Origin of the sequence: Nocardioides secundeburneus (assembly GCF_039939255.1) — a bacterium.
Classification (GTDB): Bacteria; Actinomycetota; Actinomycetes; order Propionibacteriales; family Nocardioidaceae; genus Nocardioides.
In genome coordinates this window covers 455,627-512,071 of the sequence record NZ_JBDUUE010000005.1, presented here as the reverse complement: position 1 = coordinate 512,071, position 56,445 = coordinate 455,627, and the positions used below count along the sequence as shown (strand labels likewise).

At 74.1% G+C, this 56,445-nt stretch carries 55 protein-coding genes (2 of these 55 only partly in view); 35 read left to right on the top strand and 20 right to left on the bottom strand.

Annotated elements, in window-relative coordinates:
* Nucleotides 1–379, bottom strand: the start of a protein-coding gene (locus ABFT23_RS16185; protein WP_347896970.1) for an ABC transporter ATP-binding protein. The gene continues 518 nt to the left of window position 1, outside the view; only the first 379 of its 897 coding nucleotides appear in the window; the start codon lies at nt 377–379; the stop codon falls past the left edge of the window.
* Between the two features lie 331 nt (nt 380–710).
* On the opposite strand from ABFT23_RS16185, the gene ABFT23_RS16180 reads away from it, so the two are divergent.
* The 5 genes from ABFT23_RS16180 to ABFT23_RS16160 all read left to right on the top strand — a co-directional run bounded on the left by ABFT23_RS16180 (nt 711) and on the right by ABFT23_RS16160 (nt 6,762).
* Nucleotides 711–2,846 carry an acyltransferase family protein gene (locus ABFT23_RS16180; RefSeq protein WP_347896968.1) on the top strand — a complete coding sequence of 712 codons (2,136 nt, stop codon included), beginning with the start codon at nt 711–713 and terminating at the stop codon, nt 2,844–2,846.
* Nucleotides 2,847–2,895: 49 nt separating this feature from the next.
* Entirely contained in the window at nt 2,896–3,765 is an 870-nt protein-coding gene (gene efeU / locus ABFT23_RS16175) for an iron uptake transporter permease EfeU (protein WP_347896966.1), read from the top strand.
* 41 nt (nt 3,766–3,806) lie between these two features.
* Complete coding sequence (efeO, locus tag ABFT23_RS16170) at nt 3,807–4,979, top strand: iron uptake system protein EfeO (protein ID WP_347896964.1); 1,173 nt, start codon at nt 3,807–3,809, stop codon at nt 4,977–4,979.
* 11 nt (nt 4,980–4,990) lie between these two features.
* Entirely contained in the window at nt 4,991–6,238 is a 1,248-nt protein-coding gene (gene efeB / locus ABFT23_RS16165) for an iron uptake transporter deferrochelatase/peroxidase subunit (protein WP_347896962.1), read from the top strand.
* Nucleotides 6,239–6,306: 68 nt separating this feature from the next.
* Nucleotides 6,307–6,762, top strand: coding sequence for a response regulator (locus ABFT23_RS16160; RefSeq protein ID WP_347896960.1), 456 nt, complete (start codon nt 6,307–6,309; stop codon nt 6,760–6,762).
* 160 nt (nt 6,763–6,922) lie between these two features.
* Here ABFT23_RS16160 and ABFT23_RS16155 read toward each other — a convergent pair whose 3' ends face one another.
* Nucleotides 6,923–8,518: an ABC-F family ATP-binding cassette domain-containing protein gene (locus ABFT23_RS16155; protein WP_347896958.1), complete on the bottom strand. Its 1,596-nt coding sequence runs from the start codon at nt 8,516–8,518 to the stop codon at nt 6,923–6,925.
* A gap of 231 nt (nt 8,519–8,749) precedes the next feature.
* On the opposite strand from ABFT23_RS16155, the gene serA reads away from it, so the two are divergent.
* Nucleotides 8,750–10,357, top strand: coding sequence for a phosphoglycerate dehydrogenase (serA, locus tag ABFT23_RS16150; RefSeq protein ID WP_347896956.1), 1,608 nt, complete (start codon nt 8,750–8,752; stop codon nt 10,355–10,357).
* An 88-nt stretch (nt 10,358–10,445) separates the two neighbouring features.
* On the opposite strand, the gene yczR is transcribed toward serA, so the two are convergent.
* On the bottom strand, nt 10,446–11,879 hold the full coding sequence (gene yczR / locus ABFT23_RS16145) for a MocR-like transcription factor YczR (protein ID WP_347896954.1): 1,434 nt from the start codon (nt 11,877–11,879) through the stop codon (nt 10,446–10,448).
* Between the two features lie 62 nt (nt 11,880–11,941).
* Between yczR and yczE the strand changes: the two genes are divergently transcribed.
* The 14 genes from yczE (at nt 11,942) to ABFT23_RS16075 (ending at nt 27,214) form a co-directional block, all read left to right on the top strand.
* Nucleotides 11,942–12,640 (top strand): membrane protein YczE, encoded by a 699-nt coding sequence (gene yczE / locus ABFT23_RS16140; protein WP_347896952.1) that lies wholly within the window; start codon nt 11,942–11,944, stop codon nt 12,638–12,640.
* A 109-nt stretch (nt 12,641–12,749) separates the two neighbouring features.
* Nucleotides 12,750–14,072: an NHL repeat-containing protein gene (locus ABFT23_RS16135; RefSeq protein ID WP_347896950.1), complete on the top strand. Its 1,323-nt coding sequence runs from the start codon at nt 12,750–12,752 to the stop codon at nt 14,070–14,072.
* 56 nt (nt 14,073–14,128) lie between these two features.
* Nucleotides 14,129–14,389, top strand: coding sequence for a hypothetical protein (locus ABFT23_RS16130; protein WP_347896948.1), 261 nt, complete (start codon nt 14,129–14,131; stop codon nt 14,387–14,389).
* Between the two features lie 68 nt (nt 14,390–14,457).
* The gene (locus tag ABFT23_RS16125) at nt 14,458–15,693 is read left to right on the top strand and encodes a toxic anion resistance protein (protein ID WP_347896946.1); all 1,236 of its coding nucleotides are present in this window, start codon (nt 14,458–14,460) and stop codon (nt 15,691–15,693) included.
* 7 nt (nt 15,694–15,700) lie between these two features.
* Nucleotides 15,701–16,216 (top strand): hypothetical protein, encoded by a 516-nt coding sequence (locus tag ABFT23_RS16120; protein ID WP_347896944.1) that lies wholly within the window; start codon nt 15,701–15,703, stop codon nt 16,214–16,216.
* Between the two features lie 91 nt (nt 16,217–16,307).
* The gene (locus ABFT23_RS16115; RefSeq protein WP_347896942.1) at nt 16,308–17,795 is read left to right on the top strand and encodes an AAA family ATPase; all 1,488 of its coding nucleotides are present in this window, start codon (nt 16,308–16,310) and stop codon (nt 17,793–17,795) included.
* The gene (locus ABFT23_RS16110) at nt 17,792–19,102 is read left to right on the top strand and encodes a hypothetical protein (RefSeq protein WP_347896940.1); all 1,311 of its coding nucleotides are present in this window, start codon (nt 17,792–17,794) and stop codon (nt 19,100–19,102) included. Before ABFT23_RS16115 ends, ABFT23_RS16110 begins: the two co-directional genes overlap by 4 nt.
* A complete protein-coding gene (locus ABFT23_RS16105) occupies nt 19,099–20,040 on the top strand; it encodes a glutamate ABC transporter substrate-binding protein (RefSeq protein ID WP_347896938.1) in 942 nt (313 codons plus the stop codon). The genes ABFT23_RS16110 and ABFT23_RS16105 overlap by 4 nt, the downstream gene beginning before the upstream one ends.
* Before the next feature lie 5 nt (nt 20,041–20,045).
* Nucleotides 20,046–21,161, top strand: a complete 1,116-nt coding sequence (locus ABFT23_RS16100) for a hypothetical protein (RefSeq protein WP_347896937.1) — start codon at nt 20,046–20,048, stop codon at nt 21,159–21,161.
* A complete protein-coding gene (locus tag ABFT23_RS16095; RefSeq protein WP_347896935.1) occupies nt 21,158–23,566 on the top strand; it encodes a serine/threonine-protein kinase in 2,409 nt (802 codons plus the stop codon). Before ABFT23_RS16100 ends, ABFT23_RS16095 begins: the two co-directional genes overlap by 4 nt.
* A gap of 34 nt (nt 23,567–23,600) precedes the next feature.
* Nucleotides 23,601–24,749, top strand: coding sequence for a PP2C family serine/threonine-protein phosphatase (locus ABFT23_RS16090; RefSeq protein ID WP_347896933.1), 1,149 nt, complete (start codon nt 23,601–23,603; stop codon nt 24,747–24,749).
* Nucleotides 24,742–26,019, top strand: a complete 1,278-nt coding sequence (locus tag ABFT23_RS16085) for a vWA domain-containing protein (RefSeq protein WP_347896931.1) — start codon at nt 24,742–24,744, stop codon at nt 26,017–26,019. The genes ABFT23_RS16090 and ABFT23_RS16085 overlap by 8 nt, the downstream gene beginning before the upstream one ends.
* Nucleotides 26,016–26,777, top strand: a complete 762-nt coding sequence (locus ABFT23_RS16080; RefSeq protein WP_347896929.1) for an FHA domain-containing protein — start codon at nt 26,016–26,018, stop codon at nt 26,775–26,777. The genes ABFT23_RS16085 and ABFT23_RS16080 overlap by 4 nt, the downstream gene beginning before the upstream one ends.
* A gap of 11 nt (nt 26,778–26,788) precedes the next feature.
* Nucleotides 26,789–27,214, top strand: coding sequence for a hypothetical protein (locus ABFT23_RS16075; RefSeq protein ID WP_347896927.1), 426 nt, complete (start codon nt 26,789–26,791; stop codon nt 27,212–27,214).
* Nucleotides 27,215–27,414: 200 nt separating this feature from the next.
* Here the strand turns inward: ABFT23_RS16075 and ABFT23_RS16070 are convergent, their stop codons facing one another.
* Nucleotides 27,415–28,020, bottom strand: coding sequence for an O-methyltransferase (locus ABFT23_RS16070; protein ID WP_347896925.1), 606 nt, complete (start codon nt 28,018–28,020; stop codon nt 27,415–27,417).
* Nucleotides 28,021–28,420: 400 nt separating this feature from the next.
* On the opposite strand from ABFT23_RS16070, the gene ABFT23_RS16065 reads away from it, so the two are divergent.
* The 3 genes from ABFT23_RS16065 to ABFT23_RS16055 all read left to right on the top strand — a co-directional run bounded on the left by ABFT23_RS16065 (nt 28,421) and on the right by ABFT23_RS16055 (nt 31,115).
* The gene (locus ABFT23_RS16065; RefSeq protein WP_347896923.1) at nt 28,421–28,552 is read left to right on the top strand and encodes a hypothetical protein; all 132 of its coding nucleotides are present in this window, start codon (nt 28,421–28,423) and stop codon (nt 28,550–28,552) included.
* 284 nt (nt 28,553–28,836) lie between these two features.
* The gene (locus tag ABFT23_RS16060; protein ID WP_347896921.1) at nt 28,837–29,922 is read left to right on the top strand and encodes a 3-isopropylmalate dehydrogenase; all 1,086 of its coding nucleotides are present in this window, start codon (nt 28,837–28,839) and stop codon (nt 29,920–29,922) included.
* Between the two features lie 119 nt (nt 29,923–30,041).
* Nucleotides 30,042–31,115, top strand: coding sequence for a branched-chain amino acid aminotransferase (locus ABFT23_RS16055; RefSeq protein WP_347896919.1), 1,074 nt, complete (start codon nt 30,042–30,044; stop codon nt 31,113–31,115).
* A 4-nt stretch (nt 31,116–31,119) separates the two neighbouring features.
* On the opposite strand, the gene ABFT23_RS16050 is transcribed toward ABFT23_RS16055, so the two are convergent.
* Together ABFT23_RS16050 and ABFT23_RS16045 are read right to left on the bottom strand one after the other, a co-directional pair.
* Nucleotides 31,120–32,562: an MFS transporter gene (locus tag ABFT23_RS16050; protein WP_347896917.1), complete on the bottom strand. Its 1,443-nt coding sequence runs from the start codon at nt 32,560–32,562 to the stop codon at nt 31,120–31,122.
* Nucleotides 32,559–33,878 carry a M20/M25/M40 family metallo-hydrolase gene (locus ABFT23_RS16045; protein ID WP_347896915.1) on the bottom strand — a complete coding sequence of 440 codons (1,320 nt, stop codon included), beginning with the start codon at nt 33,876–33,878 and terminating at the stop codon, nt 32,559–32,561. Before ABFT23_RS16045 ends, ABFT23_RS16050 begins: the two co-directional genes overlap by 4 nt.
* 58 nt (nt 33,879–33,936) lie before the next feature.
* On the opposite strand from ABFT23_RS16045, the gene ABFT23_RS16040 reads away from it, so the two are divergent.
* Nucleotides 33,937–34,824, top strand: a complete 888-nt coding sequence (locus ABFT23_RS16040; protein ID WP_347896913.1) for a matrixin family metalloprotease — start codon at nt 33,937–33,939, stop codon at nt 34,822–34,824.
* Between the two features lie 4 nt (nt 34,825–34,828).
* Here ABFT23_RS16040 and ABFT23_RS16035 read toward each other — a convergent pair whose 3' ends face one another.
* Both ABFT23_RS16035 and ABFT23_RS16030 read right to left on the bottom strand, forming a co-directional pair.
* Nucleotides 34,829–35,161 (bottom strand): ArsR/SmtB family transcription factor, encoded by a 333-nt coding sequence (locus ABFT23_RS16035; RefSeq protein ID WP_347896911.1) that lies wholly within the window; start codon nt 35,159–35,161, stop codon nt 34,829–34,831.
* Between the two features lie 3 nt (nt 35,162–35,164).
* A complete protein-coding gene (locus ABFT23_RS16030) occupies nt 35,165–35,797 on the bottom strand; it encodes an SRPBCC family protein (protein WP_347896910.1) in 633 nt (210 codons plus the stop codon).
* A 105-nt stretch (nt 35,798–35,902) separates the two neighbouring features.
* Between ABFT23_RS16030 and ABFT23_RS16025 the strand changes: the two genes are divergently transcribed.
* The gene (locus tag ABFT23_RS16025; protein WP_347896909.1) at nt 35,903–36,802 is read left to right on the top strand and encodes an aldo/keto reductase; all 900 of its coding nucleotides are present in this window, start codon (nt 35,903–35,905) and stop codon (nt 36,800–36,802) included.
* Here the strand turns inward: ABFT23_RS16025 and ABFT23_RS16020 are convergent.
* Nucleotides 36,786–37,220, bottom strand: coding sequence for a VanZ family protein (locus ABFT23_RS16020; protein ID WP_347896907.1), 435 nt, complete (start codon nt 37,218–37,220; stop codon nt 36,786–36,788). The genes ABFT23_RS16025 and ABFT23_RS16020 overlap by 17 nt on opposite strands.
* Nucleotides 37,221–37,281: 61 nt before the next feature.
* A complete protein-coding gene (locus tag ABFT23_RS16015; RefSeq protein ID WP_347896905.1) occupies nt 37,282–38,121 on the bottom strand; it encodes a helix-turn-helix transcriptional regulator in 840 nt (279 codons plus the stop codon).
* Between the two features lie 81 nt (nt 38,122–38,202).
* Between ABFT23_RS16015 and ABFT23_RS16010 the strand changes: the two genes are divergently transcribed.
* From ABFT23_RS16010 to ABFT23_RS16000, 3 genes are all read left to right on the top strand, one after another.
* Nucleotides 38,203–39,978, top strand: a complete 1,776-nt coding sequence (locus ABFT23_RS16010) for a serine/threonine-protein kinase (RefSeq protein ID WP_347896903.1) — start codon at nt 38,203–38,205, stop codon at nt 39,976–39,978.
* A 77-nt stretch (nt 39,979–40,055) separates the two neighbouring features.
* Nucleotides 40,056–41,138 carry a sensor histidine kinase gene (locus ABFT23_RS16005; protein WP_347896901.1) on the top strand — a complete coding sequence of 361 codons (1,083 nt, stop codon included), beginning with the start codon at nt 40,056–40,058 and terminating at the stop codon, nt 41,136–41,138.
* Nucleotides 41,135–41,845 carry a response regulator transcription factor gene (locus ABFT23_RS16000; RefSeq protein WP_347896900.1) on the top strand — a complete coding sequence of 237 codons (711 nt, stop codon included), beginning with the start codon at nt 41,135–41,137 and terminating at the stop codon, nt 41,843–41,845. The genes ABFT23_RS16005 and ABFT23_RS16000 overlap by 4 nt, the downstream gene beginning before the upstream one ends.
* Nucleotides 41,846–41,867: 22 nt before the next feature.
* On the opposite strand, the gene ABFT23_RS15995 is transcribed toward ABFT23_RS16000, so the two are convergent.
* Nucleotides 41,868–42,500: a TetR/AcrR family transcriptional regulator gene (locus ABFT23_RS15995; RefSeq protein WP_347896897.1), complete on the bottom strand. Its 633-nt coding sequence runs from the start codon at nt 42,498–42,500 to the stop codon at nt 41,868–41,870.
* Nucleotides 42,501–42,751: 251 nt separating this feature from the next.
* On the opposite strand from ABFT23_RS15995, the gene cimA reads away from it, so the two are divergent.
* Nucleotides 42,752–44,359 carry a citramalate synthase gene (gene cimA, locus ABFT23_RS15990; protein ID WP_347896895.1) on the top strand — a complete coding sequence of 536 codons (1,608 nt, stop codon included), beginning with the start codon at nt 42,752–42,754 and terminating at the stop codon, nt 44,357–44,359.
* A 3-nt stretch (nt 44,360–44,362) separates the two neighbouring features.
* Here the strand turns inward: cimA and ABFT23_RS15985 are convergent, their stop codons facing one another.
* Nucleotides 44,363–44,959, bottom strand: a complete 597-nt coding sequence (locus ABFT23_RS15985) for a TetR/AcrR family transcriptional regulator (protein WP_347896893.1) — start codon at nt 44,957–44,959, stop codon at nt 44,363–44,365.
* 73 nt (nt 44,960–45,032) lie between these two features.
* On the opposite strand from ABFT23_RS15985, the gene ABFT23_RS15980 reads away from it, so the two are divergent.
* From ABFT23_RS15980 to ABFT23_RS15970, 3 genes are read left to right on the top strand one after another with little or no spacing between them, the layout of a single operon-like run.
* Nucleotides 45,033–45,584, top strand: a complete 552-nt coding sequence (locus ABFT23_RS15980) for an NADPH-dependent FMN reductase (RefSeq protein WP_347896892.1) — start codon at nt 45,033–45,035, stop codon at nt 45,582–45,584.
* A gap of 52 nt (nt 45,585–45,636) precedes the next feature.
* Nucleotides 45,637–47,073, top strand: a complete 1,437-nt coding sequence (locus ABFT23_RS15975) for an amidase (protein WP_347896890.1) — start codon at nt 45,637–45,639, stop codon at nt 47,071–47,073.
* Complete coding sequence (locus tag ABFT23_RS15970) at nt 47,043–47,579, top strand: GNAT family N-acetyltransferase (protein WP_347896888.1); 537 nt, start codon at nt 47,043–47,045, stop codon at nt 47,577–47,579. Before ABFT23_RS15975 ends, ABFT23_RS15970 begins: the two co-directional genes overlap by 31 nt.
* Nucleotides 47,580–47,594: 15 nt before the next feature.
* Here ABFT23_RS15970 and ABFT23_RS15965 read toward each other — a convergent pair whose 3' ends face one another.
* Both ABFT23_RS15965 and ABFT23_RS15960 read right to left on the bottom strand, forming a co-directional pair.
* Nucleotides 47,595–47,906, bottom strand: coding sequence for a hypothetical protein (locus ABFT23_RS15965; protein WP_347896886.1), 312 nt, complete (start codon nt 47,904–47,906; stop codon nt 47,595–47,597).
* Between the two features lie 52 nt (nt 47,907–47,958).
* The gene (locus ABFT23_RS15960) at nt 47,959–48,264 is read right to left on the bottom strand and encodes a hypothetical protein (protein WP_347896885.1); all 306 of its coding nucleotides are present in this window, start codon (nt 48,262–48,264) and stop codon (nt 47,959–47,961) included.
* A 54-nt stretch (nt 48,265–48,318) separates the two neighbouring features.
* Between ABFT23_RS15960 and ABFT23_RS15955 the strand changes: the two genes are divergently transcribed.
* Both ABFT23_RS15955 and ABFT23_RS15950 read left to right on the top strand, forming a co-directional pair.
* Nucleotides 48,319–49,137, top strand: a complete 819-nt coding sequence (locus ABFT23_RS15955) for a MerR family transcriptional regulator (protein WP_347896883.1) — start codon at nt 48,319–48,321, stop codon at nt 49,135–49,137.
* Complete coding sequence (locus ABFT23_RS15950) at nt 49,134–49,517, top strand: VOC family protein (RefSeq protein WP_347896881.1); 384 nt, start codon at nt 49,134–49,136, stop codon at nt 49,515–49,517. The genes ABFT23_RS15955 and ABFT23_RS15950 overlap by 4 nt, the downstream gene beginning before the upstream one ends.
* Here the strand turns inward: ABFT23_RS15950 and ABFT23_RS15945 are convergent.
* Together ABFT23_RS15945 and ABFT23_RS15940 are read right to left on the bottom strand one after the other, a co-directional pair.
* Nucleotides 49,501–50,139: a maleylpyruvate isomerase family mycothiol-dependent enzyme gene (locus ABFT23_RS15945; protein WP_347896880.1), complete on the bottom strand. Its 639-nt coding sequence runs from the start codon at nt 50,137–50,139 to the stop codon at nt 49,501–49,503. The genes ABFT23_RS15950 and ABFT23_RS15945 overlap by 17 nt on opposite strands.
* A gap of 108 nt (nt 50,140–50,247) precedes the next feature.
* A complete protein-coding gene (locus ABFT23_RS15940; RefSeq protein ID WP_347896878.1) occupies nt 50,248–50,541 on the bottom strand; it encodes a DUF2087 domain-containing protein in 294 nt (97 codons plus the stop codon).
* Between the two features lie 194 nt (nt 50,542–50,735).
* Between ABFT23_RS15940 and ABFT23_RS15935 the strand changes: the two genes are divergently transcribed.
* A complete protein-coding gene (locus ABFT23_RS15935) occupies nt 50,736–52,325 on the top strand; it encodes an ATP-binding cassette domain-containing protein (RefSeq protein ID WP_347896877.1) in 1,590 nt (529 codons plus the stop codon).
* Nucleotides 52,326–52,334: 9 nt separating this feature from the next.
* On the opposite strand, the gene ABFT23_RS15930 is transcribed toward ABFT23_RS15935, so the two are convergent.
* The 4 genes in view from ABFT23_RS15930 to ABFT23_RS15915 are tightly spaced (each overlapping or abutting the next) and all read right to left on the bottom strand, a layout consistent with a single transcriptional unit that may run on beyond the window.
* A complete protein-coding gene (locus tag ABFT23_RS15930) occupies nt 52,335–54,116 on the bottom strand; it encodes an IucA/IucC family protein (protein ID WP_347896875.1) in 1,782 nt (593 codons plus the stop codon).
* Complete coding sequence (locus tag ABFT23_RS15925; RefSeq protein ID WP_347896873.1) at nt 54,113–54,652, bottom strand: GNAT family N-acetyltransferase; 540 nt, start codon at nt 54,650–54,652, stop codon at nt 54,113–54,115. The genes ABFT23_RS15930 and ABFT23_RS15925 overlap by 4 nt, the downstream gene beginning before the upstream one ends.
* Complete coding sequence (locus ABFT23_RS15920) at nt 54,649–55,941, bottom strand: lysine N(6)-hydroxylase/L-ornithine N(5)-oxygenase family protein (RefSeq protein ID WP_347896871.1); 1,293 nt, start codon at nt 55,939–55,941, stop codon at nt 54,649–54,651. Before ABFT23_RS15920 ends, ABFT23_RS15925 begins: the two co-directional genes overlap by 4 nt.
* Nucleotides 55,938–56,445, bottom strand: partial view of a pyridoxal phosphate-dependent decarboxylase family protein gene (locus ABFT23_RS15915; protein ID WP_347896869.1) — the 3' portion only. It continues 962 nt past the right edge of the window; only the last 508 of its 1,470 coding nucleotides appear in the window; its start codon lies beyond the right edge, outside the window — the gene reads right to left on this strand; the stop codon is at nt 55,938–55,940. Before ABFT23_RS15915 ends, ABFT23_RS15920 begins: the two co-directional genes overlap by 4 nt.

Below are 56,445 nucleotides of genomic sequence, written 5' to 3'. Positions count from 1 at the left end.
GCACCCGCCGCTCGGCCTCGGACGGCGTCAGGCTGACCCGCTCGAGCATCGCGTCGACGCTCGAGGCCGGCAGCCCGAGCGTGCGCTGGGCCAGGGTGAGGATCTCGCGGCCCGTGCGCCCGGCGTGCTGCGCCGACGCGTCGAGCAGGACGCCGACCTCGCGGCCGGGGTTGGGCAGGTCGGCGAAGCGTCGTCCGCCGATCGTGGCGGTGCCGCTGGTCGCGGGCGTGAGCCCGACCAGGACGCGCATGGTGGTGGACTTGCCGGCCCCGTTGGGACCGAGGAAGCCGGTGACCCGGCCTGCGGCGGCGGTGAACGACACGTCGTCGACGGCCGTGAAGGACCCGTAGGTCCGGGTGAGGTGCTGGACGGTGATCATGGCCCGGAGCCTGTCGTGACGGACGGGTCGGCCACATCGGGGAGAGTGCTGACCCGGACCCCGGCGTCCGACCCCGAGACGTCTCAGGGTCGCCCCGGGACGTTGGTCGAGGTGCGACGAGCCCTGCGAGGAGCCTCGAGGCCTCCTGGCCGTGGTCGGTCCGGGTGTGGTGGGTGGGTGATCTCGAGGCTCGCTTCGCTCGCACCTCGATCAGCGCCGTCGTCTCGCTGCGCTCGCACCTCGATCGCCGTGGGGGCGGCGTGCCTGCCCGATCGACCGCGGCGCGCCTCGTAGCCTGAGGTCGGTCAGTTCAGTGGGAGCGGGGAGCACGATGTCGGAGCGGTCGGGCAAGCCCGACCGTCCGCGCTACCGCGGCGACGTGCAGGGCCTGCGGGCCGTCGCCGTGCTCGCCGTGGTCGCCGGCCACTACGGGCTGCCCGGGCTGCCGGGCGGGTTCCTTGGGGTCGACGTCTTCCTCGTTGTGTCGGGCTTCCTCATCACCCAGCTCGTCGTGGGCGAGGCACGCCGCACCGGGCGGGTCTCGATCGGCGGCTTCTACGCCCGCCGCGCGCGCCGGATCCTGCCGGCGTCGACGCTCGTGCTCGTCGTCACGGTCGCCCTGGCCTCGATGCTGCTCGGTGCCGCCGAGTCGCTCGAGGTGGTCCGCGACGCCGGGTGGGCGGCCCTGTTCGCCGCCAACGTCCGCTTCGCCCAGGTCGGCGCCGACTACTTCAGCCGCGACCAGCTGACCTCCCCGCTGCAGCACTACTGGTCGCTGGCGGTCGAGGAGCAGTTCTACGTCGTCTGGCCGCTGCTGGTGCTGCTCTGCGTCGGGTTCCTCGGACGCCGTCGTGCCCGCGACCGGCCCAGCCTGGTGCCGCTGCTGGTCGTGCTGCTCGGCCTCGTCGCGGCCTCGTTCGCCCACGCCGTCCACCTCTCGCGCACCGAGCCGCTGCTGGCCTACTTCTCCGCGACGACGCGGGCGTGGGAGCTCGGGGTCGGTGCCCTCGTCGCGCTCGTCGGCGCCCGCGTCGCGGCGCCGCTGTCGCCGCGCGCTCGAGGACTCCTCGCGCTCACCGGGGTGGTGGGCATCGGGCTCGTGGTCACCACGTTCCACCACGGCACGCAGGCGCGGGCCGAGCTGGTCGCCGTCCCGGTGCTGGCGACGGCCATGGTGCTGCTCGCCGGCGTCGGCCACGAGCACGAGCCGGTCGGCGTGCAGCGCCTGCTCGGCGTGCGGCCGATGCGGGCCATCGGTGACTGGTCGTTCTCGCTCTACCTGTGGCACTGGCCGCTGCTGGTGATCCTCGAGGCCCGCTACGGCGAGGCCTCGCCCCTCGCGCGGCTCGACCTCGCCCTCATCGTGCTCGCGCTCGCCGCGGTGACCTACCGCTTCGTCGAGCAGCCGTGGCGCAGCGCCGTCCGGTTCCCGCGGCCACGTGCCCTCGCGCTCTACCCCGCCTCGGTCGGGGTGCTCGCCCTGACCTGTGCCATCGGGTGGTCCTACGCCCACGCCCGGGTGGCGACCTACGGCGAGGGCCCGGCGGTCACGCTGGCCGAGTCGGGGGTCACCGACGACCCCGAGGTCGACATCAGCCCCGATCCGATCGTCGCCCTCGTGCAGGCCTCGGTCTACGCCGGCGAGCAGGGCCGGCCGGTGCCGGCCGACCTGCGACCCGGCCGGCTCGAGCTGCCCGACTCGATCGCCGGGGTGGGGGAGTGCGACTACAGCCCGGCCGGCGTCCGCGAGCTCTGCGCCCGCGGCGACACCGACGCCGACCGCACGATCGTCGTCATCGGCGACTCCCACGCCCGGATGTGGATCACGGCCTTCGAGAAGATCGCGACCCGCGCCGGCTACCGGACCTACTACCTGGTCAAGCCCGAGTGCACCGCGGCGTCGGTCACGGTGTCCGCGCCGGTGACCGGTGGTCCGTGGGACGACTGCGACGACTTCCGCGAGTGGGCCTTCGACCAGGTCGCCGAGCTCGACCCGGCGATGACCGTGCTCGCGAGCACCGGTCCCGACGACACGGTGTTCACCGGGGCCGACGGCGCCGGCGAGGTCGGCGTCGACGACCCACGCCGGGCCGACGTGCTCGAGCAGGCGTGGACGACGACCTTCGCCCGGCTCGCGCCGCACACCGACGACCTCCGACTCATCCGCGACGTGCCCCGGGCCGGGTTCGTGCTCGGCACCTGCCTGACCCGCGACGACCCCGACCTCGGAGACTGCCTGTTCACGCCCGAGCCCGACCACGAGGCCGACGCCGACGCCTCCGAGCGCGCGGCGTGGCGGTCGGGCGTCGCCGTCGTCGACCCGCGGCCGTGGCTGTGCTGGCGCGGCCGGTGCGCGGCGGTGATCGGCGACGTCATTCCCTACCTCGACGGCAGCCACCTGACCTCGACCTACTCCGGCGAGCTCGGCGAGTCGCTCGGACGCCGCCTCGGCCTCTGGCAGGCGTGACGCGCTTCACGTTAGGTAAGCCTCAGCAACAGGCGTACGATCGGCGCTTGTGTTCAGCAACTACCTGATCGGCCTGCGCGAGGGGCTGGAGGCGGCCCTGGTGGTCACCATCCTGGTCGCCTACCTCGTCAAGACCGGTCGACGTGAGCTGGTGCCGCGCATCTGGGCCGGGGTGGGCGTCGCGGTCGCGGTGAGCCTCGCGTTCGGCGCCGCACTCACCTACGGACCTCGCGGGCTGAGCTTCGAGGCCCAGGAGCTCATCGGCGGCAGCCTGTCCATCGTCGCGGTCGGCTTCGTGACCTGGATGATCTTCTGGATGGCGCGCGCCGCGCGCAGCATCAGCGGCGAGCTGCGCGGCCAGATCGACGCCGCCGCCGAGGGCAGTCGCTGGTCGCTGGTCGTCGTCGCCATGCTCGCCGTCGGCCGCGAGGGCCTCGAGACCGCGCTCTTCCTGTGGGCCGCGACCCAGGCCGGCACGCGCGAGGCCGTCGGCAGCATCACCCCGACCTGGCAGCCGCTGCTCGGCGCCGGTCTCGGCCTGCTCACGGCCGTCGTCGTCGGCGTGCTGCTCTACCACGGCGCCGTGCGCATCAACCTCACGGCGTTCTTCACCTACACCGGCGGGTTCTTGATCATCGTGGCTGCCGGCGTGCTGGCCTACGGCGTCCACGACCTGCAGGAGGCCGGCGTCCTGCCCGGCCTCGGCAACCTCGCCTTCGACGTCTCCGACACGATCGAGCCGACGTCCTGGTACGGCACCGTGCTCAAGGGCGTCTTCAACTTCTCACCGGCGACGACCTGGCTGGAGGCCGCCGCCTGGGTGCTCTACGCCGTGCCCGTCATGACCTTGTTCGTGCTCGGCGTCCGCCGCCGCAAGGCCGCCTCCGCTCCCGCTGCCGCGCCCGTCTCGGCGCGCTGACCCGACCGATCTCGTCCGAGATCTCGAACCGAAGGACCCTCGTGCGCAAGACCCTGCTCGTGGCCGGCCTGGTGCTGGCCGCCCCCGTCCTCGCCGCCTGCACCGACAACACCGCCGGCGCCGACGGCGGCAGCGGTGGCGACGCCCGCTCGTTCACCGTGTCCGCCTCCGACGACGCCTGTGAGGTCTCGGGGACCACCGCCCCGGCCGGCGCCCTCACGTTCGAGGTCACCAACACCGGCTCGGAGGTCACCGAGTTCTACGTGCTCGGCTCCGACGGCCTGCGCATCCTCGGCGAGGTCGAGAACATCGGCCCCGGCATCTCCCGCTCGCTCACGGTCAAGGCCCCCGAGGGCGACTACGTCACCGCCTGCAAGCCCGGCATGAAGGGCGACGGCATCCGCGCCGCCTTCAGCGTCACGGCGTCCGACGACGGCCAGGAGGAGCTCAGCGCCTCCGACCAGCAGCTCGTCGACGAGGCGCTCGCCGGCTACCGCCTCTACGTGCGCGACCAGTCGGCCCAGCTGCTCGAGAAGACCGCCGAGTTCGTCGAGCTCTACAAGGCCGGCGACCAGGACGATGCCGCGCGGGCGCTCTACCCGGTCGCACGCCAGCACTGGGAGCGCATCGAGACGGTGGCCGAGTCGTTCGGCGACCTCGACCCGAAGATGGACCTCCGCGAGGCCGACCTCGAGCCCGGCCAGGAGTGGACCGGCTGGCACCGCATCGAGAAGGACCTCTGGCCGGCCCGCGCCGAGAAGTACCGGGCCATGACGCCGGCCCAGCGCGCGCAGTACGCCGACGACCTGCTCGCCAACACCCAGACGCTCGACACCGAGATCCAGCAGCTCGACTACACCATCGACCAGGTCGCCAACGGCTCGCGCGGCCTGCTCGAGGAGGTCGCCAAGGGCAAGGTCACCGGCGAGGAGGAGTACTGGTCGCGCACCGACCTCTACGACTTCCAGGCCAACGTCGACGGCGCCCGCGTCGGCTACGAGGGCGTGCAGCCCATCGTGGAGAAGAACGACCCCGACCTCGCCGCCACGCTCACCTCCCGGTTCGCCGAGCTGCAGACCCTGCTCGACGCGCAGCGGGTCGGCGACGGCTTCAAGACCTACGACCAGCTGACCCCCGCCGAGGTCAAGGCCCTCTCCGACGCCGTCAACGCGCTGTCCGACCCGCTCGGGCGGCTCACCGCCGCGGTCGTCTGAGGCAGGCCGGCATGGCAGCGCGGATCTCCCGACGTGGGCTCCTCGGCGGTGGCGTGGCCGCCGCCGGGGTGGCCGGTGCGTTCGGCGTCGGCCACGCCACGGCCGGAGCCGAGGGCGCCGACGGCGCCGCCGGTCCGGCGTCCTACGCCTTTCGCGGCGCCCACCAGGCCGGCATCGTCACCCCGGCCCAGGACCGGCTCCACTTCGCGGCCTTCGACGTCACCACCACCGACCGCGCCGAGCTGGTCTCGCTCCTCCAGGACTGGACGGCGGCCGCCGAGCGCCTCACCCGGGGCGAGGCGGCCGGCGAGGTCGGCCCGGTCGAGGGCGACCCCGCGCTGCCGCCCGACGACACCGGCGAGGCGATGGGGCTGCCGCCGTCGCGGCTGACGATCACCGTCGGGTTCGGCCCGTCGCTCTTCGACGACCGGTTCGGGCTCGCCGGTCGGCGTCCGGCCTCGCTGCAGCGGCTGCCGCACTTCCCGGCCGACGTCCTCGACCCGGCGATCAGCGACGGCGACCTGTGCATCCAGGCCTGCGCCGACGACCCGCAGGTCGCCGTGCACGCCGTGCGCAACCTGGCCCGCATCGCCGTCGGCCGGGCCACCGTCCGGTGGTCGCAGCTGGGGTTCGGGCGCACGTCGTCGACCTCGACGACGCAGGCGACCCCGCGCAACCTGTTCGGCTTCAAGGACGGCACCGCCAACCTCAAGGCCGAGGAGGCCTCGGAGGTCGACACCCACGTGTGGGTCGGGGCCGACGACGACGCCGCCGGGGCGTGGCTGGCCGGCGGGTCCTACCTGTGCGCGCGCCGCATCAGCATGACCATCGAGCTCTGGGACCGCCAGCCGCTCGCCGACCAGGAGCTCTTCGTCGGGCGGACCAAGGGCGAGGGCGCACCCCTCGGCGCGAGCGGCGAGTTCGACACCCCCGACTTCGAGGCGGTCACCGGCACGGCCCCGACCATCCCCGTCGACGCGCACGGGCGCGTCGTCCACCCTGACTCGTTCGGCGGGGCCCGGATGCTGCGGCGCGGCTACAACTTCGTCGACGGCTCCACCCCGCTCGGCAGCCTCGACGCCGGACTGTTCTTCATCGCCTACGTGCGCGACCCGGCCACCCACTTCATCCCGGTGCAGAACGCGATGGCCAAGGCCGACGCGCTCATGGAGTACCTCAAGGTCACCGGGTCGGCGCTGTTCGCCGTCCCGCCCGGCATCGGCGAGGGCGAGTTCGTCGGACAGGCGCTGTTCTCCTGACAGATCCGAGATCCGGTGGCACCCTGCTGCGGGAGCGGCTCAGGGGAGGGCCGCAAGGGGAGAGCACGATGGCACGGATCCTGGTGGCCGACGACGACCCGGACATGCAGCTCGTGCTGCAGGTCGCGCTGGAGTCCGAGGGGCACACGGTGGCGCTCGCGAGCAACGGCACGGCCGCGCTCGAGATCTGCCTGCACGGCGAGATCGACCTCGCGCTGCTCGACGTCACGATGCCGGGCCTCAAGGGCCACGAGGTCGTCTCGCGGGTGCGCGCGGACGCCCAGCGCCAGGGCCTGCCAATCCTCCTCGTCTCGGCCAACTCGCTGCTCGAGGACGTCGACCTCGGTCTCGCGGCCGGCGCCGACGACTACCTGACCAAGCCGTTCAACACCTTCGAGCTCAAGCGCCGGGTCGAGCGCATGGTGTGGCTGACCCAGGACCTCGAGAAGCCCGACGACCGCGGCCGCATCCGCCGCACCGCCCAGGAGACCCTCGCCCGGCTCATGCCTTCGAAGCGGGACTAGCAGCGCGGACGGCGCTCGCGCCGGCCCGCGCTGCTGATGGTGGTCGAGCGAGCGGTCGGCGGGGGCGAGGTTGCTCGCACCCCGGCGAACCCGCGTGTCGAGACCCTCCGCAGCCGATCTCTCGACCGGGCCAGCGTGATCCAGCAAAGGGGAGGCTCGATCAGCGATCCACCAGCTCCACGGTCCGGTCGACCTCGACGTCGTCGAGGAACGTGCGGTCGTGGCTGACCACGACCAGCGCACCCCGGTAGTCGGCCAGCGCCGAGACGAGGGCGTCGTACGAGGCGAGGTCGAGGTTGTTGGTGGGCTCGTCGAGCAGCAGCAGCTGCGGCGCGGGATCGGCGAGCAGCACCGTGGCCAGCGCGGCCCGGAACCGCTCCCCGCCGGACAGCGTGCCGGCCGGGTGGTCGGCGCGCTCGCCCCGGAAGAGGAACCGGGCCAGCGCGGAGCGAACCGTCGTCCGGTCGACGTCGGGGGCGGCGGCCTGCACGTTCTCGTAGACGGTGCGGTCGTCGTCGAGCACGTCGAGGCGCTGGGGCAGCATCCCGAGCGGCACCCGGACGTCGACCTCGCCGCGCTCCGGCGGCAGGGCGCCGGTGATCGTGCGGAGCAGCGTGGTCTGGCCGGCCCGGTGGGGGCCGACGACGGCGATGCGGTCGGGGCCGGAGACGTCGAGCTCGCCGTCGGCGACCTCGACGCCGGTGCGCAGCACGAGGTCGCGGGTGGTCATCACGACCCGCCCGCGTGGGACCTCGGTGCCGGGCAGGGCGATGCGGATCCCGCGGTCGGTGCGCAGGCGTGACTCGGCCTCGCCCAACCGGTCGCGGGCCGCGTCGAGGCGGTCGTCGTGGAGCGCGCGGTGCCGGGCGGCCGAGACCTGCTGGGCGCGCTTGCGGGCGCCCATGACGATCTTCGGCTCACGCTTCTGCTCGGACATCTTCTTGCCGTAGCGCTTGCGCTGCGCCAGCACGCGCTCGGCCTCCTGGCGGTCGGCGTGCTGCCGGCGCAGGTCGGCCCTCGCGGTGGTGACCGCCTGCTCGGCGGCAGCCTGCTCGGCCTCGACCTGCTTGAGGTAGGAGCTGAACCCGCCGCCGTACCAGCGCACCGCGCCGTCGCGCAGGTCGCCGATGCGGTCGACGTGCTCGAGCAGCTCGCGGTCGTGGCTCACGACGAGCAGCGAGCCCGACCACCCGCGCACGAGGTCGACCAGCCGGGCTCTTGCGGCGGCGTCGAGGTTGTTGGTCGGCTCGTCGAGCAGCAGGACGTCGGGCGGGTCGAGCACCAGCCGGGCCAGGCCGAGCTGCACCACCTCGCCGCCGGAGAGCTCGCCGAGCCGACGGTGCAGGACGTCGTCCGGCAGGCCGAGGCGGGCCAGCGCCGCGACGGCGCGCTCCTCGACGTCCCAGTCGTCGCCGACCGCGTCGTAGTCGGCCGGCTCGACCGAGCCCCGGGCCACGCGCCGCAGTGCCGCGAGGGTCGGGGCGATGCCGAGGAAGTCGACGACGGTGCGGTCGACGTCGAGGGTGAGGTCCTGAGGCAGGTAGCCGACCCGCCCGGCGACCACGACGTGACCCGACGTCGGCGCGAGCTCGCCCGCGACGACCCGGAGCGCCGTCGACTTGCCTGCGCCGTTGACGCCGACCAGCGCGGAGCGGCCCGGCGGGACGAGGAGGTCGAGGCCGCGGAGGGCCGGGGTGCCGTCGGGCCAGGTGACGGTGACGCCGGACAGGCTGATGACGGAGGTGGGTGATGGCATGCGGAAGCTCCCCTTCGGGGGTCGAGGGCGTTGAGGACGGCCTCAGAGCTTCAAGTCGGCGCCAGACGTCGGGGGCAGGACGACGTCGACGCTACGCCGGTCGCGGCACGGGCGCGAGCGGGTTTCCGGGCGGCCGCCGGACCGGCCGTTAACACGCTCGTCATCCGTGTACGGTGGCGCACGCACAGCGACGTGCGCCGACCCGCCGTCCCCACCCCCGCGAGGAACGCTGTGATCTCTCCCGCCAGCCGCGCCGACCGCTCCGTCGTGCTGATCGCCGAGGAGCTCAGTCCGGCCACGGTCGAGGCGCTCGGTCCCGACTTCGAGATCCGCCACTGCGACGGCTCCGACCGGGTCGCGCTGCTCGCCGCGATCGTCGACGCCGACGCGGTGCTGGTGCGCTCGGCCACCCGGATCGACGCCGAGGCGCTGGACGCCGCCACGCGGCTCAAGGTGGTGGCGCGCGCCGGTGTCGGGCTCGACAACGTCGACGTGCGGGCCGCGACGCTCGCCGGCGTCATGGTGGTCAACGCGCCGACCTCGAACATCGTCTCGGCCGCCGAGCTCGCCGTGGCGCTGATGCTCGCGGCCGCGCGTCACGTCTCGCCGGCGCACGCGGCGCTGCGCAACGGGGAGTGGAAGCGGGCGCGCTACACCGGCACCGAGCTGTACGAGAAGACGATCGGCGTCGTCGGGCTCGGGCGCATCGGCGTCCTCGTCGCGCAGCGGCTCGCCGCGTTCGGCATGACCGTCATCGCCTACGACCCCTACGTGCAGGCCGGTCGGGCGGCCCAGGTCGGCGTCCGGCTGGTCGACCTCGACACGCTGCTGGCCGAGTCCGACTTCATGAGCGTGCACCTGCCCAAGACGCCCGAGACGGTCGGCCTCATCGGCGCCGACCAGCTCGCGCGGGCCAAGACCGGCCTGGTGCTCGTCAACGCCGCCCGCGGCGGCATCGTCGACGAGGCCGCGCTCTACGACGCGCTCAAGACCGGCCAGATCGCCGCCGCCGGCCTCGACGTCTTCGCGCAGGAGCCGTGCACCGACAGCCCCCTGTTCGAGCTCGAGAACGTCGTCGCGACGCCGCACCTCGGCGCCTCCACCGAGGAGGCGCAGGAGAAGGCCGGCCTGTCGGTCGCCCGGTCGGTGCGCCTGGCACTGGCCGGCGAGCTCGTGCCCGACGCCGTCAACGTGCAGGGCGGGGTGATCGCCGAGGACGTCCGCCCCGGCATCCCGCTCACCGAGAAGCTCGGCCGCATCTTCACCGGCGTCGCCGGTGAGGTCGCCCAGCAGGTCGACGTCGAGGTGCGCGGCGAGATCACCGAGAGCGACGTGAAGGTGCTCGAGCTCGCGGCGCTCAAGGGCATCTTCACCGACGTCGTCGAGCACGACGTCTCCTACGTCAACGCCCCGCTGCTGGCCGCCGAGCGCGGCACCGCCGTCCGGCTGCTGACCGAGACCGACAGCCCCGACCACCGCAACCTCATCACCATCCGCGGCACGCTCGCCGACGGCTCGCAGGTCTCGGTCTCGGGCACGCTCGTGGGCATCAACCAGCGCGAGCGCCTGGTCGAGGTCAACGGCTACGACATCGACCTCGAGCCCACCGACCACCTCGCGTTCTTCGCCTACCACGACCGCCCGGGCATGGTCGGCACCGTCGGCCGGGTGCTCGGCGAGGCCGGCGTCAACATCGCCGGCATGCAGGTCTCGCGCAACGCCAAGGGCGGCGAGGCGCTCGTCGCCCTCTCGGTCGACACCGCCATCGCCGCCGACGTCCTCGCCGACATCGAGTCCGCCATGAGTGCCCACTCCGCGCGCTCGATCGACCTGGTCTGAGGGCCCCGGCGGGGGATAGCTCGACACTCAGTCGACGTCCGGCGCACCCGGGGAGGTCGACTGAGTGTCGAACTATCGCGGCGTGGGGTCAGGCCACCATCACGCGCGACGGACGACGGACGCCGGCCGGGTCGCGGTCGCGGACGGCGTCCCAGGCACCGGCGACGCGTCGGACCGCCTCCTCGAGCTCGGCGGGCGGGCGCGACCAGGGGATGCGGACGAAGCGGTCGAGCCCGCCCTCGACGGCGAACGCCGGCCCCGGCGCCAGGACGACGCCGCGCCGCTCGGCCTCGGTGGCGAGCGCGGTCCCGCGGGCCGAGGGCAGCTCGCACCACAGCGCGAGGCCGCCGGTGGGGCGGTGGAAGCGCCACTCGGGCAGGTGCTCGGCGACCGCGGCGACCAACGCGTCGCGCTGCTCGCGCAACCGCTCGCGGTGCACCTCGACGACGGCGTCGTCGGCCAGCAGGCGGGTCAGCACGAGCTGCTCCATCACCGGGGCACCGAGGTCGAGGCCCAGGCGGGCGCGGGTGAGCCGCTCGACCTGGTCGTGCGGGGCGCGCACCCAGCCGAGGCGCAGCCCGCCCCAGTGCGACTTGCTCGCGCTGCCGAGGGTGATCGTGCGCGCGTCGAAGGCCGCGAACGGGCGCGGCATCTGCTGCCCGTCGAGCGCGAGCGCCTGGTGGGCCTCGTCGACGACGGCGACCGTGCCGGTGCGCCGCAGGTGGGCGGCGTACGTCGTGCGGTCGGCCTCGCTCATCACGTGCCCGGTGGGGTTGTGGAAGTCGGGGATGAGATAGGCGAGCGTGGGGCGGACGTCGTCGAGGGCGGCGCCGACGGCGTCGAGGTCCCACCCGTCGGGGTCGACCGGGACGGCGCGCAGCCGGGCGCCGCTGGTGGCGACCGCCTGGGTGGCGTTGGGGTAGGTGGGTGACTCGACGAGCACGCGGTCGCGGGGGCCGCTGAGCGCCTGGGCCACGAGCGCCGCGGCGGCGAGGGCGCCGGCGACGACGATCACCTGGCCGGGGTCGGTGGGCAGCCCGCGGGCGGTGTAGCGCTCGGCGATCGCGGTCTGCAGCGCGGGCAGGCCGGCCGGGAAGTAGCCGTGGCCGCCCAGGTAGGCCGGCAGGTCGGTGGCGGCGTCGGCGTAGGCGGCGGCGATGCCGGGCGGCGCCGAGGCCGCGGCGCAGTTGAGGTCGATGGCGTCGGGGTCGCCGGTGCCGGGGACGAGCGCCCGGTCGTGGGCGCGCGAGCGGCCGCCGGGCACCTGGGTGAACGTGCCGGAACCGCGGCGGGCCTCGGCGTAGCCGCTGTCACGCAGCAGGGTGTAGGCGCGGGTGACCGTGGTGCGCGAGACGCCGAGCGCCGTCGTCAGGTCGCGCTCGCTCGGCAGCCGGACGTCGAGGCCGATGCGGCCGTCGCCGATGAGGTGCGTGAGTGTGTCGGCGAGGCCGACGTAGGCGGGGGAGCGGTCGAAGCCGTCGACCAGGGCGGCCACCCTCGCCGCGGAAATGGACTGCGTCATGCAGTCCACTCTGGCACGATTGGCTATTCAGGACCAGGCCAATCGAGACCATGCTGGAGCACGTGACCAACGCCCCGTCCTCCTCGACCCGGCCCCGGCCGGCGCTCGCCGACCTCGGCCCCGTCGCCCAGCTGCGTGCCGGGCGCCTGCCCGAGCGGCTCGTCCGGCTCTACGTCGGGCTGGTCGCCTACGGCCTGTCCATCGCGCTCATGGTGCGCGGGCGCTTCGGGCTGGCGCCGTGGTCGACGATGGAGTCCGGACTCATCCGGCACGTGCCGCTCACGCTCGGCCAGGCCGTCGTGGCGGTGAGCTTCGTGGTGCTGCTGCTCTGGATCCCGCTGCGCGAGGTGCCCGGCCTCGCCACCGTGTCCAACGCGATCCTGGTCGGCATCTCGGCCGACGCCTCGCTCGGCCTGCTCGATTCCCCCGACGCCCTTGCCGCCCGCCTCGCGCTCACCGTCGGCGGCGTCGTGCTGTGCGGCTTCGCGACGGCGCTCTACATCGGCGCCCAGCTCGGCCGCGGTCCGCGCGACGGCCTCATGACCGGCCTGGCCCGCCGCACCGGCTGGTCGCTGCGCGCCGTCCGCACCGGCCTCGAGATCACCGTCGTCGTGCTGGGGTTCGTACTCGGCGGCGCGGTCGGCGTCGGCACCGTGCTCTTCGCCCTGACCATCGGCCCGATCGCCCAGGCCATGCTGCCGTTCCTGCTGGTCGACGTCCGCGTGCCCGTCGTGCCCGGGGCCCCGGACGACGTGCGCTGAGCCCGACCGGCGCGGGGCTCGACGAGGTCCGCGACCTGGTCCGGCGGCACCCGGCAGAGGTCGGCGCATTCGGCCACGCGACCCGTGCCCGGAGGCCTAGCCTGCCGACGTGCGAATCCGCCGCTGGGCAGCCCTTGCTGCCGCGCCCCTGCTCCTGTCCACGCTCCCGGCGGCCGAGGCCGCCGCGCCGACGATCCGCGTCGACCGCGCCCCGGTCGTGATCTCGGGCGCTGCCACCGGCATCACCGCCGCCGTCGACGTCGACACCGACCCGAGTGGGCGGATCTACGTGCTGACGCCCGACGCCGTGCGGGTCTTCGCCCCCGGTGCGCGCGGCAACGCGACGCCGGTGCGCTCGGTCTCGCTGGGCTTCGCGGCGACCCGCTCGGCGGCGCGCCTCGCGGTCGACGAGGCCGGATGGATCTACGTGATCAGCCGCGACGGCGGCGTCGACCCCGAGGTCACCGTCGTGCGCCCGGCGGCCGCGACGCCGCCGGTGACCTACGCCGCCGGCGACCTCGGCCTCGGGACGCCACTCGACCTGACCGCTGTCGGCAGCCAGGTCGCGATCGTCGACAACGACTCGAACGCGGTCGAGTTCTACGACCTGCGCTCCGGCGACACGGTGCGCGAGCGCTACCTCGCCGCTGGCTCGGACACCGCGACCCAGATCTTCGAGCCGCAGGCGATCGACGCCGACCCGGCGGGACGCATCGTGCTCTCCGGCCGCAACTGGGTCTCGGTCTTCGCTGCCGGTGCCGACAGCACGAACACCCCCGGCCTCGCTCCCCAGCGCTACCTGGCGGGCAGCCGCACCGGCCTCGGTTCGGACGCCGACCGCTACACCACGGGTGTCGGCCTCGACCGGCGCGGCGCGATCGTGGTCGGCACGACCGAGTTCTACGTGCTCCCCGACACGCTGGAGCCGCGCTTCCGCAACCAGCGGATCCTGGCCTTCGCCCCGGGCGCGACCGGCAACGCGACGCCCACGGCCGTCCTGGCCGGGACCCGGTCCGGGCTCGGGGACCTGTCGGGCCTCGACCTCGGTCCCACCGGCTCGCTGGTCACCAACCGCGCCGACATGGCCACGCAGGCCTACACCGCTGCGGTCTCGGTCCACCGCCCGCTCGGTCCCTACACCGCTCCGGCCAGGGTGACCGGGCTGAAGGTCTCCGGTGGCAAGAAGGCGGCCCGCCGCACGGTCAGCTGGCGCCCGGCGGTCGCGAACTCCGACGTGCCGGTGCGCTCGTACGCCGTCCGCGTGACGTGCGCGGGCTCGGTCAAGCTCGCCCGGACCATCCCCGCCGGCCGGCGTGCCGCGACGGTCGCCCTCGGGCGGACGAAGCGAGCCACCTGCACGGTCAAGGTCACGGCGAGCAACGCCATCGGCGTCGGCCCGGTCGCGTCGACGACGTTCCGGGTGAAGCGCTGAGCGCCGACGGGCCGGTTGTCGGTGGCGGCGTCTAGGGTTCGTCACGTGATCGCCCGATGACCAGTGCCCAAGAGCTCCGCGCGATGCGCGAGGCCAAGTACGCCCGTGCCCGCGCCGCTGCCGCCGGCCAGGCCCCCGCCGCGCCTGCGAAGGCCGCCCCCGCCAAGCCGGCGAAGAAGGCGGCCCAGCCGGCACCGGTCGCCTCACCCCTCGACGGGGGCGCCGACGCCGAGGCCCTGTGCGGGCACAAGAACATCAGCGGCCGCACCTGCACGCGCGAGAAGGGCCACGCGGCCAAGTCGCACCGCTACTCCTGAGCTCCCGGTTCCGCCATGGCCCGATCGGTGCGAGACGCCGGGCGCCGCAGGTGACAGACTGCGCTGCCATGAGCGCAGGCACCCCCGAACCGGCCGTCCAGCCCCTCGCCCCGCCGGACCCCGTCGTCACCCTGACGGCGCCCGAGCCGGTCGCCGCCGTCGCCACGACGGCCGCGCCGAGGATGGCGCCCCCGGTCGCCGCCGAGGCGATGCCCGAGCTCGACGCGAAGGTCGACGGGTTCATGACCGCGCTGACCAGCACCCAGGCCGGCAGCCCCGAGTTCGCGGCCCAGGCCGAGAACGTGCGCACCATGGGCGACGCCGACATCCGCAAGGCCGCCGAGACCTCCAACCGGATGCTCGACAAGCCGGTCACCGCGCTCAAGGAGGGCGGCATCAGCCAGGGCAGCGCGGTCGGCAAGACCCTGCTCGAGCTGCGGCGCACGGTCGAGGACCTCGACCCGAGCCAGGCCACGGGGGCCAAGCGCTGGCTCGACCTGCTGCCGTTCGGCGACAAGATCACCGACTACTTCCGCAAGTACCAGTCGGCGCAGACCCAGCTCAACGGCATCCTGCACAGCCTGCGCAACGGCCAGGACGAGCTGCAGCGCGACAACGTCGCGCTCAACCTCGAGAAGACCAACCTGTGGGCGGTCATGGGCCGGCTCAACCAGTACGTCTACGTCGCCGAGCGCCTCGACGCCAAGCTCTCCGCGCGCATCGCCGAGCTCGAGCTCAGCGACCCCGAGGCGGCCAAGGCGCTCAGCCAGGACGTCTTGTTCTACGTGCGCCAGAAGCACCAGGACCTGCTGACCCAGCTCGCCGTGTCGATCCAGAGCTACCTGGCGATCGACATCATCATCAAGAACAACATCGAGCTCATCAAGGGCGTCGACCGGGCGTCGACGACGACGATCTCGGCGCTGCGCACGGCGGTCATCGTGGCCCAGGCGCTCGGCAACCAGAAGCTGGTGCTCGACCAGATCACCGCGCTCAACACCACGACGTCCGGGATGATCCAGCGCACCTCGGAGATGCTGAAGGAGAACAGCGCGGCCATCCAGGAGCAGGCCGCCAGCTCGACCATCGGCATCGAGCAGCTGCAGGCCGCCTTCGCCAACATCTACGCCACCATGGACTCCATCGACGAGTTCAAGCTCAAGGCGCTCGACTCGATGTCGACCACGATCGGCGCCCTGTCGACCGAGGTCGAGAAGTCGCAGGAGTACCTCGCCCGGGTCCAACAGCACGACCAGCGCAACGCCGCCGGCACGCTCGACCTGTCGAACCAGCCCCTGAGCTGACCGGGGCGTGGGACTGAGGGACTGGTGGCGCCGGCGGCGAGGCGGCCCCGACGACGCCGTCACGTCGTCACCGCACCCACCGACGGAGCAGGACGTGCTGGCCTCGCTCAACCGGGTCAACGCGATGCTCACCGAGGGCAACGCCCCGCCCGTGGTCACGGCGCGGGTGGTGCGGATCGCGCGCACCATCGCCGACACGCTGCCGCGCATCCGCAACCTGGGCCTGGGCTCGCAGGAGGGCTACTCGGTCGTGGCGACGGCGACGACCTACCTGCCCGAGGCCGTCGGTGCCTACCTGCGGCTGCCGCGCGACTGGGCCGACACCCGGCCCATCGACGGCTACAAGACCTCGCTCATGGTGCTCGTCGAGCAGCTCGAGCTGCTCGCGGCCACGATGGACAAGATCCTCGACGCCGCCAACCGCGCCGACGCCCAGGCGCTGATCGCGCACGGCATGTTCCTCGACGCCAAGTTCGGCAGCGCCTCCGACGGCGGCCCCGACCTCCAGCTCGGGACGCCATGAGCCGCCCCACAGCGATAGTCGTGGACCTTTCGCACGTGTGCAGAACGTCCACGACTATCGCGGTGACCTCGATCAGACAGGACGACGACGCATGACGACGACGACGCTCGCCGCCGCGCTCGAGGCGCTGGAGACGGTCGCGGCCGGCGCCGGGGTCGACCCGGCCGGGGCCCGCCGCGAGGGCGAGGCCCTCGCCGCCACCGTCGCCGAGCCCAACAAGGGGGCCTTCGTCGACTGGTGCGCCGAGACCGGCCGGGCGTCGTCGGCCGAGCCGTTCTTCGACGCCGCCAGCCGTGGACGCCGCTACCGCGTCGCGCAGACCGCCACGATGAGCCTGCTCGCCGCGGGTGGCTCGGCGCACGCGCCGGCCTATGCGGCCGCGCTCGGCGACGTCGCCCTCGCCGCCGCGAGCCTCGGCACGCCCGACCCGCGATCGAGCGGCAACGCCGTCACGGCCGCGGCCGCCCAGCTCGCCGAGGCGCCGGCCCAGCGCCCGACGCCGCCCACGCTCGGCGACGAGGTCACCGGGTCGCTGCTCGAGCAGCTCTCCGTCGTCCAGCGCAAGATCGCCGGGCTCAACACCGCGCCGCTGCCCTCGCTGCTCGGCGACGGCGCGGCCCCCTCCGCCCCGTCGACGAGCGAGCAGCAGCCCCCGGTCGCCGTCCAGCCGCCGCCGGGGACGCCGGCCGAGCCCGAGCCCGCACCCGAGCCCGAGAGGCCGGCGAAGACGGTGGAGGAGCTGCTCGCCGAGCTCGACGAGCTCGTGGGGCTGGCCGACGTGAAGGCCGAGATCCACCGCCAGGCGGCGGTGCTGCGGGTCGAGGGCCTGCGGGCCGAGGCCGGCCTGAAGACGCCGGACATCACCCGCCACATGGTGTTCAACGGCAACCCCGGCACCGGCAAGACGACCGTCGCGCGGCTGGTCGCCGGCATCTACGCCGCGCTCGGCCTGCTCAGCAAGGGCCAGCTCGTCGAGGTCGACCGCTCCGAGCTCGTGGCCGGCTACCTCGGCCAGACGGCGACCAAGACGGCCGAGGTCGTGGCCTCGGCCATCGGCGGGGTGCTGTTCATCGACGAGGCCTACTCGCTCTCCGGCGACCAGTACGGCCGCGAGGCCATCGACACCCTGGTCAAGGAGATGGAGGACAACCGCGCCGACCTCGTCGTCATCGTCGCCGGCTACCCGCTGCCCATGGCGGTCTTCATCGGCGAGAACCCCGGCCTCGAGAGCCGGTTCCGCACCCACGTCGAGTTCGCCGACTACACCGACGACGAGCTCGTCGACATCTTCGCGGTCATGGCCAGGGGCGCGGAGTACGACGTCGACGACGCCGTGCTCGAGCGTCTGCGCACCATCCTCGGCGGCGTCGATCGCGGACCCACCTTCGGCAACGCGCGCTACGTGCGCAACCTGCTCGAGGCCTCGATCGGCCGCCAGGCCTGGCGCCTGCGCGAGGTCGAGACCCCGTCCCTCGAGCAGCTCCGGGTCCTCGAGCCCGACGACCTGGCGGAGATTGAGCCGGTCGACATCGGGGGAGAAGCCGATGGCCCCGACCCGCAGCGCGAGGAGACGACGTGAGCCAGACCGCGCCCGGCGCACCCGTACCCGCACCCCAGGCGCGGACCGCGACGCCGGCCCCGGTCGGCGCCGCCGCGCCGGCTCCCCAGGACGCCCGGTTCACCGAGAACGTCCCGCAGGTCCTCAACCGCCTGCAGGCCCTGGCCGTCGCCGCCTGCCTCGTGTTCGGCATCGCCGCGGCCGTCGTCCAGGTGCTGTCGTGGCAGGCCGCCGGCCGCGCCGCCGACAACACCGAGCAGGTCGTGCGGGTGCAGCAGATCCAGTCGCTGCTGCTGCGCGCCGAGGCGGTCGCCACCAACTCCTACCTCTACGACGGGCTCGAGCCGGCCGAGGCGCGCGCCGAGTACGACGAGGCGATCGACGACGCCCTGCGCCTGATCACCGACGCAGCCGAGGCGCAGCCGGCCGACCGCGCGGTGCTGGCCGACCTCAACAGCACGGTCTCGACCTACACCAACCGCGTCTCGCAGGCGCGCGACCTCAACCGGCAGCAGCTGCCGATCGGCATCGCCTACCTCACTAAGGCCCGGGAGGCGCTGCGCGGCAGCGCGGCCGACCAGACCGTGGGCGCCGTCCAGCTGACGCAGGCCCTCGTCGACGCCAACACCGAGCGGGCCGAGGACGAGATGCACGGCCAGCACCCGTTCTGGCTGCTCGGGCTGGGGGCCCTCGCGCTCGTCGCGCTGTTCCTGGTCAACCGTCAGGTCGCGCGCCGCTTCCACCGACGCTTCAACGTCGGGCTCGTGGTCGCCGCGCTCGCCGTCCTGGTGCTCACGGTGCTCAGCGCCGGCCGCGCGGTCGTGAAGAACAACGACGACGACGCCACCCGCGACGGCCCCTACCGCACGGCCGTCGACGAGGCGACCGCCCGCACGGCCGCCAACGACGCCAAGGCCTACGAGTCCGGCAACCTCATCGCCCGTGGCTCCGGAGCCGCCTACGACACCGCCAACTTCGCCCCGGCCGCCGAGCGGGTCGAGCAGACGGCGTCCGACGCGACGCTCGCGCTGTGGCGCGACTACCTCGCACAGCACGAGGCGGTGCGCGAGCTCGACGACGCCGGTGACTGGAACGGTGCCGTCGCACGGGTCCGCGAGACGGGCGAGGGCAGCCCGACCGCCCTGCTCGACGCCGTCGACGAGAGCGCCGCGGGCGTCGTCGACGCGTCGGGGGCCGAGGCCGTCGACGGGTTCAGGTCGGGCGGCGCGCTCTCGGTCGGGCTCGCCGTCGTCACCCTGCTCGGCGCGCTGTTCGCCGCGGTGGCCGCGACCCGAGGTATCGGCGTCCGGCGGAAGGAGTACTCGTGAAGCGCCTGGTGGGCCTGACCCTCGCCGCCCTGCTCCTCGCCGGGTGCGGCGGCTACGACGACACCGCGACCCCGGCGCCGCCCACCGCGGGTGCCGCAGCGCCCGCGGCGCCGTCCGAGTGCGCGAACGACGGCACGCAGCTACGGTCCTACGAGCCCTCCGGCGACGTCGGCGAAGGGCCTGCGGTCTCGGACATCCGCACGCGCGGTCGACTGATCGCCGGGGTCGCGGCCGACACGCTGCTGCTGGGTGCGCGCAACCCGAACACCAACCAGATCGAGGGCTTCGACATCGACATGGTCTACGCGATCGCGGCGGAGATCTTCGACGACTTCGACCCCGACGCGCCGGGCCGCCGGGTCGAGCTGAAGGTGATCACGGCCGCCGACCGCATCCCCTTGCTGCAGGACGGCACGATCGACATCGTCGCGCGCAACATGACCATCAACTGCGCGCGGTGGGAGCAGATCGCGTTCTCCCAGGAGTACTACAGCGCCGGTCAGAAGGTGCTGGTCGGCAAGGGGTCGGGCATCACCATCGACGACCTGGCCGGCAAGCGCCTGTGCGCGCCGTCCGGCACCACGAGCCTGGAGAACATCGAGAAGGTGCTCGGGGCCGAGCCGGTGAGCTCGACCGACAACTCCGCCTGCATGGTGCTGTTCCAGAACGGCGAGGCCGACGGCGTCAGCACCGACGACACCGTGCTCGCCGGCCTGGCCGCCCAGGACCCCTACGCCCAGGTGCTGAAGTCCGACTTCCTCACCGAGGAGCCGTACGGCATCGGCGTCAACGCCGACGACCGCGACCTCGTCGAGCTGATCAACACGGTGCTCGAGGACATGCGCCGCGACGGTCGCTGGCAGGCCTCCTACGACCGGTGGCTCCGCCCCGACCTCGGCGTGGCCGGCGTCCAACCCGCGCCGCTCTACGGCCGATGACCACCGTGGCCCAGCCCCCCGCCACCGCCCCGCCACCCCCCGGCCCGCTCGGCAGCGCACCCGAGCCCGCCGCGCTGGCGGCCTACTTGACCGGCCTCGAGGCCTGGGTGCGCGGACGCCGTACCGAGCTCGACGACCTCGACGCCGCCGCACTCGCGTCGGGGCGCGGGGCCGAGGTCGCCACCGACATGGCCCTGGCCCTGTCGCTGTGGAAGGCGGTCAGCGACCGCTACGCCGCCATGTGGGCCACGTGGGACGGCGGGCGCGTGCTCGAGGCGGATCGGGCCAAGGTCACGGCGCTGGTCTGGACCCGGCTCGACGGCGCCGGCGCCTCGGTGCCCGAGGCCTGCCGGCTCTCCGACTCGCTCACCTCGACGCTGCGCACCAAGCTCGCGCTCACCCCCGGCGCCGACGCCGCGGCCGGACGGATCAAGGACCTGCGCGCGCAGCTCGAGCGCATCCGCGACCAGGTCGCCCTCGAGCCCGCGGTCGGCCGTGACGCCACCGTCGACCGGCTCGCCGCGATGATGGCGCGGCTCGACGACATCGCCGAGCGGGCCGGCCGTGGCGCCGACGTCGGGGGCCTGCTGCCCTCGCTCGAGCAGGACGCCGCCGTGTTCGAGCGCGACCTCATCGTCGGCAACCAGCGCCGGCGCGAGGCCCGCGGCCTGCTGGCCGAGGTGCGCACCGAGCGCGCCGAGCTCGTCGCCCGCGGCGCCGCGCTGCAGCGTCTCGCCGCGACCTGTGTCGCCACGGTGCAGCCCGCGCCGCGCTACGCCGTCCCCGACGTGGAGGCGCTCGGGCCGCTGCCCAACACCCCCGAGGCGCTCGGGGCCTACCGCGACCGGCTCGTGCGGGTCGGCCAGGCCATGACCCTCGCCGACGACGCCTACGCCGACGCGCTCGCCGAGCACGCCCAGCTCGTCGCGCTGCTCGACGGCTACGTCGTCAAGGCCCGGGCCACCGGCGCCGCCGGCCACCCCGACGTCGCCGCCGCCGAGCAGCAGGCCCGCGACGTGCTCGCCCGCCGCCCCTGCCCGGTGCCGATCGCCCGCCAGCTCGTCACGACCTACCAGACCTGGGTCGACGCCCAGGGCCAGACCACCGGAGGCCAGCCATGACCTGCACGCAGCCCGGCTGCACGGGCACCATCAGCGACGGCTACTGCGACGTGTGCGGCATGGCCCCGGCCCCCGGGACGACGCCCACCGCCGCCCCCGGCGCTCCCGCGGCGGCTCCCTCGTCGAGCGCCGTCAGCGCCGTCAGCGCCGTCAGCGCCGACGGCTCGCCGTGCACCCAGCCCGGCTGCACCGGTGCCATCGCCGACGGCTACTGCGACACCTGCGGCATGGCCGGGGTCCCGACCGGCTCGACCACCGGGGCCCCGGCCGAGCCCGCCGGCGTGCACGACGCACCGTCGTCCGTGTCGACCGCGACGGCGTCGTCCCGCGTCGGCTCGGCCCGGTTCGGCTCGGCCCGTGTCGGCAGCGACTCCCTGTCGACCCGGCGCCAGCGCAGCGGCTCGCAGCGGTTGCGCGCGGCCCGCATCGGCGCCGGGCTGACCAGCGTGCCGCCGGCCCCGACGGTCGACCCCAGCGCCGCCGTCCAGCCCGACCCGATGGTGCCCGAGGACAAGCGCACCTGCTCCAAGTGCGGCACCAAGATCGGCCGCAGCCGTGACGGCCGGCCCGGTCGCACCGAGGGCTTCTGCCCCCAGTGCGGCCAGGAGTTCTCGTTCACGCCGAAGCTGCACCCCGGTGACGTCGTCGGCGGGCAGTACGAGGTCGTCGGCGCCATCGCCCACGGCGGCCTCGGCTGGATCTACCTCGCACGCGACCGCAACGTCTCGAACCGGTGGGTGGTGCTCAAGGGCCTGCTCAACTCCGGCGACCCCGACGCGCTCGCCGCGGCCATCGCCGAGCAGCAGTTCCTCGCCCAGGTCGAGCACCCGCTCATCGTCGAGATCTACAACTTCGTGACCCACGAGGGCGCCGGCTACATCGTCATGGAGTACGTCGGCGGCCGCTCGCTCAAGCAGATGCTCAAGGAGCGGATGCGCGCCAACGGCGGCGCCTACGACCCGCTGCCCGTCGACCAGGCGCTCGCGTTCATCCTCGAGGTCCTGCCCGCCTTCCAGTACCTGCACGACCTCGGCCTGGTCTACTGCGACTTCAAGCCCGACAACATGATCCAGGTGGGCGACGCGCTCAAGCTGATCGACCTCGGCGGCGTCCGGCGCATCGACGACGACGAGTCGGCCATCTACGGCACGGTCGGCTACCAGGCGCCCGAGGTCGCCCAGGTGGGGCCCAGCGTCGCCTCCGACATCTACACGATCGGTCGCACGATCGTGGTGCTGTGCATGGAGTTCCGCGGCTACCAGGGCACCTACCTGCACACGCTCCCGCCGCCCGGGTCGACGCCGCTCTTCCGCGACTTCGACTCGCTCTACTGGCTGGTCGCGAAGTGCTGCGCGCCCGACCCCGCCGACCGGTTCTCCTCGGCCGACGAGCTGCGCACGCAGCTGCTCGGCGTCCTGCGCGAGACCGTCGCCCGCCGCTCGACGGGCACCTCGCTCACCTCCGCCGCCTCGGTGCTCTTCGAGACCCCGACGACGTCGCGCGGCGTGCTCGAGTGGTCGCAGCTGCCGGGCCTGCGCGTCGACACCTCCGACCCGCAGTACTCCTGGCTGAGCGGCGTCGGCGCCACCGACCCCGGCGAGCGGCTCGGCATCCTCACCCACGAGGCGCCCGAGCAGACCGCCGAGGTGCGCCTCGCCCGGGCCCGTGCCGCCCTCGAGCTCGGTGACCCCGAGGCCGCCCGCGAGATCGCCGCCGACATGCTCCAGGCCGACCCGTGGGAGTGGCGGGCGCTGTGGGTCGACGGCCTCGCCGCCATGCAGCAGCGCGACTGGGAGACCGCCAAGTCGTCGTTCAACGCCGTCTACCAGCAGGTGCCCGGCGAGCTCGCGCCCAAGCTCGCGCTCGCCGTCGCGTGCGAGAAGGGCGGTCTGCCCGAGGTCGCCGAGGGCCTCTACGCCACCTGCGCGCAGACCGACGCCGCCTACGTCGCCCCGGCCGCCTTCGGCGTCGCCCGCGTGCGGGCCGAGCGCGGCGACGCCCCGGGCGCCGTCGAGGCGCTCGACCTGGTGCCCAAGTCGAGCCGCGGCTACCCCGAGAGCCGTCAGCTGCGTGCCGAGGTGCTCCTCGGCTCCGCGCAGGGCGGCACCGACCTGCGCGCCCTCGACCAGGCCATGCGCTCCATCGAGTCGGTGACCATGGACCCCGTCACCCACGGCCGCTACACCGTGCGCATCCTCGAGCAGGCGCTCGCCGTCGTCACCGGCCCCGGCTCGGCGCAGGCGACGGCGGGGGCGACCGTCGGCTCGGTGACCGCCGACGAGCCGGGCCTGCGCGCCGGCATCGAGCGCGCCTACCGGCTCCTGGCCCGCGACGCCACCGACCTGCCCGAGCGCATCGAGCTGGTCAACCGGGCCAACGCCGTCCGCGCGTGGACGCTGACGTGACGGGCGACCACCCCACCGAGACGAGAGGCACCTTGTGAACTGCCCCCACTGCGCCGAACCCCTTGCCGACGGCGCGGCCTTCTGCGAGGCCTGCGGTCAGCGGGTCGGCGCGGCGCCCGCCACGCCCGCCGCACCCGTCGACGTCTCCGAGGAGGCATCGCCGTTCGAGATGACGGCGGCGACCCGCGCGCCCGGCAGGCCGACGGCGTCCGGCCCGCCCGCGTGCCTGCAGTGCGGCGGCACCGTGGGCCCCGACGGCTACTGCGAGCAGTGCGGCAGCAAGCGGCCGAGCGAGCGCGACCACTTCCGCGAGCAACCGGTGCCGACGGTGGCCGGGGTGTGCGACCGCGGCGTGCGCAAGGCCGCGAACGAGGACGCCATGGCGCTGCACGCGACCACCCAGGCCGGTGGGCGGGTCGTGCTCGTCGTCCTCGACGGCGTCTCGAACACCGACCACTCCTCCGAGGCCTCGATGGCGGGTGCGACGGCCGCGCGCGACGTGCTGCTGACGCCGCTGCCCAGCGGGCTCGGCACCGACACCAGCCGCAACTCCGCGGTCAAGCAGGTCTTCGGCGCCGCGGTGCAGGCGGCTCAGGACGCGATCGTCGGCTTCACGCCCGAGGGGTCCGACAAGCCGCCGTCGGCGACGTTCGCCGTCGCGGTCGTCGAGGGCCAGCGCCTGCACATCGCCAACATCGGCGACTCCCGCGCCTACTGGCTCCCCGACGCCGGACCCGGCGTCCAGCTCTCGGTCGACGACTCCGTCGCGCAGGCCCAGATCGCCGCCGGCATGGACCGCAAGGTCGCCGAGGAAGGGCCGCAGGGCCACGCGATCACCCGTTGGCTGGGCGAGGACGCGCCCGACCTCGTGCCGCACCTCGTCGAGTCGGTGCTCACCGAGCCGGGCTGGGTGCTGGTCTGCAGCGACGGCCTGTGGAACTACGCATCCGTACCATCTGCGGTGGCCGAGCAGGTCGCCGCGGCCGGCACCACCGACCCGCTCGAGCTCGCCGTCGCGCTCGTCGGGTTCGCCAACGCCTCGGGCGGGCACGACAACATCACCGTCGCCCTGGCCCGCGTCGAGGGCACCGCACCGGCGCCGTCACCACCGCCGGCGTCAGGGCAGAATGCCGCTGGCGAGACCACTGTTGAGACCGCACCCCCGGGAGAGACCGATGGCTGAGTTCACCGCGAGCGTCTACCAGAACGAGTTCCTGCCCGACGGCGGCACCGACGTCAACGCCATCGTCACCGTGCAGTGCACCGGTGCGGGCTCGGTGGGCGGCGCGGGCGGGAGCACCGCCGGCGAGGTGATCATCGTCGACACCTCCGGCTCGATGGGACCGCAGACGATGGCGGCCGCCAAGCAGGCTGCGCAGACCGCCGTCGGCGAGATCGCCGACGGCGTGTGGTTCGCCGTGATCGCCGGCTCCGACCGCGCGATGCTCGCCTACCCGCAGGTCTCCTCCGGGCCGGGCATGGTGCAGGCCAACGCCCAGACCCGCGCCGAGGCGCAGGCCTCGATCTCCCGCTTCGTCGGCAGTGGCGGCACCGCGATGAGCACCTGGCTCACCCTCGCCATGCAGCTGTTCGGCTCCATCGAGGGCCTCACGCAGCGTCATGCCATCCTGCTCACCGACGGTGAGAACCGCGAGGACGCCGGCAAGCTCGACCTCGCGATCCAGCAGGCCACCGGCTACTTCCAGTGCGACTGCCGCGGCGCCGGCACCGGCTGGCAGGTCGAGGAGCTGCGCCGCATCTCCCAGGCCCTGCTCGGCACCGTCGACATCATCCCCACCCCCGAGACGATGGTGGAGCAGTTCCGCCAGATGATGCAGACCTCGATGTCGCGCGGCGTCGCCGACGCGCAGCTGCGGGTCTGGGCGCCGCAGGGCGCGCAGGTGCTCTTCGTCCGCCAGGTCGCCCCGACCGTGGAGGACCTCACGGCCCGGCGCACCACCGTCAACCCGCTCACCGGCGCCTACCCGACCGGCGCCTGGTCCGACGAGTCGCGCGACTACCACGTCGCCGTCCGGGTGGCGGCCAAGGCGATCGGTCAGGAGCAGCTCGCCGCGCGCGTGATGATCGCGATCGGCGACACCGTGCTCGCCCAGGGGCTGGTCAAGGCCACCTGGTCCGGCGACTCCTCGCTGACCACACGGATCGACCAGCAGGTCGCCCACTACACCGGGCAGACCGAGCTGGCCGCGATGATCCAGGAGGGCCTGGCGGCCAAGGCCGCCGGCGACGAGGCCACCGCCACCACCAAGCTCGGCCGTGCCGTCCAGCTCGCCGCCGCCACCGGCAACGACGAGGCGACGTCGAAGCTGCGCAAGGTGGTCGACGTCGACAACGAGGCCGAGGGCACCGTGCGGCTCAAGCGCACCGTCGACAAGGCCGACGAGATGGCCCTCGACACCGCCTCCACCAAGACCACCCGGATCAAGAAGTGATCTGCCCGGCCGGCCACGACTCGGCGTCCACCGACTACTGCGACACCTGCGGCATCGCCATGGGCGATCCCGCGGCCGCGCCCGCCGTCCCGCGCGTCGACGACCCCGACGCCGCGGGCACCGGGCTGCTGCCGGTCACCCCGGCCGACGGGCCGGCGTCCAGCGGGTGCCCGAGCTGCGGGGCGACCAACCCGGCCAATGCGCTGTTCTGCGAGAACTGCGGCTACGACTTCACCACCGGCGCCATGCCGCGCCCGCTCGACCCGCCGGCCGGGGCACTCCCCACGACGGAGGGCCTGAGCCAGGTCGACGTCCCGACCGACGAGACGAGTGCCAACCCCTCGCCACCGCTGGCCGAGACCTGGGTGGCCGAGATCTGGATCGACCCCGACTGGTACGCCGACCAGCAGAGCACCGACCCGCTGCCCTCGCCCGGGCTGCCGACCGTGACCCCGCTGCGGCACACCTCGATCCTCATCGGCCGGGCCTCGCGCAGCCGCGGGATCAGCCCCGACCTCGACCTCGGCACCGACTCCGGGATCAGCCGCCGTCACGCGCAGCTGACGACCGACGGTCGCCGCTGGTTCGTCGAGGACCTCGGCTCCTCCAACGGCACCTACGTCGGCGGCGCCCTCGGCACCCTGCCCAAGACGCCGGTGCCCGTGGGCCAGAAGGTCGAGGTGCGCCCCGACGAGCGCGTCTACCTCGGCGCCTGGACCCGCATCGTGCTCCGCAGGGCCGCCGACGGCGAGATCTGAGGGAGGGGCTGGTGGACGCGCCGATCGCCATCGCCGTCGGGGCCGGCGTCCTGCTGGTCACGGTGGTCGCCGCCGTCCTGCTCGCGCGCTCGCGCGGTGGCGAGCGAGCCGACGACGACCTGATGTTCCGCCCCGAGATGCCGCCCCCGACGGGCACGCCGCTGCCGCCACCGATCGGCACCCCGCTGCGCGACGTCGACCCGCCCGCGCCCGGACTGCCGCCGCGGGACTTCCCCGACGAGGCCTTCGCCCCGCCGCCGCGCGAGCCCGACGCCGCACCGGCCGCGCCGCCACCGGTCGAGCGCCGGCCGCCCCCGCCGCCGTCGCGCTACCCGCTCGACGCGCCCACCGTGATCCGGCACCGGGGCGCCGAGCCGGTCGACCCGGTGAACCCGGTCAACCCGCCGACCAAGCCGCGCACGTCGTCGGAGGACTAGCGACGATCGCTGGTCGAGCCGCGCGAGCCCCCGGCGAGCCCGAGTCGAGACCTGGTGAGCGACCGCTCGTCTCGGCCACCGTGGTTGCGTCGTGCTGTTGCTGCGGTGGTCTCGACGCGCTTCGCGACTTCGTTCCTCAGTCGCTGCGCTTGCTCGACCTGCGCGCTGTGAGGGACCCAGCTCGTTCCTCGCTGGGTCCCTCAGCGCTTCGTCGCGATGATCGTCGCCGCGTCGGGGGCGACCATCACCTCGACGGCGGTGAACCGGTCGTCGGTGAGCCACTGCTCGCGCAGGGTGTCGACGCGGCCGTGGGTGATCGGCGGCCAGCCCTCGCACGGCGTGAAGTCGTCGAGGACGACGATGCCGCCGTCCTCGACCAGGTCGGCCACGGCGTCGACGCCGACGTCGCCGCCGCTGCCACCGCCCCAGCCGCCGCCGAAGCCGTCGCCCTGGCCGGCGTCGAGGAACAACAGCGAGAACGGGCCCTTGTCGAGCAGGGTCGACCAGTCGGCGGCGAGCACCTCGACCTGGTCGTCGTCCTCGAAGATCTCCGCGGCCGCCCGGGCCAGGCGCGGGTCGAGCTCGGCGGTGAGGATGCGGGCCTTCTCGCCGCGGACGCCGGAGCGCAGCCACGCCGTCCCGACGCCGCAGCCGGTGCCGAGCTCGGCCATCGTGCCGTCGCGCGTGGCGGCCAGCATCGCCAGCAGCCGACCGGTCTCGTTGCGGCAGAACGACACGTAGCCGGCCCGGCGCGAGACCGCGAAGGCGCGCTCCACCACGTGCGGCAGGTCGGGGGAGGCGCTCATGGGAGAAGTCAACGCCCGGGCCTCCGACGCCGAGACGCGCGTCTCGGGATGCGAACAGATGACCGATGTCAGTAGCCGGGGCCGCCGAGGCTGTGCCAACCTGTCAGGACCATGCGTAGCGTCCTCGTACTTATTGAGCGCCGCGACGGGGCCCGGCAGGACTGATCCTGCGGCGTGAGGCCACCCCGTCGCGGTGGTTCTCATGCGTACCCAGACGCATACTTTCTCGGCCTCGCGAACCACCACTCCCGGTGATGTCCTCGCGGCGGCCCAGGTTTCCGGCGCTCGTCAGCGCGATCCGCTCGTCCGCGTGACCCACCCCGTGCGATCCACGGGTTCCCTCCGCGGGGACATCTCCGGGTGTGACCTCCACACCAGGTGAACCGAACGGAGAACAGCGATGTACGAGATGTACCCCGAGTGGGGCCCGGCCAAGAACCGCCGCGACGACGACCACGCCGGCGCCCGGTCCGCCGTCCAGACCTCCCTCGACCTGCGAGACGGTGGCGGCGAGCGCCCCGACGACAACTGAGCCCGATGGCGACTCACGTCCTCGCCCGCCCGCAGGCCGGGCCGACTCTCGGAGGGCTCCGCGATGTCGGCTGCCGGCCCGACCGGGCGGTGGGTCGGACGACGGCACCGGATCGAATGGCGACTCACGTCCTCGCCCGCCCGCAGGCCGGGCCGACTCTCGGCGGGCTCCGCGATGTCGGCTGCCGGCCCGACCGGGCGGTGGGTCGGACGACGTCGCGTGCGCCGCGTGGCCGGTTTGGACACGGGTCGGGGCGCCTCGAATCCGACAGATAGCGTTCCCACGTGACCACTGATCTCACCCCCGCATCCGGAACCGTCCAGCTCGCCGTCATCCCCGGCGACGGCATCGGCCCGGAGGTGACCGCCGAGGCGCTCAAGGTGCTCGAGGCGGCCGCGCCCGAGGGCATCGAGCTCGAGCAGACCCGCTACGACCTCGGCGCCGAGCGCTACCTGACCACCGGTGAGGTCCTGCCCGACTCCGTGCTGACCGAGATCCGGCAGCACGACGCGATCCTGCTCGGCGCGGTCGGCGGCAAGCCGAACGACCCGAACCTGCCGCCGGGCATCCTCGAGCGCGGGCTGCTGCTGCGGCTGCGCTTCGAGCTCGACCACTACGTGAACCTGCGGCCCTCGAAGATCTACCCCGGCGCGGTGTCGCCCCTGGCGAACCCGGGAGACGTCGACTTCGTCGTCGTGCGCGAGGGCACCGAGGGCCCCTACACGGGCAACGGCGGCGCCCTGCGCGTCGGCACCCCGGCCGAGATCGCCACCGAGGTCTCGGTCAACACCGCCTTCGGCGTCGAGCGCGTCGTCCGCGACGCCTTCGCCCGCGCCCAGCGCCGCCCCCGCAAGAAGCTGACCCTGGTCCACAAGACCAACGTGCTCGTGCACGCCGGATCCGTCTGGTGGCGCCTGACCCAGGCCGTCGCGGCCGAGTACCCCGAGGTCACCGTCGACTACATGCACGTCGACGCCGCCATGATCTTCATGACCACCGACCCCGCCCGCTTCGACGTCATCGTCACCGACAACCTCTTCGGCGACATCGTCACCGACCTCGCCGCCGCCATCACCGGCGGCATCGGCCTGGCGGCGTCCGGCAACGTCAACCCCGACCGGACGGCGCCCTCGATGTTCGAGCCCGTGCACGGCTCGGCGCCCGACATCGCCGGGCAACAGAAGGCCGACCCGACCGCCGCCATCCTCTCCGGCGCACTTCTCCTCGACCACCTCGGCCACCCCAAGGCCGCGGCGGCCATCGAGGCAGCCGCCATCGCCGACCTCGCCGAGCGCGCACCCGCGTCCGGCCCGACCGGCGGACGCACGACGTCCGAGGTCGGCGACGCCATCGCCGCACGCCTGGCCTGACCCGGCCCGGGCGCGCGTCGGCGTCGTCCCACCCGTCCCAGGAACACCCGGTGCACCGGGTGTTCCCCGCCCCGCCCGCACCCTGCCGAACGGTAGGGAGCCCGACTAGATTGCGCACCATGGACTTCAGCACCACCCTCACCGAAGCGCCGACCAGCGACGAGCGGCTCGCCGAGATCCTCGCCAGCCCCGGCTTCGGCACGCACTTCACCGACCACATGCTCACGATCGAGTGGACGCCGGCCGAGGGCTGGCACGCCGCCCGCATCGAGCCCTACGCCCCGCTGTCGGTCGACCCGGCGAGCGCCGTCCTGCACTACGCGCAGGAGATCTTCGAGGGCATGAAGGCCTACCGGCACGCCGACGACTCGGTCTGGCTGTTCCGGCCCGAGGAGAACGCCAAGCGCATGGAGCGCTCGAGCCGGCGGCTCGCGCTGCCGGTGCTGCCGGCCGACGACTTCGTCGCCGCGGTCGATGCGTTCGTGGAGGTCGAGCAGCGCTGGGTGCCCGGCACCGAGGGCGAGAAGAGCCTCTACCTGCGCCCGTTCATGTTCGCCAGCGAGGTCTTCCTCGGCGTCCGGCCGGCGCAGCACGCGACGTTCATGGTCATCGCCAGCCCGGCCGGTGCGTACTTCAAGGGCGGCATCAAGCCGGTCAGCCTGTGGCTGAGCGACGACTACACGCGGGCCGGACGCGGCGGCATGGGCGCGGCCAAGACCGGCGGCAACTACGCCAGCTCGCTCGTCGCGCAGCAGGAGGCGAGCGAGCACGGGTGCGACCAGGTCGTCTTCCTCGACGCCCAGGAGGGCCGCTACGTCGAGGAGCTCGGCGGCATGAACATGTACTTCGTGCACGACGACGGCACCATCGTGACCCCCGAGACGGGCACCATCCTCGAGGGCATCACCCGAGCCAGCGTGATCGAGCTCGCGGGCAAGCTCGGCCACCAGGTCGAGGAGCGCAAGTTCTCCATCGACGAGTGGCGCGAGGGCGTCGCGAGCGGCCGCATCACGGAGGTGTTCGCGTGCGGCACCGCCGCCGTCATCACGCCGGTCGGCGAGCTCAAGTCGACCCACGGCGACGTGCCCGCGCCCGCGAGCACCGACCTGACCATGCGCATCCGCGAGGCGCTCGTCGACGTGCAGTACGGCCGCGCCGACGACACGTTCGGCTGGATGCACCGGGTCGTCTGAGCCGTCAGCGGCGGGCCTCGGCATCTGCTGGCCGCGGCGTCAGCGCCAGCACGACGGCGGCGAGCAGCGCCGCAGCGGCACACACCGACCACACGGTGAGGTAGCCCGACAGCGGCGCGTGGCCCTCGACCGGGTCGTCGATCGCGCCGGCCGAGGCGAGTGCGATGGCGAAGACCGACGACGCGATGGCGCCGCCCACGGTCTTGGTCGCGTTGGTCATGCCGGTCGCGAAGCCGGTCCGCTCGGGCGGTGCAGCCGCGGCGGCCGCGGCCGGGAGAGCGGCGACGAGCGCGCCCGAGCCGACGCCGGCGACCGCCATGTTGAGCAGCGCCTGCCCGGTCGAGTCGTGGAACGGCAGCCACAGCGCGTAGCCGAGCGCGACGAACAACGACGAGCCCACGAGCGCGCCGCGGGCGCCGAGCAGCCGGGTCGTCAGCGGCAGGGTGAACGCGCCGACGGCGAGGAAGACGACGTAGACGCCGATGAGGGTCGATACGAACGAGGCGTCGGCGCCGAGGCCGTAGCCGACGGTGTCGGGGTCGGTGCGGGCGAAGGTCGACAGCGGGATCTGCGCGCCGAGCACCGACATGCCGAACAGGAACGCGGTCAGCTGCACCGGCCACTGGCCCGGCGTCGCGAGCAGCCGGACGTCGACCATCGGGTCGTCGAGGCCGCGCTCGTGGCGCACGAACGGCACCGTCGCGGCGACGCCCGCGACGATGAGCAGCCAGGGCAGCGCCGAGCCCGGCCCGGCCACCCGGACGGCGACCAGCCCGCCCATCACCAGCCCGATCGCGACCGAGACCAGTGCCAGGCCGGTCCAGTCGAAGCCGCCGGTCGCGACACCTGAGTCGTCCTCGACGCCGAACCAGACGACGACCAGGCACAGCGTGACCGCCACGGCCGGGAGCGCGAGCAGCACGGTCATCGACGTCGCCTCGACCAGCGCGCCCGAGGTGAGCGCGCCGATGATCACGGCGAGCTCGAGCGCCCCCACCAGGACGGCGGCCGCGCGCCGCGTCAGCAGCGCCTGCCGGCCCGTGCCCGCCGTCCGGCGGTGGATGATCGCGACCTCGAGCGGCAGCCAGACGACGTAGGCGCCCTGCAGCGCCCAGCCGACGAGGAAGGTCGAGAACGACGGCGCGAAGGCCAGCACCCATGAGCCGACCGCGGTCACCGCCGTCGAGAGCAGCAGCACCTTGCGGTGCCCGACCAGGTCGCCGAGCCGGGCCAGCGGCGGCACGAGCAGCGCGGAGACGATGAGCTGGGCGGCCTCGAACCAGTTGACGTCGGCGTCGGCGATGTCGAGGTGGTCGGCGATGTCGCTGAAGATCGGCGTGTAGTAGCCCTGCAGGATGCCGCTGGCCAGCTCGACGACGACCAGGAACCCGACGATCGCGGCCAGGCTGCGCGCCGGCGTCGACGTCATCGGGTGCGGCGCGGTCACGCCAACCCCTGGATCAGCCGCTCGTAGAACCGGACGCCGTCGAGCAGGTCGTCGACGCCGAGGTGCTCGTCGAAGGAGTGGATGGCTTCGCGCTGTGCCTTGCTCATGCGGAACGGCGCGAACCGGTAGACGCGCTCGCAGACGGCGGTGAAGAACCGCGCGTCGGTGGCGGCCATCATCACGTACGGCGCCGCGACGGCGTCGGGGAAGACCTCCTCGATCGTCGACTCCAGCAACGCCCAGGCGTCGTCGCGCGGGCTGATCGGGCACGGCTCGACGGCGTCGACGACGTCGACGCGCACGTCGTCGCCCACGACCCGGCGCACGTGCTCGACGGCGTCGGCCACCGTGTCGCCGACCATCACCCGCACGTTGACGACGGCGCGCGCCGACTGGGCGACGACGTTGGCGGCCGGCGACGCCGACAGCATGGTGACGGCGAAGGTGGTGCGGGTCATCGCGGCCGACTCGGGCCCGGCGGCCACGAGCGCGCGCTGGAGCACGGGCTCGAGCCGGGCGGCGCCGGCCAGCAGCGGCCGGAGCGGGAGGACGGCGTGCGGGGCGAGCCGGCGGAACAGCTCGACCGTCGGCTCGGGCACCCGGCCGGGCATCGCGGCGGCGTCGAGGCGCGTGATGGCGCGCGCGAGCCGGGCGGTCGGACCGCGACGGGCCGGCGTCGAGGCGTGCCCGCCGCGACCCTCGGCGACGAGCTCGAGCGTCGTCACGCCCTTCTCGGTGACGCCGACGACGCCGACCGATGCCGACACGCCGGGGAAGACCTCCGAGGCCACGGCGCCGCCCTCGTCGAGCACGAACCACGGCCGGACGCCGCGCCGGCGCAGCTCGGCGACGGCGTCGGAGGCACCACTGCCCGAGACCTCCTCGGTGCAGCCGAACGAGAGCCAGACGTCCTGCGCCGGCACGAACCCGCGACCGAGCAGGGTCTCGACGGCCTCGGCGATCGCGACCAGCTGCCCCTTGTCGTCGAGCGTGCCACGACCCCAGACCGACCCGTCGACGACGTCGCCGCCGAACGGCGGGTGGGTCCAGCCGGCGCCGTCGTCGCTGACCGGGACGACGTCGAGGTGGGCCATGAGGACGACGGGCCGCTCGCTCGAGCGCCCGGGCCAGCGCACGAGCAGCCCGTGCTCGGCGATCGCGACCTGCTCGAGGTCGTGCAGGCGCGGGAACAGCCGCGCGAGCTCACGGGTGAACGCCTCGAACGCCGCGCGGTCGACGTCGGCGGGGTCGGGCGCGGAGACCGTGGGGATGCGGACCAGGGCCTGCAGCTTCTCGAGGGTGGTCGGGGCGTTCACAGGGTCCAACATGCCGGTACCGGCACGGCGGCGACCACTCCTGGGGGAGGATCTGCGGGTGGGATGGGGGGATCGTCGCGACCGGCGCGAGCAACGGCGCTGGCAGCGCGAGCTCGAGGAGCAGCTGCGGGCCCTGCCGACCTACGAGGGCGAGACCCCCGACGGTGGGTCGGTCACCCCGCTCGACCGTTCGCTGCCCAGGCCGCCGCGGCAGCGACGCTCGCGCCGTCAGCGCCCGCCCGGGCGCGGCGGCGAGCGCCGGCGGACCGTCGTCACGGTCGTCGTCACGCTGGCTGTGATCGGGGCCGTGTTCAGCCTGCAGGCGACGCCGTTGATCGCGGCGTTCCGCGGGCTCGTCGGCTGGGACGGCGGTCGCGGCAGCGCCAGCGACCACGCCTACCTCGCCGCCGACCCGTTCAGCGGCGACCCGGTCACGTGGAGCTCGTGCGCGCCGATCCGGTTCGTGGTCAACCCCGACGGCGCCCCGAACGGGTGGCGCTCGACGCTCGAGGAGTCGCTCGACGCGGTGTCGGCGGCCACGGGCCTGGAGATGGTGATCGAGGGCGAGACCGGTGAGCGTCCGGGCGACGACCGGTTCACCGCGCTCAACCGGCCCAAGCCCGTGCTCGTGTCGTGGGCCACGGCCGAGGAGGTGCCCGAGCTCGACGGCGACACCGTCGGCCTGGCCGGGCCCTTCCGGGGCGCCGGCGACGTCTACGTCACCGGCACGGTCACCCTCGACGGGCCCGACTTCCAGAACATGACGTTCCGGGGGGAGCTGGACCTCCAGAAGGCCGTCATCATGCACGAGCTCGGCCACCTCGTCGGCCTCGACCACGTCGACGACGACCGTCAGCTGATGTACCCGACCACGACCTTCCAGGACTCCTTCGGCGAGGGCGACCTCGAGGGCCTGCGCGAGCTCGGCGACGGTCGCTGCGTCTGACCGCTCAGTCGCCGGACGACGCGCGTCGTCCGCGCCGGATCTCGGTGTCGAGCGCGTCGAGGGCCTGCGTCCAGGAGGAGCGGAACGGCTCGAGCCAGGCGTCGACCTCCTGCAGCGGCGCGGGGGAGACGGCGTAGAGACGCCGGCGTCCGTCGGGCCGGACGGTGGCGAACCCGGCCTCGCGCAGCACCTTGAGCTGCATCGACACGGCCGGCTGGCCGATGCCGAACTCCTCGGAGATGACCGCGACGACGTCGCCCGCCGGCTGCTCGCCGGTGGCGAGGACCTCGAGGATCCGGCGGCGCACCGGGTCGCCGAGGACGTCGAGCGCGTGCACGGCTCAGGCCTCGGGCTCCGGCTCACCGGTGTAGGCGGCGGCGCAGCGACGAGCGGCCAGGTCGGCCTCGGCGGCGTCGTCGCCGCCGGCCACGGCGGCCTCGCCCCAGGCCGTCGCCGCGGCCCGGTTGAACTCGGCCAGGCCCGGCGGCAGCTCGTCGTGGGCCGGGTGAGCGAAGGTGGGGTCGGCGAGGTGGAGGGACAGGCCCATCAGCGCCAGCTCCCAGCCGATGCCGGTCGCGCCGGGGCCGTAGCGGCGGTAGTGGTCGGTGACGGCGAAGGAGTGGTCGAGCTGGAGCACGGTGCCGTCGGGCGTGGGTCGCAGCGAGACGTCGACCCACGACGTGTCGCCGCCGTGCTCCCAGGTGACCGAGAGCCGCTCCGGCCGGTCGCAGGTGGTGATGTCACCGCTGGCGTTGCCCTCGAGGGCGAAGCGGCCGCCGACGCGGAGGTCGCCCTCGACCGGCCCGAGCCAGCGGGGGATCCGCTCGGGGTCGACCAGGGCGGCCCAGACCTCGTCGGGGGTGGCGTCGTAGGTGCGACTCACCGTGACCAGGCGCAGCTCGGCGTCGTCGCGGGTCACGGTCGTGACGGTGCGGGTGGCGGCTCCGAGGTGATCGGTCGGGGAGAACATCATGCCCCCTTTGTATCAGCATGAGTTGATACGTGGAAGTCCTGGGACTGCGGTTCCCAGGACCCGGCGTCCCTGGTGCCGCCCGGTCGGGTGCGCGACGGTGGAGCCATGACCACTCCTGCGCCTGCCACCTCGTTCCTCGGCGACCTCCCGGTCCGCCGCGTCGGCTTCGGTGCGATGCAGCTCGCCGGTCCGGGCGTGCTCGGCCCGCCCGCCGACCCGGAGGCGTGCCGCGCCGTGCTGCGCCGTGCCGTCGAGCTCGGCGTCGACCACGTCGACACCGCCCAGTTCTACGGGCCGGACGTCGTCAACGACCTCATCCGCGAGGCGCTGCACCCCTACCCCGAGGGCCTGCGGCTGGTCACCAAGGTCGGCTGCGTCCGTGACGCCGAGGGCGGCTGGAACCCCGCCGGCGAGCCGGCCCAGCTCAAGGAGCAGGTCGAGGCCAACCTGCGCGCGCTCGACGTCGAGCAGATCGACCTGGTCAACCTGCGCCGCTTCGAGCGCGACCACCCGGACGCCGCCGAGCCCGACCTCGCCGACCAGCTCGGCGCGCTCGCCGAGCTGCGCGACGAGGGCAAGGTCGCCATGATCGGCGTCTCGAGCGTCGGCCTCGAGACCGTGCGCACCGCGATCGAGACGGTCGGCATCGGCGAGGTGCAGAACCCGTTCAGCATCCTCGACCGCAGCGACGCCCCCGTGCTCGAGCTGTGCCGCGAGCACGGTGTGTCCTACGTGCCGTACTTCCCGCTCGGCTCGGCGTTCGCCGGCGGTCCGGCCACGCTGGCCGCCGACCCGCACGTCAGCGCCGTCGCCGCCAAGCACGGCGTCTCGCCGAGCCAGGTTGCGCTCGCGTGGCTGCTCGCCCAGTACGACCGGCTGCTGCTCATCCCCGGCACCAGGTCCGTGGCCCACCTCGAGGAGAACCTCGCCGTCGTGGACGTCGCGCTCGACGACGACGACCTGGCGCGGCTCGAGCAGGTCGAGCAGGTCACCCCCGGGCACTGACGGCGGCCCGCCGCCGCGAGCCCGTGGCGCCGGCCACCAGCGCCAGGCACACCACCGCGACGGCGGCGCCCACCACTCCGCCCAGCGAGTTGTGGACGACGTCGTCCAGCGTCGGCACCCGGGTGGGCAGCAGCGTGAGCTGCATCCACTCGATGCCGGCCGACAGCAGCGCGCAGAGCGTGACGGCGACCCAGGCGCTGCCCGTCGCGATGGTGAGCAGGAAGCCGAGCGGCACGAACAGCGCGATGTTGGCCAGCACCTCGGTCTCGGTCCAGGTCAGCGCGCCGTCGGAGAGCCGGACGGCGACCCGGTCGGCCAGGCTGAAGGCCCACCGGCCGTTCGACGGGTCGGTCAGCGTCAGGTGCGCGACGAGGAACAGGTAGGCCGCGACCAGGGCGGCAGCGACGAGGCGGTGCATGCCTCGACGCTAGGCGGCCCGACGCCTCGCCCCATCGGTCGCGGGTGCCGGCCTGTGGACCTCAGGTACCGGCCGTCATGTCCTGCAGGCCCATGATCACCGCCATCGACAGCGCGTCGCCGTCGGGCGTGCCGGGCTCGGCCGAGAAGACGACGATCTGCAGGTCGCTGCCGTGCACGCTCAGCACGTCGCAGTCGACGGTGAGCAGCCCGACCACGGGGTGCTCGAGGGTCTTGCGCTGGGCCCCGCGCACCCGCGCCGGCGTGGTCTGCCACAGCTCGGCGAAGCGAGGGCTCTCGGCGCGCAGGTCGGCCACGATCGCGGCGATGTCGGGGTCGTCGGGCAGGCGGATGAGCGCGGCGTGCAGGTCGGCGACGACGTCACGCTCGACCATCGAGCGGGTCTGCGGCTCGAGCCGGCCCATGCCGGGCACGTCCATGAACGTGCGCCACGCCCGGTTGCGGCCGCGACCGGTCTCGCCGGCGATCGGGCCGAACAGCACGTCGGCCGCCCGGTTCTGCAGCACGGTCTCCCACGCGGCGTCGATGACCGAGACCGGGGTGTCGCCCAGCCGGTCGACGATGCGCAGGATGCTCGGCGTCACGTGCCGGCTCATGCGCCCCGCGGACGGCGGCGAGTGCCCGGCCATGCGGTGCAGACGCTCGCTCTCCTCGTCATCGAGGCGCAGCGCCCGGGCCAGCGCCTGCACGACCTGGGCCGAGGGGTGCTCGGCGCGGCCCTGCTCGAGCCGGACGACGTAGTCGCTCGACACGCCGGCGAGCTGGGCGACCTCCTCGCGGCGCAGACCCGGCGTCCGACGACGCGGGGCCGACGGCAGCCCGACGGCCGCGGGGGTCAACCGGTCGCGCCAGACGCGCAGCTGGGTGCCGAGCTCGCTCACCGCTCCATCAGAGCACACGCGCCCTCGACGGCACGGCCTGTGGACGGCGGTGAACCGCTGCGTGGCGGGTAACCTCGGCGCGTGACGACCCGGCCGCAGTGGGACGGGCCCACCGCGCCGCGCACGCCGGTCCGGGTCGGGCCCTACACGCTGCTGACCAAGATCGGCGAGGGCGGCATGGGCGTCGTCCACCTCGCCCGGCGCGACGAGACCGGCGACCGCGTGGCGCTCAAGGTGCTCCGCCCGCACATCGTCGGCGACGACGAGGCCCGCCAGCGCCTCGCCCGCGAGGTCGGGTCGCTGTGGCGCATCCGGAGCAGGTGGGTCGCCGAGATCCTCGACGCCGACCCGTGGGCTCCCGTGCCCTACGTCGCCACCCGCTACGTGCCCGGCCTGTCGCTGCACGACCACGTGCAGCACGAGGGCCCGGTCACCGGCTCCGACCTGACCTGGTTCGCCGCCTGCCTCGCCGAGGGCGTCGCGTCGGTGCACGCCGCCGACGTCCTGCACCGCGACATCAAGCCCTCCAACGTGCTCATGGAGGGCCGCACGCCGATCCTCATCGACTTCGGCCTCGCCCGCGTGGCCGACGACCCGCGCCTGACCCACACCGGCTGGCTGCTCGGCACGCCCGGCTACCTCGCGCCCGAGATCCTCTACGGCGAGAACGCCACCGCGGCGTCCGACCTGCACTCCTGGGCGGCCACCGTCGCCTTCGCCGGCACCGGCAACCCGCCCTTCGGGCGCGGTCCGGCCATGGCGATCATGGACCGCGCCCGCCGCGGCCAGCACGACCTCACCGGCCTGCCGGGCGCCCTGCACGACGTCGTCGCCGCGGCCCTCGACCCCGAGCCCGAGCGTCGTCCGAGCCTCGAGGCCGTGCTGGCCTGGCTGCGTCCGCAGACCACCCGGCCCGGCCCGGTGCTCGTGGCCCCGCCCACCGAGGCCGGCCCGGCGGTCCCGGCGCCCGACCCGTTCGACGCACCGCTCGCGCTCGCGGCGCTGGCCCACGGTGACCCGCCCACCGACGACGACCCGCCGCCCGTCACGCCTGTCGGACCCGTGGCGCCCGACCACGAGGCGTCGACGCTCGTCATCCCGGCCGCCGTCGACGCGCCCGTCGTTGCGCGCGTCCACGATCCCGTCGCGCCGACGCTCGTCGAGCGCGCCGACCCGCCGCCTCCGGTGCTGCGTCACCCGACGTACCCACCGGCCCCGCAGCACCCGGTGGCCCCGCACCAGCCGCCGTACCTGCAGCAGCCCTACCCGTACGCCGTCCCTGGCCCGGCTCCGGTGCCGGTCGGCGTCCGGGTGCGCCGGCTCGTCGTCGTCGGCGCCGGGGCCCTGCTCACGGGCGCGCTGTGCGCCGTCGCCCCCTGGGTGGCCCTGGCCGTGATCTGCCTCGCGGTGTGGCTGCTGCGCGCCGGCTCACTCGCCGCCACCTCGGCCGGGCTGCGCCAGGCCCGCCGCGGCCGGCGGTGGTACGACACCCCGCAGCTGCTCGTGCACGCCCCGTGGCACCTCGTGCAGGCGATCCCCGGCGCCGGCGGCCTCCTCGCCTGGGCGGGTGGGCTCGGCATCGCCGCCGCCCTGGTCTGCTACGCCGTCGCCGCCCCGGTGGGCCTCGGGCTCTTCGTCACCGGCCTGGTCGGGGCGATCTCGCTGTGGTGGGGCCCCGGCGGCAGCCGCCTCCGGGGGCCCCTCGGCCGTCTCGTCGACCCGGTCGCCGACCGCCTCGGGTGGTGGCTGGTCGCGGTCGGCGTGCTGCTGGCGCTGTCGCTGTTCACCGGCGCCTACGTCGAGGCGCAGGGGCCGCGGTGGCTGCCGGCGTCCGACGCCCCGTTCTCGACGCCCTAGACCGACTCCGCCCACAGGCAGCCGGTCTCTGCCCCAGGTGCGACGACGCCACGCCGCCGGGCTGTGAGGATGGCGCCATGAGCATCGACCGGGCAGCGATCATCGCCGCACCCGTCGCGGTCTCGTTGTGCCTGCTGGCCGGCCTGGGGTCGACCCAGCGCCCGACCGGCGTCGCCGTCGCAGCACTCGTGGTTGGGGTGGTGATCGCCGTCGTGCTCGCCGTCCGGCGCAGCACAGGGCCGGTCGCCGTCGCTGGCCTGGCCGTGATCGCCGGGTGCGCATGGCTGCTGTCGTCGGGCGTCGCGGCCAACCTCGGCTGGTTCACCCTGTGCGTCGTCGTCGCGTGGTCGGCGTTCGTGACCGGGCTGTGGCCGACCGTCGTGCTGACGGCGCTGGCCGCGGCCGGCTTCGCGGCCGAGTTCGTCGCCGAGCCCGGCGAGCCCGGCTGGGGCCCGTGGACGGCGGGCACCGTCTTCAGTGCGGCCGCGTGCCTGATGGCGCGCCGCCAGCGCGAGCTGCTCGCCGCGCTGCAGGAGGCCCAGGCCGGCCTCGCCGTCCGGGCCGCCGCGGAGGAGCGCAACCGGATCGCGCACGAGCTCCACGACGTCATCGGCCACGCGCTCACCGTCTCGGTGCTGCACGTCACCAGCGCCCGCCTCGCCCTCGACGACGACCCGGCCGAGGCCGCCGCCTCCCTCGCCGAGGCCGAGCGCCTCGCCCAGCAGAGCCTGGCCGAGGTGCGCGCCGTCGTCGGGCTGATGAAGGACGCCGCCGACGCGGCCCACGCCCCGCTGCCCGGCGCCGCCCAGGTGCCCGACCTCGTGGCCTCGTTCGAGCGGGCCGGCACCGCCGTCGACCTCGCCGTCACCGGCGACCCCACGACCCTGACCGCCGCCGAAGGACTCACCGTGTACCGCATCCTGCAGGAAGCCCTCACCAACGCCGCCAAGCACGCGCCCGGCTCCGCGACGTCCGCCGCCCTCGAGGTGGGCCCGGGCCGCACCGTCGTGCGGGTCGACAGCACCGGGGCGGCCGCCCCGGGGGCGCGCGAGGGGAGCGGGGTGCTCGGGATGCGGCAGCGGGCCGAGGCGCTTGGGGGCACGCTCGCGGCCGGGCCCCGCGAGGGCGGCTGGCGGGTCGAGGCGGTGCTGCCGTCGTGACGGCCGGCGGACCCGGCGGCCCGGGCGGTCCCGGCGGCGCGCCGGTGCGGGTGCTCCTCGTCGACGACCAGGACCTCATCCGGGCCGGGCTGCGCGGCATCCTGCGCGCCTCGCACGGCTTCGACGTCGTCGGCGAGCTCGGCGACGGTGCCGGCGTCGTCGCCGCCGTGACCGAGCTGCGGCCCGACGTCGTCGTCATGGACGTGCGCATGCCGGGCATCGACGGCGTCGAGGCCACCCGACGCCTGGGGGCCCTCGACGACGCACCACCGGTCCTGGTGCTGACGACGTTCGAGGACGAGGAGGTGCTCGCCGGCGCCCTGCGGGCCGGCGCCGACGGCTTCCTGCTCAAGGGCGTGCCGGCCGAGGACCTCCAGCGCGCCGTCCGGCAGGTCGCGGCCGGCGGCTCGTGGCTCGACCCCGCCGTCACGCGCCGCGTGCTCACCGCCTTCCGGTCCGGCGCACCGGCGACCGGTGCGCCCTCGACCGCCCTCGACGTCCTGACGACGCGCGAGCGCGAGGTGCTGGTGCTCATCGGCGCCGGACTCAGCAACGGCGAGATCGCCGCCGAGCTCGTGCTGGGGGAGGGCACGGTGAAGACCCACGTGGGCCACGTGTTCGCCAAGCTCGGCCTGCGCGACCGGGCCGCCGCTGTCGTGTTCGCCTTCGACCACGGACTCGTCTCGCCGTCCGGGGGCCGGGCCTGACCACGACCGGGCGGCTGGTGGGTCAGCCGGAGGCGGAGGCCCTGCGGACCTTCGAGCGGAGCGCGCGGCTGGCCACCGGCCCGAGGTCGTCGACGACGTCGACGAGCACGACCAGCTTCTCGACCGCGGCGATGGCCGCGCGCGAGCCGAGCGGGTCGACGCCGTCGTAGAGCTCGAGGCCGATGAAGACCGCCGAGATCATCTGGGCGAGACCCGCCGGGTCGACGACCTCGGCGAGCGGGCCGTCGGCCATGAGGCGCCGGACGACGACCTCGATCTGCTCGCACCAGCGGGCCATGGCGTAGCGGGCGGCCTCGGCGAGCAGGAGGTCCTGCTGCGCGCCGGCCATCAGCTGGGCCATCACCGCGATGTTGCCGGTCTCGCGCTCGCGGTCGTGGATCTCGTGGCCGGCCTCGAGCAGCTCGCGCAACGAGCCGATCTGCGCGAACCGCTCGCGGTAGTAGGCGACGTTGTCGTCGACGGCCGCGCGGGTGGCGGCCTGGATCAGCTCGGACATGGTGCCGAAGTGGTAGAACACCAGCGCCTGGTTGACCTCGGCGCGGGCCGCGACGGTGCGGGCCGAGACCCCGGCGATGCCGTCGGTGCGCAGCGCCTCGGCGGTGGCCTCGATGAGGCGCTGACGGGTGTCGGTCACGACGCCCAGGCTACGCCCGGTTTGAGCGACCGCTCAAACCGCGGCGGGGTGACGCGCGTCATCCACATCGTGGATCCGGTCGCGCCGCAGACCCGGGTGCGGCACGATGGGAGCGTGCCTCACCGCCGCATCATCATTGCCTAGCGCACCGAGCCCCGCTCGGTGCGCCAACCTCTCGTCCACCACGGGAGGTTTTTTTGTTGCTCCGCACCCAGAACCCAGCTCCAGATCCCACGAGAAGGCCGGACCCGATGGACCTGCACGGCGCGTTCCACGTCTACGACACCACCATGCGCGACGGCGCGCAGCAGGAGGGCCTCAACCTCTCCGTCGCCGACAAGCTGACGATCGCTCGGCTCATCGACGGACTCGGGGTCGGCTACATCGAGGGCGGCTGGCCCGGCGCCAACCCCAAGGACACCGAGTTCTTCCGCCGCGCCGCCGAGGAGCTCGACCTGCGCCACGCCCGTCTGGCCGCGTTCGGCGCGACCCGCAAGGCCGGCGTCCGCGCCGCCGACGACCCGCAGGTCGCCGCGCTGCGCGACAGCGGTGCGGGCGTCGTCACCCTGGTCGCGAAGTCGCACGTGCGCCACGTCGAGCTCGCGCTGCGCACCACGCTCGCGGAGAACCTCGAGATGGTCCGCGACACCGTCAGCCACCTGCGGGCCGAGGGCCAGCAGGTCTTCCTCGACGCCGAGCACTTCTTCGACGGCTACCGCCTCGACCGCGCCTACGCCCTCGAGGTCGTGCGCACCGCCGCCGAGGCCGGTGCCGACGTCGTCGCGCTCTGCGACACCAACGGCGGCATGCTCCCGCCGTGGGTCGGCGAGACCGTCGCCGAGGTGCTCGCCGAGACGGGCGCCCGGCTCGGCATCCACGCGCACAACGACACCGGGTGCGCGGTCGCCAACAGCCTCGCCGCCGTCGAGGCCGGGGCCACGCACGTGCAGGGCTGCATGAACGGCTACGGCGAGCGCACCGGTAACGCCGACCTCATCACCACCGTCGCCAACCTCGAGCTCAAGCTCGGCATGACGCTGCTGCCCGAGGGGCTGCTGCGCGAGGCCACCCGGATCGCCCACGCCGTCGCCGACGTCACCAACTTCCCGCCCGCCTCGCGTCAGCCCTACACCGGCACCTCCGCCTTCGCGCACAAGGCCGGCCTGCACGCGAGCGCGATCAAGGTCGACCCGAACCTCTACCAGCACATGGACCCGGTCGGCGTCGGCAACGACATGCGCCTGCTCGTCTCCGACATGGCCGGTCGCGCCTCGATCGAGCTGAAGGGTCGCGAGCTCGGCTTCGACCTCTCCGGCGACTCGCCGGAGATGAGGGGCCTGGTCACCCGCGTGACCGACCGGGTCAAGGCGATGGAGCAGCGGGGCTACACCTTCGAGGCCGCCGACGCCTCGTTCGAGCTGCTGCTCGTGGAGGAGGTCGAGGGTCACCGGCCTGCCTACGTCGACGTCGAGTCGTGGCGCGTGATCACCGAGACCCTCGCCCACCGCGGGGTGGCCGACGAGGCCGTCTCGGAGGCCACGGTCAAGCTCACCGCGGCCGGCGTGCGCTACGTCGTCACCGGCGAGGGAAACGGCCCGGTCAACGCGCTCGACTCGGCCCTGCGCACCGCCATCGGCCAGGCGTTCCCCGAGGTCGCCAAGTTCGAGCTCATCGACTACAAGGTCCGCATCCTCGACCAGGGTCACGGCACCGATGCCATCACCCGGGTGCTCATCGAGACCACCGACGGCGAGTCGACCTGGGTCACCGTGGGCGTCGGTCACAACGTCATCGAGGCCTCGTGGGAGGCCCTGCTCGACGGGCTCACCTACGGCCTGCGCCAGCACGACCGCGCCTGAGGCCTACTCCCCGACGATGCGCCGCACCAGGTCGCTCCACCCGGCCTCGACCTCGGAGAGCGAGCGGCCCTCGGGGCCCAGCTGCTGCTCGAGGATCGGGATCTCGAGCGGTGCGAGCAGGGCCGTGGCGAGGTAGCCCAGGTCGCCGTGCAGGCCGCACTGGCCCAGCAGGAACCGCACGTGCATGGCCGCGAACGAGACCGGGCCGATGGCGCGCGTGCCCGCCGCGCCCGCGGCCCGGATGAGGGCCGCATGGGTCAAGGAGGTGACGATGCGGGAGTGGCCGAACGCGTGGAGCCGCTCGCGCGGCGGCGCACCGGGCCCGAGCGGCGGGGGACCGGAGATCACGCTGGCCTGCCAGGCGGTCTCGGAGTGGTCGAGCAGCGCGGCCATCAGGCCCTCGCGGCTCTCGAAGCGACGGAACACCGTGCCCTTGCCGACCCCGGCCCGCTGCGCCACGGCGTCCATCGTGACGTTCTCGACGCTGCAGGCCTCGACCAGGTCGGCCGCGGCGCGCAGCAGGAGCTCACGGTTGCGAGCCGCGTCGGCCCGCTCGACCGGGGCGTCCCCGGCGAGCGGCAGCAGGCGCGGCGTGGTCACGCGGAGAACCTACTCGCCGGAGAAACGTCGTCGGGGTGGGAATAGAAGCGGACCATGGTCCGTTTGGGCCTGCATGACTACCGCCACCGTGTCCCGGATCGCCGTCCTCGTCGGGAGCCTGCGACCCGACTCCACCAACCGCAAGGTCGCCGACCTGCTCGCCGCCAACGCCCCCGAGGGTGTCGAGCTGCACGTCGTCGACGGCCTCGGCGCGATCCCGTTCTACGAGGAGAACCTCGACGCCACCGCCACCCCGGCGGCGGCCACCGCCCTGCGCGAGGCCGTCGCGGCCTCCGACGCCGTCCTGCTCGTCACCCCGGAGTACAACGGCACCATGCCGGCCGTGCTGAACAACGCCATCGACTGGCTCTCGCGCCCCTACGGCACCGGCGCCATCGTCGGCAAGCCCGTCGGCGTCATCGGCACCACCCCCACGCCCTACGGCGGCAAGTGGGCGCACGAGGACGCCGCCCGCTCGGTCGGCATCGCCGGCGGCGTCGCGATCGACGGCGGCATCGTGTCGCAGTCGATCCTCGAGGTCGACCCGCTGACCGACGCCGAGGTGCTCGAGCGCTTCCAGGGCGTCGTGCGCGCGCTCGTGGCGTTCGAGCCCGCCGCGGCCTGACCCCACCGTCGGCCGCCAGCGACCCGCGGGCTGCACGCCGTAGGGTCGTCGGGTGGCCGAGCTGCACGACCTGACCGCGCTCGAGCAGGGTGATCTCCTCGCCCGCGGCGAGATCTCCTCGCTCGAGCTCACCGAGCACTACCTCGAGCGCGCCGACCGTCTCGACGACGTCGGCGCGTTCGTGCGTCTGACGCCCGAGGTGGCGCGCGACCAGGCCCGCGCGGCCGACCGTCGTCGCGTCGACGGACGGCGCGCCGGCCCGCTCGACGGCGTGCCGACGGCGGTCAAGGACCTCAACCTCACCGCGGGCGTGCCCACGACCTTCGGCTCGGCGGCGTTCGCCGACCACGTGCCCGAGGTCTCGGACGGCGTGGTGCTCGCGCTCGAGGCGGCGGGCCTGCCGATGATCGGCAAGACCAGCACGCCCGAGCTCGGCTCACCGTGCTACACCGAGCCCGAGGGCGCCCCCGCGGCCGTGACGCCGTGGGACCGCACCCGGATGGCCGGTGGCAGCTCGGGCGGTGCGGCGGCAGCGACCGCGGCCGGGCTCGTGCCGCTCGCGCAGGGCTCGGACGGCGGTGGCTCCATCCGGATCCCGGCGTCGTGCTGCGGCCTGGTGGGGCTCAAGCCGTCACGAGGACGGATCAGCGGCTTCCCCCTGTACGGGGATCCAGCAGGGCTGGCGACTGCCGGCTCCATCGCGCGCACGGTGCGCGACACCGCGGCGCTGCTCGAGGTCATGGCCGGTCATCGGGTCGGGGATCCGTCGTGGGCCCCGCCTCCTTCGGAGTCGTTGGTCGCGGCGTGCGACCGGGATCCGGGGCGGCTTCGGATCGCCCGGTTCAGCACTCCGGTCATCACACCACCGACCACCGACAGTCCCGGCGCGCCGGTCGACGACGAGGTGCTCCTCGCCTACGAGCGGGCCTCGCGCCTGCTCGAGGACCTCGGTCACGAGGTGGTCGACGTGCCGGTGCCGCTGCCGCCCGAGGCGGTGCCCGTCTTCGAGACCTGCTGGTCGGTGCTCACCGCGATGAGCCCGGTGCCGCCCGAGCGCCGGCACCTGCTGCGTCCGCTGACCCGGTGGCTCTCCGAGCGCGGGCACGCCGTCAGCGGGCCCGAGTTCGGCGCCGCCATCGGTGCGATGCGCCGGTTCGCGGCCCAGGCGATCGTCGCGCTCGACCCCTACGACGCCGTCCTGACGCCCACGCTGGCGCAGCCGCCGCTGCCCGTCGGCGCGATCCGCGACGACGCCGACCCGGCCCGTGACTTCGAGAACCAGAAGGCGTTCACGCCGTGGACCTCGGCCTGGAACGTCACGGGACTGCCGGCGATCTCGCTGCCACTGCACTGGACGCCGGGCCCCACGCCGCTGCCGGTGGGCGTCATGCTGGCCGGCCGCCCGGCGGGCGAGGAGGCCCTGCTCGCCCTCGCCGCCCAGGTCGAGTCGGCCGCGCCGTGGCACGACCGGCGGCCCCCGCGGTGGTGACGCCGACGGCGCTACTGGGGGCGGCCACGCTCGCCCAGGTCCGCGACCTCATGGACGCCGCCTTCGACGACTTCGGCGACGACGACTGGGACCACGCGCTCGGCGGCCTCCATGCGGTCGTGGTCGAGGCCGGTCGCGTGGTCGCGCACGCCGCACTCGTGCAGCGCCGGCTGCTCGTCGCCGGCCGCTCGCTGCGCTGCGGCTACGTCGAGGCCGTGGCCGTCGACCCGGCGCGCCGGGGCACCGGGCTCGGGACCCGGGTGATGTCCGAGGTCGAGGCCCACGCGCCGGCGTACGACGTCCTGGCGCTCAGCGCGTCGGAGCGGGCGACCGGCTTCTACGAGGCCCGCGGCTGGACGGCGTGGCGCGGCCCGTCGTCGGTGCTCGGGCCCGAGGGCCGGCAGCCGACGCCCGAGGACGACGGCGGGATCTACGTCCTCGGGGGAACCGGGCTCGACCTCGACGCCCCCGTCGCGTGCGACTGGCGCACGGGCGACGTCTGGTAGCGGGCCGGCAGCGCCTCAGCCCCCGACGTTCCAGGTGGTGCGGAACTCCTCGGGGCTCATGGTGTCGAGCTGGGTGCGCACCTGGTCGAGCGTGATGGCGGCCTCCTCGGCCGGGCCGCCCGGCACGCGGAGCTCCTCGACGCCGTCGGCGAGGCGGCGGACCACGACGTCGCCCGCGCTCGAGAGCTCGAGCGGGCCGCCACCGGCTGCGGCGGTCACGAGATCGGCGGCGCCGGCCGCGATCTTCTTCAGCGTGCCCCGCTCGGGCGGCTCGATCGTGGCGGCGTAGATCTCTGCGGCGGTCGCGGGCTCGAGCGTCTCCGTCATGACGTGGACGCTATCGGCCGCGCCCAACCGGGGCACCGGTCGTCAGCGGTCGTCAGGCAATGGCCCAGGCGGCGCGGAACTCGTCGGGCGCCATCGTGTCCAGCTGGTCGCGCAGCAGCCCCATCAGGACCGACGCGTCGTCGGGCCCGGCCACCGGCACGCGCAGCTCGGCGACGCCGTCGAGCCGCCGCCGGACGACGACGACACCCGCGCCGCTCAGCTCGAAGCGCCCGCCGGTCGTGGCGCACCACAGGTCGAGCGCGCCCGCGACGAACCGGCCCCAGCGGGCGCGACGACGGGGCTCGAGGCCGAGGAGGTAGACCTCGCTCGCGGCCATGGGCTCGAGCGTGGCGGTCATGACTCCATCGTAGGTCTTGCCCCTGACGCGACGTGAGGTCCTAGCGTCGCCCCCATGAGCGGTCACGACCTCACGATCGGCGACGTCGCCCGGCGCACCGGCCTCACCGAGCGCACCCTGCGCTACTACGAGGAGCTCGGCCTGGTCACGCCCGCCCGCGACGACGCCGGACGCCGCCGCTACGACAGCGTCGTCATCGACCGGCTCTACCGGGTGCGGCTGCTCCGCGAGCTCGGGCAGCCGCTGGCCGCGATCGACCCGGACGCCGACGACCTGGCCACCCTCACGCGGCGGCACCTCGGCGACCTCGACGCCCGCCTGGCCGAGCTCTCGCGCCAGCGTGAGCGGGTCCGCGCCGTCGAGGAGCGGGTGCTCGAGGGCGGACGGGTCGCGGACAGTGCGCTCCTCGACCTGCTGGCCGGACTGGCCGGACCGGCGGGGGAGGAGCAGCCGCCGACCCGCCGGATCACGCTGCTGGTCTACCGCGACCTCGCCGCCGCGCACGCGTGGCTCGTGGAGGTGCTCGGGTTCGCCCCCGGCGAGCTGACGCGCGACGACTCCGGGCGCGCGGTGCACGGCGAGGTGCACGTCGGCGACGGCGTCGTCTGGCTGCACCGCGAGGCACCCGAGCACCGCCTGCTCTCGCCCCTCGCCACCGGCGGCGGGCTGACGGCCTCGCTCGCCGTCGCGGTCGACGACGTCGACGCCCACCACCGCCGCGCGGTCGCGGCCGGCGCCGAGGTCGACCACGAGCCGGTCGACCAGCCCTACGGCGTCCGGGAGTACTCCCTGCGAGACCTGGAGGGCCACCTGTGGTCCTTCCAGGCCGATCTCGACCACCACGAGCAGCACGACGAAGGAGAGCGACGATGAGCGAGCTGACCCCCTACCTCTGCGTCTCCGACGCCCGTGCCGCGATCGAGTGGTACGCGGCGGCCCTGGGCGCCGAGGTGGCCGTCGAGCCGATCGTCATGGACGACGGCCGCGTCGGTCACTGCGAGCTCGCCGTCGGCGCCGCGCGGTGGATGATGTCCGACGAGTTCGACGCGGCCGGCGTGGCGGCGCCGCTCGCCGGCCGGGGCGCCTGCGTGACGCTGCACCTGACGGTCGACGACGTCGACGCCGTTGCGGCGCGCGTGGTCGCGGCCGGGACGACGATGACGCGCGGGCCGGAGGACAGCCCCCACGCCGGGCGGGTCGCGGTGTTCACCGACCCGTTCGGCCACCGGTGGTTCCTCAACCGGCCGGCGTGAGCCTCGCGGCGAGCGTGGGCAGGCCGGCACCGCCGAGGGCGGCCAGGCCGGCGGGGCGCCCGGCGACGGCCAGGAGCAGGTCGACGTCGGGCCCGGAAACCACGGGCCCCTCGCCGGTCGTCCACCCCGACGCGGCCACGAGCCGCAACCCGCGGACGCGCCTCGGACCGCCCATCAGCCTGTTCCCGGCCAGGTGGTCGAGCACGGCCGCCGTGACGTCGTCCGGCGTCCGGTGCGTGAGGCCGAGCGGGCGCGCGAGGTCCTGGGCGTGCACGACGACGTCCATCAACGGGTCCATCGGCCCGCTGAGCGGGATGCGCCGGTCGGACGTCGCGCTTTCGCGCAGCAGCGCCACGAGCTCGGCGTCGGTGTGCCGGTCGACGAGACGCTGCGCGACCTGCACCTCCATGCGGTCGAAGCTCCCGCGGGCGCGGACAGCGTGTCCGATCAAGCTCGTCGGGCGGGTGTGGGTCGTGGTGGTGAGGTGGGCGACCACGTGCCGCACGGTCCACGCCTCACACAGCGACGGCGTCGCCCACTGCTCCTCGGTGAAGCCGGAGGCGAGGTCGGCGAGCGCGGCGCGCTCGGCCCGCACGGCGGCGTTGACTGCAGGTGGTCGCATGCGTCTCGGACCGGGGGAGCGGGGCGGACTCATCGCCGGTCGAGCCGCGGCGCCGGTCTCCCGTGCCCGGCAGACCAGTCCTCGCCGACGACCGTCGCCGTCGCGGGCTCAGACATCGCCGACGGTCCCGCCCGAGCGCCAGTAGACGCCGTCCTCGCGGGTCATGAAGCCCTCGACCACCAGGTAGCGCCGCAGCGCCGCGTGGTCGTCGTGGAAGCGGGTGAGGACCTCGACGACCTCGGCCTCGGGGTAGGTGCGGCCGAGCTCGAACTCCTGGCACAACCGGTCGAGCACCACCAGCTGCTTCGCGCGTTTGCTGGGGATCGTGGTCAGGCGGCCGTCGGGGCCGAAGAACCGGCTCGCGACGACGGCGTCCCGGTCGGGGTCCTGGTCGGGGTCCATGGTGCGACGTTAACCAGTCGCGGGCCCGCGTCGCGCCCCGATACCGTCGTCGCATGCCGATCGCCCGCCCCTGGACCGCCGCCTGACGGCGGCGCCACCAGTCACCAGCTGAAGCGCCGCCGTCTGGAGCGTCCAACGCCGGGCGGCACCGCCATGTCGTGCTGCCCGGCTCACCCTCGAGCCGCGGAGCGACCGTGCACACCACCACCCCGACCTGTCACCTGACCGCCACCGACCTCGTCGTCCGCCGCAGCGGGCGCACCGTCCTCGACCACGTCGACGTCGCCGTCTCGGCCGGCACCCGGCTCGCCGTCGTCGGCGAGAACGGCCGCGGCAAGTCCACCCTGCTGCAGGTGCTCGCCGGCACCCTCGAGCCCGACGCCGGCGTCGTCCGTCGCGCGGGTCGTGTCGGCGTGGCCGAACAGGAGCTCGCGAGCGCCGACGGCGAGACCGTCGGTGACCTCGTCGAGGCCGCCGTCGCGTCGTCCCGCCAGGCGTTGGCCGAGCTCGACGTCGCCGTCGAGGCCATCGCCGACGGCGCGCCCGGCGCCGACGACGCCTACGCCGCCGCGCTCGGGCGCGCCGAGGGGCTCGACGCCTGGGACGCCGACCGCCGCGTCGACCGGGCCCTCGCCGCCCTCGATGCCTGCACCGACCGGACCCGACCGCTCGCGACCCTCTCGGTCGGCCAGCGCTACCGGGTGCGGCTCGCGTGCCTGCTCGGGGCGCACCACGACCTGCTGCTGCTCGACGAGCCGACCAACCACCTCGACGCCGAGGGCCTGCGGTTCCTCGCCGAGCGCATCCGCGAGCACCGCGGCGGTGTCGTGCTCGTGACCCACGACCGGGCGCTGCTGCGCGACGTCGCGGACGACGTGCTCGACCTCGACCCCAGCCGCGACGGCCGGCCGCGCCGCTACGGCGGCGGCTACGACGCCTGGCGCGACGGACGACGCCGCGAACGTGCGGCGTGGGAGCAGGAGCACGACCACCAGGTCGCCGAGCACGCCCGGCTCGCCCAGTCCGCGGCCGAGGCGCAGGCGCGGCTCTCGACCGGGTGGCGCCCCGACAAGGGCACCGACAAGCACGCCCGCCAGTCGCGGGCGCCCGGCGTCGTGCAGGCCGTGCACCGGCGGCAGGAGGCGCTCGAGGCGCACCGGGTGACGGTGCCCGAGCCGCCGTTGCGGCTCGCGGTGCCCGAGCTGCCGACGCGATCGGGCGTGGTGCTGTTGCGCACGCAGGACGCCGCGCTGACCCCACGTCTCGGCACACCGGTCTCGCTCGAGCTGACGTCGGGCGACCGGCTGGTCGTGGTCGGCCCCAACGGCAGCGGCAAGTCGACCCTGCTCGCCCTGCTGGCCGGTCTGCTCGAGCCGACCGCGGGCGTCGTCCACCGCGCGCGGTCGGCGCGCACCGCCCTGGTGGCGCAGGAGTCCGCGACGCTCGACCGTGACGCCACAGCGGCCGACCTGTTCGACGGACATGCTGTCCGGCATCGGTCGGACGTGTCGTTGCGCTCGCTCGGTCTCCTCGACGCCGTCGCCCGCCGGACGCCGGTCGGCCGGCTCTCCGAGGGCCAGCGCCGTCGCCTCGAGCTGGCCCTGCGGCTCGCCGAGCGTCCCCACGTGCTGCTGCTCGACGAGCCGACGAACCACCTCTCGCCGGCGCTCGTCGACGAGCTCACCGAGGCGCTGCAGGCCACGGCGGCCGCGGTCGTCGTCGCGACGCACGACCGGCAGCTGCTCCGTGACCTGCACGACTGGCAGCAGCTGCCGGTGGGATGACGGTCGGCGTCAACGCCCCGCGACCGGGTTGGCGAGCGTGCCGGCGTACATCAGCGACTCGGCCTGGTCGGCGAGGTCGACCATCTGCAGCGTGTTGCGCAGCTGGAGACGGTTGAGGCACGAGTGGTCGAACTCGGCGCGGAACAGGTCGTAGGACGCCGCCGCGTCGGCGAGGTGCGGGTGGTCGGCGGCGTGCCGGTGCAGGCAGGCGGCCACCAGGCCCCAGAAGTCGTCGGCCGCGAGCAGGCCGTCGACGTGCAGGATCGCCGCGAGGTGGCGCAGCACGCCGTCGAAGACGTCGGTGTGCAGCGCGAGCGCCTTGAGGGAGTCGGAGACCTTCACCCGGATGCGCTCGACGTCGGGTGGCAGCGGCTGGTCGCCCATCACGGCGACCTCCTCGCCGACGTCCTTCATGAACGCGCGCACCGGCACGTGGTCGCGCAGCACGAGCACGAGGTTCTCGCCGTGGGGCATGAACGCGAGGTCGTGGGCGAGCAGGCAGTGCACGACCGGGCGCACGTAGGCGTCGAGGTACGACGCAAGCCACGACCTGACGTCGCGCCCGGACGCCGCCACCAGCGCGGCGGCGAACGAGCGGCCGTCGCGGTCGCGGTGGAGCAGCGAGGCCATCGTCACCAGGCTCTCGCCGGCACCCAGCCGCGGCACCGGGCTCTCGCGCCACAGCGCGGCGAGCAGCTTCTGCTGTGGCGAGCGGACGCCGTCGGACTCGGCGAGGGCGTGGAAGACGTCGCCGGTGTAGCCGATCGCGGCGCACTCGCGCAGCACGGAGAAGCCGCACCCGCCGAGCGTCGGGTCGCCGGCGACGACGTCGTGCACGTAGTCGTTGATCGCCGGCGTCGGCCCCATGTAGGCGGGGGAGAGGCCGCGCAGGAAGCCCATGTTCTGGATCGACAGCGCGGTCTTCACGTAGTGCCGCTCCGGCCTGCTGGTATTGAAGAACGTGCGGATCGACTGCTGCGCCTGGTAGTCGTCGGGCCCCTCGCCGAGCAGCACGAGGTCGCGCCGCGCGAGGTCGGGCGCGAACGTGATGGCCACCTTGTTCGTCCACTGCCACGGGTGCAGCGGCAGCAGTCGGTAGTCGTCGGGATCGAGCCCGACGTCGCGCAGGCGGTCGCGGAAGGCGTCGAGCACCGGTGCGTCGAGCTCGCCGGCGTAGAGCGACTCCTCGGTGAGACCGCGCCCGAGGGAGAGCCGGCTCTGCGACCGCCGGACGGCGAGCCACACCAGCCGCACCCGCGCGCCGGTCTCGGGCGCGCACGCGAGGTAGTCGTCGAGGCCGTAGCCGATGCGGCCGTTGTTGGCCACGAACGACGGGTGGCCCTCGGTCATCGCGGCCTCGACCTCCTGGTAGTCGGCACCGACCAGGTCGTCCACCCCGACGCGGTGGGCCGACCACTTCCACGCCGACGACTGGATCGTCGCGGCGAGCTCCTCCAGGTAGACCGGCACGAGCGTCTCGGGGATGCCGAGCAGCGGCGCGAACTCGACGACGAGCTGCTGGACGTCGAGCGCGGCCGGCTCGCCGTCGACCGTGCGGGCGAGACTCGCGGCCTCGATCGCCCAGTGCTCGAGCGGCAGCCGCACGGCGGCGAAGGTGTAGCGCGTGCGGCCGTCGGGCGTGGTGAGGCACCAGCCGTGCTCGGTCTCCTCGGGCACGAGCAGCCGCTCGTGGGCGTACTCGCCGATCGCCTTGGTCACCAGGTGGCGCTGGACGGCGGCGAGGGACTCGGGCGTCAGGTGGTCGGCGGTCGGCAGGTCGGGGCGGGTCATCGGCGGGCCTCCCAGTCGTCGCGGGTGCAGAACGACAGCGCCGCCTGCTTGCCGGGCAGGTCGACGGTCCTCGCGACGACGAAGCCCGCCTCCTCGTTGAGGACCTGGATGCGCTCGTTGCGCACGTCGGGCTCGACGACGACCCGGCGGACGGCGTCGTCGGCGAAGCAGTGGTCGAGCACCGCGGCGAAGACGCGGCGGGTGAAGCCGGGCACGGGGTGGTCGCTCGGGGCGACGAGCACGTGCATGCCGAGGTCGCCGTCGGCCAGGTCGGGCAGGTCGTCGAGGCCGACCTCGGGTGCGAGGCGCGGGTCGTAGGTCTCGGCGAGGAACGCCGGCACGCCGTCGACCCGGCCGAGCCAGGCCTCGTGGTGCGGGTGCGCGGTGATCGCGTCGTAGGCGGTCGCGACGTCGTCGACCGAGGCGTGCTGCATCTGCCAGTAGACCGAGCGCGGGTGCGTCACCCAGGCGTGCAGCCGCGGGGCGTGCGCGGTGACGTCGAGCGGCTCGAGCGTGACCGCGTGGTCGGCGCTCACGACGTCGTCCGCAGGTGGTCGGGGACGCCGAACGTCTGCACGGCGATGCGCTTCTCGACCGGGTAGACCTCGCGTCCGGTCAGGGCCGCGATGATGACCGAGTTGCGGTAGGCGCCCATGCCCAGGTCGGGGGCGACGAAGCCGTGCGTGTGCTCCTCGGCGTTCTGCACGAACACCTCCTGCCCGGTGAGGTCGACGGCGTAGGTGGACGACGCCACGAACCGGCCCCGGTCGTCGAGGCGGAGCCGGTCGCGGACGCCGTCGACGAAGGCCGGCACCTGCGAGGAGTAGCCGGTGGCGAGCACGAGCCCGTCGGTGGTGATGCCGAAGTGCTCGTCGGTCTCGACGTGGTGCAGGTCGAGGCGGACGCCGTCCTCGGTGCGGCGTGCGCCGGTCACCTCGGTGTTGGTCACGAGGGTGGTGCGCGGCCCGTGCCCGGTGACCCGCAGCCGGTAGTGCAGGTCGAAGATCTCGTCGACCAGGTCGCCGCTGATGCCCTTGTAGAGCGAGCGCTGCTCGCGCAGCAGGCCGTCGCGCGTCTCGTCCGGCAGGCCTTGGAAGTAGGCGGTGTACTCCGGCGACGTCATCTCGAGCGTCAGCTTCGTGTACTCCATGGGGAAGAACCGCGGGCTGCGCGTGAGCCAGGTCAACTCGTACTCGTGACCGGGGCTCTCGGCGAGCAGGTCGCGGTAGACCTCGGCCGCGCTCTGCCCGCTGCCGACGACGGTGATCGACCGGCCGCGCTGCAGGTCGGTCTTGCGGCGGAGGTAGTCGGCCGAGTGCGCGACCGCGCCGTCGTCGAGCAGGTCGAGCAGGGGAGGGGGCACCTGTGGCTGCGTGCCGACGCCCAGCACGACACGTCGTCCGACGAAGACCTCGCCGGTGCCGGTGGTGACGACGTAGGCCGACCCGTCGTGCTCGATCGAGACGACACGTTGTCCGAAGCGCACCGAGCCAACACCCTCGGCCGCCCACCGGCAGTAGTCGTCGAACTCGCGGCGCAGCGGGTAGAACGACTCGCGGATGTAGAACGGGTAGAGGTGGCCCGTCTCCTTGAGGTAGTTGAGGAACGACCACCTCGAGGTGGGGTCGGCCATGGTCACGAGGTCGGCGAGGAAGGGCACCTGCAACGTGGCGTCGTCGAGCATCATGCCGGGGTGCCACGCGAGGCGGTCGCGGGCCTCGAGGACGACGAGGTCGAGGTCGTCGACCGGGTCGGCCAGGCACGCGAGCCCGAGGTTGAACGGCCCGGCGCCGATGGCGACGACGTCGTGCACGCGCACGCTCACGCGGCACCCTCCTCGGCGTCGAGCAGGCCGGCACCGATCGCCTCGACCTCGTCGAGGATGCCGACGATGTCGGCGACCGTGGCCATGGGGTTGAGCAGGGTGAGCTTGAGCCAGGCGTGGCCGTCGACCTTGGTGGCGGCGACCATGGCGGCGCCGCGCTCGTACAGCGTCGAGCGGATGAGCGGCGTGAGCCGGTCGGCGTTGTCGACGGAGAGCCCGCGCGGGCGGTAGCGCAGGACGACCGTGCTCAGCTGCGGGTCGGCGGCGAGCTCGAGGTGGTCGCTGTCACGCACGTGCTCGCCGACCGCGGCGGCGAGGTCGACGACGGCGTCGACGTAGTCGCCGACCTGGTCGGGGCCCATGATCCGCAGGGTCATCCAGAGCTTGAGGGCGTCGAAGCGGCGGGTGGTCTGGATGCTCTTGTCGACCTGGTTGGGGTGCGCGACGTCTCCCTCGAGAGGCCGGGGGTTGAGGTAGTCGGCGTGCCACGTGACGTGGCCGAGG

What these genes read in the sequence shown, in the direction of transcription:
- ABFT23_RS16055 (WP_347896919.1), top strand. Translation starts at nt 30,042, where the DNA reads ATGGACTTCAGCACCACCCTCACCGAAGCGCCGACCAGCGACGAGCGG.
- ABFT23_RS16025 (WP_347896909.1), top strand. Translation starts at nt 35,903, where the DNA reads ATGACCACTCCTGCGCCTGCCACCTCGTTCCTCGGCGACCTCCCGGTC.
- ABFT23_RS15980 (WP_347896892.1), top strand. Translation starts at nt 45,033, where the DNA reads ATGACTACCGCCACCGTGTCCCGGATCGCCGTCCTCGTCGGGAGCCTG.
- ABFT23_RS16085 (WP_347896931.1), top strand. Translation starts at nt 24,742, where the DNA reads ATGGCTGAGTTCACCGCGAGCGTCTACCAGAACGAGTTCCTGCCCGAC.
- ABFT23_RS16115 (WP_347896942.1), top strand. Translation starts at nt 16,308, where the DNA reads ATGACGACGACGACGCTCGCCGCCGCGCTCGAGGCGCTGGAGACGGTC.
- ABFT23_RS16095 (WP_347896935.1), top strand. Translation starts at nt 21,158, where the DNA reads ATGACCTGCACGCAGCCCGGCTGCACGGGCACCATCAGCGACGGCTAC.
- ABFT23_RS15955 (WP_347896883.1), top strand. Translation starts at nt 48,319, where the DNA reads ATGAGCGGTCACGACCTCACGATCGGCGACGTCGCCCGGCGCACCGGC.
- ABFT23_RS16130 (WP_347896948.1), top strand. Translation starts at nt 14,129, where the DNA reads ATGACCAGTGCCCAAGAGCTCCGCGCGATGCGCGAGGCCAAGTACGCC.
- efeB (WP_347896962.1), top strand. Translation starts at nt 4,991, where the DNA reads ATGGCAGCGCGGATCTCCCGACGTGGGCTCCTCGGCGGTGGCGTGGCC.
- ABFT23_RS16005 (WP_347896901.1), top strand. Translation starts at nt 40,056, where the DNA reads ATGAGCATCGACCGGGCAGCGATCATCGCCGCACCCGTCGCGGTCTCG.
- ABFT23_RS15960 (WP_347896885.1), bottom strand. Translation starts at nt 48,264, where the DNA reads ATGACCGCCACGCTCGAGCCCATGGCCGCGAGCGAGGTCTACCTCCTC.
- ABFT23_RS16160 (WP_347896960.1), top strand. Translation starts at nt 6,307, where the DNA reads ATGGCACGGATCCTGGTGGCCGACGACGACCCGGACATGCAGCTCGTG.
- ABFT23_RS16155 (WP_347896958.1), bottom strand. Translation starts at nt 8,518, where the DNA reads ATGCCATCACCCACCTCCGTCATCAGCCTGTCCGGCGTCACCGTCACC.
- ABFT23_RS16125 (WP_347896946.1), top strand. Translation starts at nt 14,458, where the DNA reads ATGAGCGCAGGCACCCCCGAACCGGCCGTCCAGCCCCTCGCCCCGCCG.
- ABFT23_RS16020 (WP_347896907.1), bottom strand. Translation starts at nt 37,220, where the DNA reads ATGCACCGCCTCGTCGCTGCCGCCCTGGTCGCGGCCTACCTGTTCCTC.
- ABFT23_RS15930 (WP_347896875.1), bottom strand. Translation starts at nt 54,116, where the DNA reads ATGACCCGCCCCGACCTGCCGACCGCCGACCACCTGACGCCCGAGTCC.
- ABFT23_RS15945 (WP_347896880.1), bottom strand. Translation starts at nt 50,139, where the DNA reads ATGCGACCACCTGCAGTCAACGCCGCCGTGCGGGCCGAGCGCGCCGCG.
- ABFT23_RS15940 (WP_347896878.1), bottom strand. Translation starts at nt 50,541, where the DNA reads ATGGACCCCGACCAGGACCCCGACCGGGACGCCGTCGTCGCGAGCCGG.
- cimA (WP_347896895.1), top strand. Translation starts at nt 42,752, where the DNA reads ATGGACCTGCACGGCGCGTTCCACGTCTACGACACCACCATGCGCGAC.
- ABFT23_RS16180 (WP_347896968.1), top strand. Translation starts at nt 711, where the DNA reads ATGTCGGAGCGGTCGGGCAAGCCCGACCGTCCGCGCTACCGCGGCGAC.
- ABFT23_RS16070 (WP_347896925.1), bottom strand. Translation starts at nt 28,020, where the DNA reads ATGAGCGCCTCCCCCGACCTGCCGCACGTGGTGGAGCGCGCCTTCGCG.
- ABFT23_RS15950 (WP_347896881.1), top strand. Translation starts at nt 49,134, where the DNA reads ATGAGCGAGCTGACCCCCTACCTCTGCGTCTCCGACGCCCGTGCCGCG.
- ABFT23_RS15965 (WP_347896886.1), bottom strand. Translation starts at nt 47,906, where the DNA reads ATGACGGAGACGCTCGAGCCCGCGACCGCCGCAGAGATCTACGCCGCC.
- ABFT23_RS16030 (WP_347896910.1), bottom strand. Translation starts at nt 35,797, where the DNA reads ATGATGTTCTCCCCGACCGATCACCTCGGAGCCGCCACCCGCACCGTC.
- yczR (WP_347896954.1), bottom strand. Translation starts at nt 11,879, where the DNA reads ATGACGCAGTCCATTTCCGCGGCGAGGGTGGCCGCCCTGGTCGACGGC.
- ABFT23_RS16065 (WP_347896923.1), top strand. Translation starts at nt 28,421, where the DNA reads ATGTACGAGATGTACCCCGAGTGGGGCCCGGCCAAGAACCGCCGCGAC.